Source organism: Blautia sp. HCP3S3_G3, assembly GCF_052063365.1.
Lineage (GTDB): Bacteria > Bacillota > Clostridia > Lachnospirales > Lachnospiraceae > Blautia_A.
Window position 1 is genome coordinate 576716 of record NZ_JBQHXR010000001.1, and the last position, 57671, is coordinate 634386.

The window sequence follows — 57671 nt, forward strand, 5'->3', positions numbered from 1 at the left end:
GGGGATTATTCAGGATGATCCGGACCGCAGAATGACTCCTGAGGAAATTGTGACGATGGACTGGCTGGCAGAAAATGTGATCGGTGATATTCCAAAGATGGAAGAACTTCAGGAAGAAGCAAAACCTGTCACTGCACAGCAGGGCGTGGAAGAAAATAAGCCGGTAGTATAACTGCGATAGAAACACGAGGAAGGATTAACAGATATATGAAGATACTTGCACTGGCGGATGAAGAATCCAAATATCTGTGGGATTTTTATGAAAAAAGCAAGCTGGAAGGAATTGACCTGATCATTTCCTGTGGTGATCTTGATCCGCATTATCTGTCATTTCTCGCTACATTCTGCACAGCTCCGGTGCTTTATGTGCGGGGAAATCATGACGCAAAATATGAACGTATTCCCCCGGAAGGATGTATCGAAATCGAAGATAAGATCTATGTTCATGAGGGAATACGGATTCTTGGGCTGGGCGGCTCCATGCTTTATTCCGGAGGAGCCAACCAGTACACAGAGCGTGATATGCGAAAAAGAGTACGCAAACTGTGGTTCCAGCTGCTGATCCACCGTGGCTTTGATATTCTGGTAACCCATGCGCCTGCGTATCAGCTCAATGATGGTATGGATCTGCCGCATCAGGGGTTTAAAATCTTTCTGGATTTAATGGAAAAGTATAAGCCCAGATTTTTTATCCATGGACATGTACATATGTCCTATAACAGGAAACAGAAAAGATACGACAGATATCTGGATACGCATATCATCAATGCCTATGAACGCTGTGAGTTTGATTATGAGGATGACAATCTGCAGGAACACCTGGTCAGATAAAAAATATCTCTGTCAAGAAAAAACACTTGACACTCAATGGAAAATACGTTATGATACCCAAGGTGATATCAGATGGAGAAATTTGTTGAACAGGCATTATTGTATGATTTTTATGGAGAGCTGCTGACTGAGCGACAGCGTCAGGTATATGAGAGCGTGGTGCTGGAGGACTACTCTCTGAGTGAGGTAGCAGAAGAACTGGAGATCAGCCGTCAGGGTGTGCATGACATGATCAAGCGATGCAATCACATTCTGGAGGGATACGAGGAGAAACTTCATCTGGTAGAGAAATTCCTGAACATCCGCCGTCAGGTGCAGAAGATTCATGACCTGGCAGGCCGCTACCAGGATGAAGAGATCGCAGCAATTTCCAAAGAAATATTAGAGGAGTTATAATACATGGCATTTGAAAGCTTAACTGAGAAACTTCAAAATGTATTCAAGAAGCTGAGAAGCAAGGGACGTCTGACAGAGGAAGATGTAAAGATCGCTCTGAAAGAGGTTAAGATGGCTCTTCTGGAAGCCGATGTCAATTTTAAGGTAGTGAAACAGTTCACCAAATCCGTTCAGGAACGGGCTGTGGGGCAGGACGTTATGAACGGACTGAATCCAGGTCAGATGGTCATCAAGATTGTAAACGATGAGCTGGTAAATCTTATGGGAAGCGAGACTGCAGAGCTTCCGCTGAAACAGGGTAATGAGATTACGGTTCTGATGATGGCCGGTCTTCAGGGTGCAGGTAAGACCACTACTGTTGCCAAACTTGCAGGCAAGCTGAAATCCAAGGGCAAACGTCCGCTGCTGGTCGCCTGTGATGTATATCGTCCGGCTGCGATCACACAGCTTCAGGTCAATGGTGAGAAACAGGGTGTGGAAGTTTTTTCCATGGGTGACAAACAGAAACCTGTGGATATTGCCAAAGCTGCTCTGGAGCATGCGAAAGCCAATCAGCAGAATGTTGTCATGATCGATACAGCAGGTCGTCTGCATATTGATGAGAATATGATGCAGGAGCTTGCAGATATTAAGGAAAACATACATGTGGATGCTACCATTCTGGTAGTAGATGCCATGACCGGACAGGATGCGGTAAACGTTGCCAAGACCTTTACGGAAAAAGTCGGAATCGACGGTGTCATTCTTACGAAAATGGATGGTGATACCCGAGGCGGTGCGGCACTTTCTATCAAGGCAGTGACCGGTAAGCCGATTCTGTATGTCGGTATGGGGGAAAAGCTTTCCGATCTGGAACAGTTCTATCCGGAACGTATGGCTTCCAGAATCCTTGGTATGGGCGATGTTATGAGCCTGATTGAGAAGGTAGAAGCATCGGTTGACCAGGAACAGGCTCAGGAAATGCAGAAAAAACTCAAGAAGATGGATTTCGATTTCAACGATTATCTGACCAGTATGGAACAGATGAATAAGATGGGTGGAATCGGCAGTATCCTGAATATGCTTCCCGGTATGGGCAGTAAGATGAAAGATATTGAGGGCATGATCGATGAATCAGCAATGGTCCGGATCAAATCCATCATTCTTTCCATGACACCGCAGGAGCGCAGCAATCCGTCAATCCTGAATATTTCCCGCAAGAATCGTATAGCCAGAGGGGCTGGCGTGGATGTTGCGGAAGTAAATCGTCTTGTGAAGCAGTTTGAGCAGAGCAAGAAAATGATGAAGCAGATGCCCGGAATGATGTCCGGAGGCAAAATGGGTAAAAGAGGCGGCTTCAGGCTTCCTTTTTAATAAATAAAATACCAAACGAAAAGAAAACATAATAAATGGAGGAAAACAAAAATGGCAGTAAAAATCAGATTAAGAAGAATGGGACAGAAAAAGGCACCTTTTTATAGAATTATCGTTGCAGATTCCCGCAGCAAACGTGATGGAAAATGTATCGATGAGATCGGTACCTACGATCCGAACATTGAACCAAGCGCTTACAAAGTAGATGAAGAAGCAGCTAAAAAATGGCTTGCAGCAGGTGCTCAGCCTACAGAAGTTGTAGCAAGAATCTTCAAAGAGGCCGGAATCGAAAAATAAGAAATGCCTCAGGGTATTTCTGTGATGTCCGCACAGGACGAAAACAGGGAGGTATGTAATGAAGGGTTTAGTAGAAGTAATTGCAAAATCTCTTGTAGAAAATCCGGACGAAGTAGTTGTTACGGAAACAGAAAAAGAAGATGCCATAGTCATTGAACTGAAGGTTGGTCCTTCTGATATGGGCAAAGTGATCGGGCGTCAGGGCAGAATCGCCAAGGCAATCCGTACGGTAGTGAAGGCAGCTTCTTCAAAGAGCAGCAAAAAGGTGATTGTAGATATTCTGCAATAAATAGATAAAGAGGAGCTGTGGTTGCCATGGCTCCATTTTCTTTGTATTATGGGAAAGCGTTTTGCGTTTTTCTGTGATATAAAAAAGTAATCAGGGAGAAAAACAGATGGAAGATTTATTGAAGGTTGGAGTCATTACCACCACACACGGTGTGAGAGGTGAGGTCAAAGTATATCCCACAACAGATGATGCGGAACGTTTTCTGGATCTGGAATATGTGCTTCTGGATACCGGCAGAGAACTTCGAAAGCTTACTATTCAGAATGTGAAATTCTTTAAGAATCTTGCCATTCTGAAATTTCAGGGAATAGATAATATCAATGATATCGAAATGTACAAAGGCCGTGACCTGTGGATTCCCAGAGAGGAAGGACAGGAGCTGGACGAGGATGAATATTATATCGCAGATCTTCTTGGAATGGAAGTTTATCTGGAAGACGGAAGCAGATTCGGTACGCTGAAAGATGTGATGGAGACAGGGGCCAATGATGTTTATATTGTGACGCGTACAGACGGAAGTGAAGTGCTGCTTCCTGCAATTCATGAATGCATTCTGGATGTTGATCTGGAGGAAAACCGTATGACTGTACATTTGATGAAAGGGCTTTTGTAAATGAATTTTCATGTGTTGACCTTATTTCCGGAGATGATTCTGCAGGGAATGAACACCAGCATTACCGGACGTGCCATTGCCAAAGGGCTTCTTTCCATTGAGGCTGTGAATATCCGGGATTTTGCATTTAATAAACATCAGAAGGTAGATGACTATCCTTATGGGGGCGGAGCGGGTATGCTAATGCAGGCGGAACCGGTCTATCTTGCATATGAATCCATTGCAGAACGTATCGGGAAGAAACCAAGAGTCGTTTTTCTGACGCCTCAGGGTAAAGTGTTTCACCAGTCTATGGCGAGAGAAATGGCGCAGGAGGAGGATCTGGTATTCCTTTGCGGTCATTATGAGGGAATCGATGAGAGGGTTCTTGAGGAAATTGTTACGGATTATGTTTCCATCGGAGACTATGTGCTGACAGGTGGGGAATTGCCTGCCATGGTGATGATGGATTCTATTTCCCGTATGGTTCCCGGTGTGCTGAATAATCAGGAATCCGGGGAAACAGAGTCTTTTGCCGGAAATCTGCTGGAATATCCGCAGTACAGCCGGCCGGAAGAATGGCATGGCAAAAAGGTACCGGATGTCCTTTTGTCCGGTCATCATGCAAATATTGAAAAGTGGCGCAGGGAACAGTCCATTCTGCGTACAGCCAAATGGCGTCCGGATCTTTTGAAGAGTGCAGATCTGACCAATAAAGAATGGAATGAGGTACGTCAGTGGAAGAAACAATGGAAAGAGGAAGCTGACCAGAAAGACAAGGAGGAGATTTAATATGAAAACATCAGATTTTTATTATGATCTTCCTCAGGAACTGATTGCACAGGATCCTCTGGAGGACAGAAGCTCTTCCAGGCTGATGCATCTTTCTCTGAAGGATGGCAGTCTGGAACACAGACACTTTACCGATATTCTGGAGTATCTGAATGCCGGTGACTGTCTGGTGATCAATGATACGAAGGTCATACCGGCCCGCCTTTACGGACACAAAGAGGATACCGGTGCAGTGATCGAGATTCTTCTTCTGAAAAGAAAAGAGAATGATATCTGGGAATGTCTTGTAAAACCTGGAAAAAAAGCCCGTCCTGGTGCTAAAATCTCGTTTGGTGACGGTATCTTAAAGGGCGAGATCATGGATGTTGTGGAAGAAGGAAACCGTCTGATCCAGTTCCACTATGAGGGTATTTTTGAAGAAATACTGGATCGTCTGGGAGAAATGCCTCTTCCGCCATATATTACGCATAAGCTGCAGGACAAGAACCGTTATCAGACGGTATATGCGAAGAATGAAGGCTCTGCGGCAGCACCGACTGCCGGTCTGCATTTCACGAAAGAACTGCTGGCTCAGGTGGAGGCAAAAGGAGTCAGAATCGCACATGTTACTCTTCATGTAGGGCTCGGTACTTTCCGCCCGGTCAAAGTGGATGACGTGGAAAGCCATCATATGCATTCGGAGTTTTATATGGTGGAAGAAGACCAGGCGAAGATTATTAATGATACGAAGAAGAATGGCGGCCGTGTGATTTCCGTTGGAACGACCAGCTGCCGTACACTGGAATCCGCTGCGGGAGAAGATGGAATCCTTCGCGCAGGAAGCGGATGGACAGAGATTTTTATTTATCCGGGTTATCATTTCAAAATGATCGACGGCCTGATCACGAATTTCCATTTGCCGGAATCTACGCTTCTGATGCTTGTATCTGCACTGGCCGGAAAAGAAAATATTATGAAAGCGTATGAAGAAGCGGTAAAGGAACGGTATAGATTCTTTTCGTTTGGGGATGCCATGCTGATCCTTTAGAATCTACTCCTTATGCCCGCACCCTTTGTATCCCATGAATGAATTTTCAAACACACTCTAGGCAGATGATATAGTATTGAATTTGCGGATACTTCCACTCTGCCTTCAGGGGTGAATACGACAGAAAAATAGCCGCCTGTGAACCTCCGATCGTTAGATTTTGTCTCTGACTTTTGGGGTTCATGGTACGGCTATTTTTTGTGAATATATGTAAGGATGGATACAAGCAGGATGAATTTGTCAGAACAATTATGAAAATTTCATAATTGCGTATTGTTTATTACGGAGCAGGAATCCAGGAACTGCGTTCCGAAATTTTATTCAGGATCCGTGTCGCTTCCTCGCCTTCTGCAGGTGTCGGCTGATAATTGTTGTAACCATAATCCGATGAAATAGAGCAGGGGATGATATTGGTTACATTGTCTGCTTTTACTCCGTTCTGATCAATGGTAAATGTCTGCTGGAAAATCATGGAGTCCATATCACTTGGATAAGAATTGCCTCCAAAACAGAAATTCCCAAGACTGTAAACGATATTTTTGCCTTTGTATTCCTCAATTCCCTGAAGCACATGGGGATGATGTCCGCATACCAGGTCAGCGCCCTCGTCAATGGCCATGCGTCCCAGTGTCATCTGGTTCGTGTCCGGAACTTCTTCTTTTTCATTTCCCCAGTGAAATATGACAATGATAAGTTGTGCTCCATCTTCTTTGACTTTGGCAATGTTTGCTTTCAGCTGTTCCGTGCGGCCCAGATGATCATTCAGTTCATAAATGCCCACCAGTCCGACTTTGATTCCCTTGACGTCCATAACGGCAGTTTCGTCATAACCGAAATGTACGATATTTTCCGCATCAAGGGCTGCCATAGTGTCTGTGAAACTCTGTTCGCCGTAGTCATGGCTGTGATTGTTGGCGGTAGTGACTGCTTCAATGGAACCACTGGAAAGGATGCCGGCAAATTCTGCGGGAGCCTTAAAAGCAAACTGTTTGTCTTCCCGGTATTCCGAATCGGTGAGTGTTCCTTCAAAATTGGCAATGGTCAGATCATCAGCATTGAAAATACTTTTCACATTCTGCATGAAGTAGTCTTTGCCATAGCTGTAGTAATAGGCATTGAGGCTGGTGTCATAGTCAAAATATTCATCCGTTCCAAGGGTGCAGTCACCGACAACACTGATCGTGAGAGATACCGGTTCGGATGGGAGAGACGAGTCTGTTTCTTCATTGGAAGTTTTACCGGAATCAGCGTTTTCGTTGGAAACTTCCTCAGAACCGGTGCTTTCGCTGGAAATATCTCCGGAATCGATGATGTCAGAATCATTTGATTTCGAAGATTTCCCTTCCTTGTTGTTATTGGAAGATGCAGAAGCCTGGCTGTCAGCGGAAGCAGATACGGACTTCCTGTCACCGCATCCGGAGCAGCTTCGGATGATAAAAATAAAAAGAAGCAGAAACAGTATTGCCGCAGCTCCTGTGAGAATCCGGATTTGCAGCTGCCGTTTCCTGTAATATGCTGATTTGCGGTAAATTTTTTTTCGTCTGGCATTTTGCCTGCGGCGGGAAGAAATATTAGAGCTTTCCGTACGCCGGGAAGTATTGGAAGCTCCCGTACGTCGAGAAGCATTGGAAGTTCCCGTTCGGCGGGCTGAATTCGCCGGACGATTTCTTTTATTAGGGGTGTTTTCCATACATTTCTCCTTCTGGTATATATTAGAGTGTGTTTGTGATGAAACGATTAATTTCAGTATAGGAAGTTTTTATATCTTCGTCAATAACTTTCTGCCGGGAGAGTATTTGTCAGACTTAATATCTTTTCACAAACGCTGTTTTTTGTTATAATAGAAACGGTTTTACATACCTGCAGTGTGTTCCCGCACATCCAACCGTTTTGCGGAAACAGGGCAGATATTTATTTTACAGAGAGAAGAGGAAAGAAATATGTTATATATAGGCAACCACACCACATCTTCGAAAGGATACGCGGCTATGGCCCGTCAGATAATTGCGAATGGAGGAAACACGTTTGCGTTTTTTACACGCAATCCCAGAGGCGGGAAGGCTAAAAACATTGATCCGGAGGATGTGGAACGGTACTGTGTACTTTCCGGTGAGAATCACTTTGGAAAAATTGTAGCACATGCGCCATATACATTGAATGCCTGTGCAGCCAAAGAGAATCTTCGGGATTTTGCGCGGGAAACTATGGCAGACGATCTTCAGCGTATGGAAATGACTCCCGGAAATTATTATAATTTTCATCCAGGCAGTCATGTAGGGCAGGGAGCGGAAGAGGGGATCCGCAAAATTGCGGAAATTCTCAATGATGTTCTTACAGAGGAACAGACCACCACAGTTCTTCTGGAAACCATGTCCGGCAAGGGTTCTGAAGTGGGCAGAAATTTTGAAGAACTCCGTGCGATCATGGATCTGGTCGAAAAGAAAGAGAAGATCGGAATATGCCTGGATACCTGTCATGTCTGGGACGGCGGATATGACATTGTGAATGATCTGGATGGCGTACTGGATACATTTGACCGCATTATCGGTCTTTCCAATCTGAAAGCCGTTCATCTGAATGACAGCATGAATGCGCTTGGAAGCCACAAAGACCGTCATGCAAAAATCGGAGAGGGCCAGATCGGTCTGGAGGCACTGACCCGGGTGATCTGTCATCCGGCTCTTCGGGAGATTCCGTTTATTCTGGAGACTCCGAACGATGATGAAGGCTGGTCAAAGGAAATCGCTGTCCTGAGAAAAGCTTACGAGGAGACGATGAAATGACAAAAAATAAAAGAAAGAAACCATGGAAATTGCTGTTTTTACCACTGTTGATTCTGATGGCAGTTGTATTTGCAGGATGCACCGGAAGTGCAGAGGAGAAAAAAACAGATACAGACAATGCAGCCGAGGAAGAAGAGGAATCCGCGACACAGGAAGAAATTGATGAGATCATGAATGAAGAATTGACACCTCTGGATGAAGAGGAACTGGCTATGCTGGAAGACTTTGATGAAGGGGAGACTCTGAAGGATGACGAGATGAGGCCTCTCAGTGAAGAGGAACTGGAACAGGAAGAAGTGGAAGTTCAAGAGGAAGAAAAAGCTCAAGAGGAAGAAGAAGCTTTAAAGGAAGAAGAACTTACCCCAGTTACAGGGGAAGAAGATTCTGCGACAGAGGAAAATACCGAAATTTCCAGTCAGATTAAGGAAGATGGAACCTATACAGAGAAAACAGATGTGGCTGTTTACATCCATACCTATGGCAAGCTACCATCTAATTACATCACGGAGGAAGAAGCAAAAAAGCTTGGATGGGTGAGCAGCAGAAACAATCTGGATGAAGTGGCTCCGGGCAAGAGTATCGGAGGAGATATTTATGCCAATGAAAACAAGATGCTTCCGGAAGAGGACGGACGGACTTACCAGCAGTGTGATATTGATTATGAAGGCGGGGCACGGGGAGAGAAAAGACTTGTTTTTTCCAATGACGGCCTGATTTTCTATTCAGAAGATCACTACGAAACATTTGAACAATTGTATTAATATGATGGTGCTGTACTGAGACTTTTTCATCATGTGCAGTTAAAAAACAGGAAAGTTATCTGATGCAGTTATTTCGAAAACGATGGATCAGATCATTTGAGGGAGAGACGATGAAGAGAAAATATAAAAGAACATTATATGCCAGTTATCTGGGATACATTACCCAGGCAATTGTAAATAATCTGGCACCGCTGCTGTTTGTGACATTTCAGAAGGAATTCAGCATTACAGTAGCACAGATTGGTTTTCTGGTAACTTATAATTTTGCAGCACAGATGGTTGTTGACATACTGGCGGCAAAATATGTGGAAAAAATCGGATACAAAGTATCGATTCTGGCGGCTCATATATTTGCGGCTGCAGGTTTGATCGGAATGGGATTTCTGCCGTCCGTTCTGGGCAATCCCTATATCGGACTGCTGATTGCAATCACCATTTATGCAATTGGAGGCGGATTGATCGAAGTGCTTGTGAGCCCCATTGTTCAGGCGCTTCCCATGGATGAAAAATCAGCAGCAATGAGTCTGCTGCATGCCTTCTACTGCTGGGGGCATGTGCTGGTGGTTGTGCTTTCCACTGTTTATTTCCGTGTTGTCGGAATTGAAAGCTGGAGATTTCTGACGATTCTGTGGGCACTTGTTCCGATTGCCAATATCTTTGTTTATGCAGGTGCTCCGATCAAGGTTCTGGTGGAAGAGGGGAATGCCCTTCCTGTAAAAAAACTGTTTTCCATGAAATTGTTCTGGTGCTTTTTTATCCTGATGATCTGTTCCGGTGCCTCGGAGCAGGCGATGAGTCAGTGGGCATCCTATTTTGCGGAAAATGGTCTTCAGGTGTCCAAGACTATGGGGGATCTCTTAGGACCCTGTATGTTTGCAATTCTGATGGGTGTTTCCAGAACCTTTTATGGAATCAAAGGAGACAAAATTCCTCTGAAAAAATTTATATCTATCAGCAGTATCCTTTGTGTGCTGAGCTATCTCGTGGCTGTATTTTCTCCAAGTCCGGTGCTTTCCCTTGTGGGCTGCGGTATCTGCGGGCTTTCCGTGGGAATTATGTGGCCGGGAGTGTTCAGTCTGGCTGCTGAATATTGTTCCCAGGGCGGAACTGCCATGTTCGCGCTGCTTGCACTGGCAGGAGATATCGGCTGTTCGGGAGGACCTTCTGTGGTGGGATGTATTTCCGGTATTTTCCAGGGAAATCTGAAATACGGTCTTCTGGCAGCAATTATCTTTCCTGTGATTCTGATCGCTGGTGTCAATATGCTGAAAAAGACAAATCAAAAATTCTGACTCGAATCATGCTGCGCAGAAAGGAAACCGCGGCAGACAGGGAGAGAGGAGTTCTGGCTATGAATGCACAGAGAAAAAACATATGGAGAAAAACAATTATCTGTTTTCTGCTGATGGTGACTGCCGCGGCAGGATGTATGAGTACAAATCTTGTTTCTGTTCTGGCAGAAGAAAATGTGGTATCTGACGAAGTGCAGGAAGTCCAGGAGGAAGAAAGCACGGATGCCGACATTCCGGAAGAAAAAGATGCGGTAAATATCATGCTGATCGGTCAGGACAAAAGAGAGGGTCAGGATCGTCAGCGTTCGGATACGATGATATTGGCAGTAATTAACAAAGAGAAAAACTGTCTGCAGCTGATTTCCTTTATGCGTGATCTTTATGTTCCGATTCCCGGTCACAGTGACAATCGTATGAATGCCGCTTATCAGCTTGGCGGAATGGAACTTCTGGATGAAGTGATGGAGGAAGATTTCGGAATCCACATAGATGGAAATGTAGAGGTGGATTTTGAGGGATTTCAGACACTGATCGACCTGATGGGGGGAATTGACCTGGAGCTGACTCAGGAAGAAGCAGATTATATTTGCGGAAGAAATCAGAATGTGCTGTATCCGCAGCCGCTGCGTGAGGACTGGGATCTTACAGAAGGAATCAATACACTTAATGGAGAACAGGCACTGATTCATGCCAGAAACCGTTCTGTGGGAAATAATGATTACCGCAGAACAGAACGGCAGAGAGAAGTGCTGACAGCGGCTCTGGATAAAGCCATGGAGTCCGATATTGGTACCATGCTGAAACTTGCGGAGAAAGGATTTTCCATGCTTACTACGGATATGAGCTATGGGGATATCCTTGGCTGTGCAATGGGTGTGCTTGCGATGGAGGAGCCGGCCGTGGAAAGCTATCGGATTCCGGAAGACGGGGCTTATTCATCGGCGGTGATCCGTCAGATGCAGGTTCTGGTGCCTGATCTGACGAAATGCCGGGATTATCTGCAGAGTATTTTGTAAATGCAAATACCATGCTTATCTGCGTTTAACCGGTTACTTCATTTTTTAATTCTTCCCCATTCATAAATGCCTGTGCATTTTGAAGGGTAGTTTCCGCAATATTGGTTAGTGCTTCTTCTGTAAAGAATCCCTGATGGGAAGTTATGGTTACATTTGGGAATGACAGAAGACGCTGAATCGTGGAACTCTGAAGAATACGCTCAGAAAGATCCTCATAAACAAAGGCGGTTTCTTCTTCGTATACGTCCAGACCGACGGCGAAAAATTTGTGATCCCGGATTCCTGCAATCAGATCACTGGTTTTGATCAGCCCACCTCTGGAAGTATTTACGAGGATGACACCGTCTTTCATTTTTTCAATGGTCTCCTGCCGGATCATATGGTGTGTCTGCTCGGTCAGCGGACAATGAAGACTGATTAGGTCACTGGAAGACAGCAGTTCATCCAGGGAAACATAAGTCAGAAAATCCAGTTTTTTATCGGGATAGAGATCGTAGGCAATGACGCGCATCCCGAAACCCTGGCAGATGCGGGCCATTGCCAGACCTATTTTTCCGGTGCCAATGATTCCTGCTGTTTTATGGTAGAAGTTTACGCCCATCAGCCCGTTCAGGGCAAAGTTGTTTTCTCTGCATTTGATATAAGCCTTGTGTGTATGACGATTGGCAGTCAGTGCAAGAGCCATGGCATGTTCTGCTACGGCTTCCGGAGAATAGCCGGGAACCCGGAGAACTTTGATATGGTGCGTGTGTGCGGAAGCAAGATCCACATTGTTATATCCTGCACAGCGCATGAGAATCAGGCGGATGCCGCAGCGGGACAGTATTTCTATTACGCTTGTTCCGATGTCCGCATTGACAAATGCACATATACCCTCATATCCGGAAGAGAGCGGCGCAGTTTCCGGACAGAGATTTGCCTCAATAAACTGGAAAGAAATTCCGGGGTATTCCGGAAGCAGTTTTTGGAAAAACTGTTCGTCATAATTTTTGGTGCCATAAAATAGAATTTTCATAGGTACAGGCTCCTTTCTGGAATTATCATAGAATCTGTACAGGAATGAGCTACAGGAATCCTATGATACTGATAAGGTATCCTGCAATTTACAAATTATTCGGAAGGAGGCAAAAAGAATGCAGGAAATTACGGTTAATGGAAAGGACTTTGATACCCCGGAAGAAGTATATGAATTTCTGGCAGAAAAGCTGGAACTGCCGGGGGAGAGTGATGGGAATCTGTCTGCTTTGTATGATGTTCTGTTGAATCTGAGCGATGACATCAGATTGATTCTGAATCTTACTGAAGTGGAAGATGATGCGATGATGGAAATACTGGAGCGTATAGCGGAAATTCTGACAGATGCGGCGGATACCAGCGAATATCTGGAAGTTTCCATTAAACAGTGAGCAAAAAAAGGAAGAAGGCCGGCGGAGTTATGAAAAAAATGATATTCATGATTCCGCCGGTTTTCTTTTGGATAAAATACACGATATTTTCCAGAATATGTCAAATGTCTCAAAGTTTTCATATATCACAATTGCGACACACTATGAACATAGAAAGAACACACTTATGGAATATTCTTATAAAAGCAAATGAAAAAAAGGAGACATCATTATGGAAATCTTACAAACATCAAGAAAAAAATTACTTATTGTTCTCAGCATGCTGTGTGCGTTGTGTATGTGTCTGATGGGAACGCCGCGGATAGTCAGGGCGGACAGCGGGTTGACACTCAGTACAGATTATCCGGGAATTTCTGTAAAACCGGGCGATACAAGCAGTTTTACCCTGTATCTTCTGAATGGAACGGATACGGAAATGAATGCGGCTCTGAGTGCAGAAAAACTGCCGGAAGGCTGGGAAGGATATTTCCGCGGAAGCAGCAGTGAAGTCAGCAGTGTACATGTATTTGGAAATCAGACAAAGGAAGACAGTCCTTCTCTCAATTATTCCCTTACGATTCCGGGTGAAACAGAGGAAGGAGATTACCAGGTGGTTCTTAAGGCTGATGCCGGAGACGATGGCGTTGCAGAACTTCCTCTGACAATCCATGTCACTACAGAAGAAGCAGGTCAGGGCAACTTTACTGCAGAATATCCGGAGCTTCAGGGAGATACCGGAACAAGCTTCAGCTTTGATACGACACTTGTAAACAATGGTTCTGTTTCACAGTCCTACAGCCTTTCTGCCAATGCTCCGGAAGGATGGCAGGTCACATTTACCCCATCCGGTGAAAGCAGTCAGGCAGCCAGCATTCCTGTAGACGCAGGGGCAAGCCAGGGAATTACAGTGAAAGTGACTCCGTCTGAAAAAGCAGAGCAGGGAGATTATACCATCAGCTGTACGGCAGTATCCGCAAATGAAACCCTGAACCTGGATCTGAAAGTAACGATCATTGGTACATATAGTCTCGGCCTCAGCACTTCTACCGGAAATTTGAGCGTCAGTGCCTATGCAAATGAAGAAGCAAAAGTAACTTTAAGTATTCAGAATACAGGTAATGTGGATCTGAATAATCTTCAGCTGTCATCTTCCGCATCTACAGACTGGAATGTGCGTTTTGATGAAACAACTATTGATACACTGGAAGCCGGAACCACAAAAGAAATTACAGCTTATATTCAGCCGAGCGAAGATGCGATCATCGGAGATTATGTAACAAGTATTACCATCAGTAATGATCAGACATCTGCCCAGACAGATCTTCGTGTATCTGTGAAAAACCATACAACATGGGGTGTGGCTGCGATTGCGATTATTGTGATCCTTGTAGCGGGACTTGCAGCAATCATTCGTAAGTATGGGAGACGATAAGTATGGCAAAGAATGACATTATTATTTCTACGCAGGATCTTACCAAGATGTATGGGGATAAGACTGCGGTAAATCACCTGAATCTTTCTATTCGGGAAGGAGAGGTGTTCGGACTTTTGGGACCAAACGGTGCAGGAAAGACGACAACGATCCTGATGCTGCTTGGACTTACAGAACCTGTATCAGGAAGTGCGTCCATTCAGGGACTGGACTGTACGAGAAATTCCATGCAGGTAAAACGGATTACCGGCTACCTTCCGGATAATATGGGATTTTATGCAGATATGACCGGGAGGGAAAATTTGAGATTTACCGGCAGACTGAATGGTCTCAGCGAGGATGAGATTGACAATAAGATTGAGCATCTTCTGGAGAGAGTTGGAATGACCTATGCAGCGGATCAGAAAACCGGTACCTATTCGAAAGGTATGCGTCAGCGTCTGGGAATTGCAGATATTCTCATGAAGGATCCCAAAGTAATCATAATGGATGAGCCAACTCTCGGTCTGGATCCGGAAGGAATGAAGGAATTTCTGAAACTGATCAAAGAACTCTCTGTAGAAGACGGCAGAACTGTGCTGGTTTCTTCACATCAGCTGTATCAGATCCAGCAGATCTGTGACCGTGTAGGGATTTTTGTCGGAGGAAGTCTGATTGCCTGCGGAAGAATTGAGGAACTTGGTAAACAGATCGTCAAAGAAGGGCATTATGTTCTGGAAGTAGAAGCTGTCCCCTGTGATGACCGTTTTCTGGGATTTATCCATGGTCTGGAAGGGGTAACGGGAATCGAAAAAGAAGGAAGCAGGTTTATTGTAAAATCATCCAGAGATCTGAGAAAAGATATTACGGGCTTTTTGGGAATGAATGGGTATACTTTATGCCATTTGAGACAGAAAGGCGGAGATCTGGATGAGATTTACAGCAGTTATTTCGAAAAAGCAGAGATGGAAAGTGAGAAAGAAGGTGAGAAACATGGAATCTGGAAAAATGCGAAGCATCTCCTTAAGAAGAAACAGGGATAAGTCTGTTGACAATACAAAGGGAAACTGTTCAGGGATGCACAGCCTGACAGCTCTGTATCGGAAGGAAATGTCGGATCATATTACCAGCAAACGTTTTGTCATTATTTTGTGTTTGGTAATGGCTTCTACCATTGCAGGACTTTACGGAGCATTGAGCGGACTGTCGGATGCAATCAGCGACAGCAGTGATTTCATTTTTCTGAAATTATATACCACAAGCGGAAATTCCATTCCATCTTATATGTCTTTCATTGGTCTGATCGGACCGTTTGTCGGCCTGATTTTCGGATTCGATGCCATTAACAGCGAGAGGAACAATGGAACACTGAACCGCCTGCTTTCCCAGCCAATTTACAGGGATTCTGTGATCATCGGGAAATTTCTGGCATCTGCATCGGTGATTTCCATCATGGTAGTATCCACAGGGGTTCTGATCGGGGCAATCGGATTTCTGAAGACGGGCATTCATCCTTCGGGAGAAGAACTTGTCCGGATTCTTGTATATCTGGTATATACTATTGTATATATTTGTTTCTGGCTGGCAATGTCGATGCTGTTCAGTGTTTACTGCAAGCATTCCTCTACATCTGCACTGGCATCCATCGCATTGTGGATTTTCTTTGCAATCTTTATGAGTCTTCTGGCAAGTATGATTGCAAACGCTGTTTACCCGATCAATGACCAGTACCATGCGATTATCAATACCATGAGCAATTATAATTGTGAGCTGTATCTGAACAGGATTTCTCCTTATTATCTTTACTCAGAAGCAGTGAGCACGATTCTGAATCCTTCCGTTCGTACAGTAAATGTGGTAACCATGTCGCAGATGGTAGGTGCGATCAGCGGGTATCTTTCTCTGGGACAGAGCCTGCTTCTGGTATGGCCGCATCTGGTAGGTATGGCTGCATTGACTCTGGCAGCATTTACCATTGCCTATGTCCGGTTTATGCGCCAGGAAATTCGTGGAAACTGAAAAATGGTAATAAAAAACTCTCTCGGAAGCACTGAGAGAGTTTTTATATTGCTAAAGCAATCCGCCGCAGGCGGAGAATCCTGTAAAGCAGGATCCTTTCTCAATTTGAATATTCGGAATCTTCAAACACGCGCCAGCCCGTACAGATCCTGATAAAATTCCGGATAAGAGATATTGACGCATTCGGCCCCTTCGATTTCCACCGGTCCGTCGCAGATGGTGCCTGCAACAGCGAAAGACATGGCGATTCGGTGATCCAGATGAGAATCAATCACAGCACCGTGGAGGGGAACTCCTCCCCGGATGATCATGCCGTCATCGGTTGCTTCGATATCCGCACCCATGCGTTTCAGATTATCCACCATAACCTCGATGCGGTTGGATTCTTTGACCTTCAGTTCCTGTGCATCTTTGATGACGGTGGTTCCTTCTGCAAATGCGGCCATAACAGCAATCATGGGAATCTCATCAATCAGTGCAGGGATGATCTCGCCGCCGACTGTAGTTCCATGAAGGCTGCTTGTGCGAACGAGAAGGTCAGCTGTCGGTTCTCCGTCCTGAGAGACGTTCAGGAGAGTGATATCTGCTCCCATCTCTTTGCAGACACGAAGAATCCCATCTCTGGTAGGATTGATTCCAACGTTTCTGATCAGTATCTCACTGTTCGGCGTGAGAAGTCCGGCGGCTATAAAATAAGCTGCAGAGGAAATATCTCCAGGTACTCTGATTTCCCTTGCTTCCAGAGCAGGATCCGGATGGATGGAAGCAGTGGTACCCTGAGAGGTTACCTGTGCCCCGAAATAGTTCAGCATAATTTCTGTATGATTTCTGGAAAGTACCGGTTCCGTAACACTTGTAATGCCATCCGCATACATACCTGCCAGCAGTACACAGGATTTGACCTGTGCGGAAGCTACCGGAGAGTTGTAATGTACGGCATGAAGAGGACGTCCGCTGATGCGGAGAGGTGCACAGCCATTGCCGCGGATGCTGGTGATATCCGCCCCCATAGAGAGAAGCGGTGTCATAATGCGCTTCATGGGACGGCTCTGGATGGAAGCATCGCCATTCAGTTCAGAAACAAAATCCTGCCCTGCAAGAATGCCTGAGATCAGGCGGGTGGTCGTGCCGCTGTTGCCTACATCGAGAATGCTGTCCGGAGCACAGAGGCCGTGAAGTCCTTTGCCGTGCACCAGAATTTCCGAAGCATGTTGTTCAATGTTAATTCCCATTTTCCGGAAACAGGAAATGGTAGACAGACAGTCTGCCCCATTGAGAAAATGTGTGATTTTTGTCGTGCCTTCTGCCAGAGAACCGAACATGACAGCTCTGTGGGAAATGGATTTATCTCCGGGTACAGCAATTTCGCCGCGGAGAGAAGTCTGTTTTTTGATTTCCATAACTGATACCTACCGTTCGTATACAATGTAATTTCTTTTTTTCAGGAGAGAAATGGCGCGTTTCATGGCGTCTTCTTCATAAAATTCGATTTTCAGCACACCCTGCTCAAATTCCCGGTTGTGTATGATACCGATATTTTTGATACTGATATTATCCATGGCGAGAATGGTGGCAATGGTGGCAATTCCGCCGGCTTCGTCAGCGATGTCCAGATACAGGACATGAAGCTTGCTGATGGGACCGCTGGACGTTGCATCGATAGAATCCCTGTAATCCCGGGAGCTGGCAAACATCTGATAAAGATGGTCCGCTTCCTGATTATCAATGGTACAGCGGATCTGAATCAGCATACGGATATATTCATCTAGAACACTGGAAATGTTTTCATGATTTTCCAGACAGATCTGCTGCCACATGACAGGAGAGGAGGAGGCAATTCTTGTGATATCCCGGAAACCTCCTGCAGCAATCGTTTTCATGTATTCCTGATCATTGTCCAGAGCATTGACCAGATTTACAAGTGCGGAGGCAATGATATGAGGAAGATGACTGACACCGGCAGTGATATAGTCATGTTCCTGAGCGGTGAGTACCATGGGAATGGCACCAATGGAGGAAACCAGCTCTGTGAAATCTGTGAGCTGCTCCAGCTCTACCTCACCTCCCGGAGTGATGATATAATAAGCATTTTCAATCAGACGGTCACTGGAATGAGCGAAACCGGAACGTTCCGAACCGGCCATGGGATGTCCGCCGATGAAGCATTTTTCCATTCCGAGTTCTTTGACACGCTTATGAATGATTCCCTTGACACTGCCTACATCGGTGATGATACAGTGGTCGGAGATGACCTCTTTGAGATATTCCAGGTATTTCAGATTGTATTCCACAGGTGCGCACAGAAAAATATAATCACAGGAACCATAACGTTCGTCCTGTGCTTCACAGACAGCGTCAATGGTATTGCTGTTCAGTGCTGCTGCCAGTGTTTCTTTATGTCTGGCATAAGCCAGAAGATGATAGTCCGGATGATATTTCCGGATCGCTTTGGCAATGGAACCGCCGATCAGTCCAAGACCGATAAAAGCAATGGTTTTCATGGGTAGTAAGCTTCCTTTCCAGTAACAAGTTCTCGCAATCGGCAGTGATAATCTGCCGCAATAATACTATATTATAGTAAAATCTTCAGCTTATTGTAAGAGATTAGGGGAAAAAAGTCAATTGTCGGTGAAAATAACGATGCATTTGAAGAAAAAACAGAAAAAACCTTGTTAAAATTTCATAAAATACTTGAAAGTTGAAGAGATTTTTAGTAGAATATGGACATATTAGACAAACAGGGAGGTATTACATATGGACGTTTTTAGAACTGACCGAATTAGAAATGTAGTCCTATTAGGTCATGGCGGAGCCGGCAAGACAACATTGGCAGAGGCGATGGCTTATTTAGCAGGAATGACAAACCGCCTCGGCAGAGTAGAGGATGGAAATACAGTCAGCGATTTTGACAAAGAAGAAATTAAGAGACAGTTTTCTATCTCCACTACGCTGATTCCGGTACCATGGAACAAGGTAAAGATTAATGTTCTTGACACTCCTGGATATTTTGATTTTGTTGGTGAAGTAGAAGAAGCTGTAGGTGCTGCTGATGCAGCGATCATCGTTGTTTCCGGTAAGGCTGGTGTTCAGGTTGGAACCCAGAAGGCATGGAATCTTTGTGAGAAATATAAACTTCCGCGTATGATTTTTGTTACGGATATGGATGTGGACGATGTCAGCTATCGTAAAGTTGTGGAAGAACTGACAGAGCTTTACGGCAAGAAGATTGCTCCTCTTCATTTCCCGATTCGTGAAGACGGCAAATTCGTGGGCTATGTTAACGTTGTGAAACAGGCCGGGCGTAAATATATTGACAAGGGTAAGAAGGAAGAATGTGATATTCCGGAATACCTGAATGAGTATCTTGAGAAATATCATGAAATCCTGATGGAATCCGTAGCTGAGACCAGTGAAGAATTTATGGACCGTTATTTTGAAGGCGATGAATTCTCCGTAACAGAGGTTTCCGCTGCACTTGCTACCAATGTTCAGGAAGCAAGCATCGTTCCTGTATGCATGGGTTCACCGGTGAACCTTCGCGGTGTATCCAACCTTCTGGATGATATCTGCGGCTATTTCCCGAGCCCGGATAAACGTGCATGCAACGGTATTTCCCAGAAGACCAATGAAATTTATGAAGCAAATTACGACTTTGCAAAAGCAAAATCTGCTTATGTATGGAAAACCATCGTAGATCCGTTCCTTGGCAAATATTCTCTTATCAAAGTTTGCTCCGGTGTTATCAAGTCGGATGATACTCTGTTAAATGTTGAAAAAGGAGAAGAAGAACGTCTGAACAAGCTGTATGTTCTGGAAGGTTCCAAACCAATTGAAGTTCCGGAGCTTCATGCAGGTGATATCGGTGCCATTGCAAAACTGAACAGCGTACAGACCGGTGACAGCCTTGCAACCAAGACAAATCCGATTCTGTATCCGAAGACTCTGATTTCCACACCATATACCTATAAGAGATATAAAGCTGTGAAGAAGGGCGATGAAGACAAGATTTCGCAGGCTCTTTCCAGAATGATGAATGAAGATAAGACTCTGAAGGTTGTAAATGATTCCGCGAACCGTCAGTCACTCCTTTATGGTATGGGTGACCAGCATCTGGATATCGTTGTAAATAAACTGAAAGAGCGCTACAAAGTAGAAATCGAACTTTCCAAACCGAAGGTTCCGTTCCGTGAGACGATCCGTAAGAATTCTGATGTGGAAGGCAAACATAAGAAACAGTCCGGTGGACATGGTCAGTACGGACATGTTAAAATGCGTTTTGCTCCGTCCGGTGATCTGGAGACTCCATACGAATTTGAACAGGTAGTTGTCGGCGGTGCTGTTCCGAAGAACTACTTCCCGGCAGTTGAGAAGGGTCTCCAGGAATGTGTTCAGAAAGGACCTCTGGCTGCATATCCGGTAGTTGGTGTGAAGGCTACTCTGTATGATGGATCCTATCATCCGGTAGACTCCTCTGAAATGGCATTTAAGATGGCAACCATCCTTGCTTTCAAGAAGGGATTTATGGATGCTTCTCCGGTACTTCTGGAGCCAATCGTTTCCATGAAGGTAACAGTTCCGGATAAATTTACCGGTGATGTTATGGGTGACCTGAATAAACGCCGCGGACGTGTGCTTGGTATGAATCCTGATCATGAGGGCAATACCATTATTGAAGCAGATGTTCCAATGCTTGAAATTTATGGATATTCCACAGACCTTCGTTCCATGACAGGCGGAAGCGGAGATTTCTCCTACACGTTCGCTCGTTACGAACAGGCTCCGAATGATATTCAGGCCAAGGAAATCGAGGCAAGAGCAAGCAAGCTGGAAAGCAATGAAGAGTAAAGATTTTAAAGATTCAGAACATGGATGATGTTCATTCAGGAAAAGCTCCCGTACGGGGGCTTTTTCTGTTGCCCGGAATATGTCTGTTCCGCTGTTCCTCTGTTTTCATTTTGGCGTACATTTTACAATTTTAGAGAACGTTTTAAACACGTTCTGGAAAGATTTCAAATCTGAATAGTATATTTGCTGAAAAGGAATTTTTCTCTTACGGTATAAAAAGAAACGGTATGGCAACTATAACAAAGAGTCCTGCAAAGCTGGATTCTTTCGGATAAAAAAATTCAAGTACTTATTTTAATACAATAATAGTAGGTATGTATCAAAATAAGTACAATATATTGCTTGACTAAAATTTAACAATACTATATATTGGTGCTGTCAATGAAAACAGTGAACAGCAAGGAGGAACCAAATGAGACAGGAATGGACTTCTTTTAAAGAGGGCGTATGGGAGAAGGAAATCAACGTACGCGATTTCATTCAGAAAAACTACACACCTTACGAGGGAGACGAGTCCTTTTTGGCAGGACCGACGGAAGCAACAAAAGAGTTATGGGCACAGGTTATGAAGCTTTCCGAAGAAGAGCGTGCAAAAGGCGGCGTTCTTGATATGGATACCAAAATTATTTCTACCATTACCTCCCATGGACCGGGATACTTGAATAAAGATAAAGAGAAAATTGTCGGATTTCAGACAGATAAACCATTTAAACGTTCTCTGCAGCCTTACGGTGGAATCCGTATGGCAATCAAAGCCTGCGAGGATAATGGATATCATGTGGATCCGCAGGTCGTAGAATTCTTTACCAGGCACAGAAAAACACATAATGACGGTGTGTTTGATGCGTATACTCCGGAAATGCGTGCATGCCGTTCCAGTCATATTATAACCGGACTTCCGGATGCTTACGGACGCGGACGTATTATCGGTGATTACAGACGTGTGGCACTTTACGGTGTTGACAGACTGATTGAAGATAAACAGAAACAGAAAGATACCACAAGAATTATCATGTACTCTGATGTTACAAGAGAACGTGAGGAGCTTTCTGAACAGATCAAAGCGTTAAAAGAGCTGAAAGAACTTGGCCGGATTTACGGATATGATATCAGCAGACCGGCAGCAAATGTGCAGGAAGCAATTCAGTGGCTGTATTTTGGTTATCTTGCAGCGATTAAGGAGCAGAACGGAGCAGCTATGTCTCTGGGCCGTACGTCTACTTTTATTGATATCTATGCAGAACGTGACCTGAAAAACGGAACGTTTACAGAAGAGGAAATCCAGGAGTTTGTTGATCATTTTATTATGAAGCTTCGTCTTGTGAAATTTGCAAGAACTCCGGAATACAATGCATTGTTCTCCGGTGATCCGACATGGGTAACAGAGTCCATTGGAGGTATGGGAATTGACGGACGTTCTATGGTAACAAAAATGTCCTATCGCTATCTTCATACTCTGGAAAATCTTGGAACTGCTCCGGAACCGAACCTGACAGTTCTCTGGTCTACCAGACTGCCGCAGAACTTCAAACGTTTCTGTGCAAAGACTTCCATCATGTCTTCTTCTATTCAGTATGAGAATGATGACCTGATGCGCGTGACTCATGGCGACGATTATGCGATTGCCTGCTGTGTATCTTCCATGCGTGTGGGTAAGGAAATGCAGTTCTTCGGTGCGCGCGCGAACCTTGCAAAATGTCTGCTTTATGCGATCAATGGCGGTGTAGATGAAGTGAGCAAGAAACAGGTTGGCCCCAAATATCGTCCGATTACATCCGAATATCTGGATTATGAGGAAGTGATGGAAAAATTCCATGATATGATGAAGTGGCTGGCAAGTGTTTATGTAAATACTCTGAATATTATTCATTACATGCATGATAAATACTGTTACGAAAGAATCCAGATGGCTCTTCATGACAAAAAAGTAACCCGCTGGTTTGCGACCGGTATTGCAGGGCTTTCTGTAGTGACAGATTCTCTGTCTGCGATTAAGTATGCAAAAGTAAAAACCATTCGTGATGAGAATGGGATTGTCGTAGATTATGTGGTAGAAGGTGATTTTCCAAAATATGGAAATGATGATGACCGCGTAGATGAGATCGCATACGATGTTGTCCATGAGTTTATGCATTATATAAAGGGAAATCATACCTACAGAGGCGGTATTCCGACTACTTCTATTCTGACGATTACCTCCAATGTGGTATATGGAAAAAATACCGGTTCCACACCGGATGGAAGAAAAGCAGGACAGCCGTTTGCACCTGGTGCAAATCCAATGCATCACAGAGACAGCCATGGAGCCGTTGCATCTCTCAGTTCCGTTTCCAAGCTGCCGTTTAAGGATGCGCAGGATGGTATTTCCAATACATTCTCCATTATTCCGGGAGCCCTTGGCAAAGATGATGCCATTTTCTTCGATGATATCACCTTTGAACTGGATCCGGACTGCGCATGCTGCGAACCGAATATGCCGGATGAGAGAGATGCAGAGTAAAGAATACCGGAAGAAAGACTGAACGTATCGATACGGAGCAATGTAAAAAAGAAAAGATACAAAAATAGATGAATATAAAAATCAATCAGATTTCGATAAGATATTGGAACGATAAAAATGGTACAGAAATGAAAGCTTCGAGGGCAGAAAAGAAAGGAGAAAACATATTATGAATATCAGTGACGCACAGATTGACAACCTTGTAAATTTACTTGACGGATATGCAGAAAAAGGCGGTCATCACCTGAATGTGAATGTATTTACCAAAGATACTCTTCTGGATGCACAGGCTCATCCGGAGAAATATCCGCAGCTGACAGTACGTGTATCCGGTTATGCGGTGAATTTTAACAAATTAACAAAAGAGCAGCAGGATGAGGTTATCTCCAGAACTTTCCACGAAGGAATGTAAGAAAGTCAGAAGAAATGCAAAGGATAACCAGATGGAACTGTAATGGATAAAAGGGAAGGAATGTAAGAGATGCATACGGAACAAAAGTGTTTAAAAGGCAGAATACATTCCACAGAGAGCTTCGGGACCGTTGACGGTCCCGGAGTTCGTTTTGTGGTATTTTTTCAGGGGTGTCCGATGAGATGTCTGTACTGTCATAATCCGGATACCTGGATGCCGGACGGCGGTATGGAAACGACAGCAGAAGAGCTGTTGGAAGAATATCGCAGAAATCAGGCTTTTTACAGGACTGGCGGAATTACGGCTACCGGAGGTGAACCGCTTTTGCAGCTTTCGTTTCTTACGGAACTTTTCCGGAAAGCAAAAGAAGAGGGGATTCATACCTGTCTGGATACTTCCGGAATTGTTTACAGGAAAAGCAGAGACAAAGAGTTTCAGGCACTGTTTTCCTGTGTGGATCTGGTGCTTCTGGATTTTAAGCACAGTACAGAAGAGGAGCACAAAAAACTGACGGGGCAGAGTCAGAAGCATATTCTGGAGTTTGCCGATGCATTGGAAAAAGCCGGAATCCCTATGATTGTACGCCATGTAGTCGTTCCTGGAATTACAGATGGAAAAGATCACCTGATCCGTCTTGGACATCTGATCGGAAAGTACCGCAATCTGAAAGGGCTGGAAATTCTTCCCTATCATACCATGGGAAAAGTGAAATATGAAAAACTTGGTATGGAGTATCCGCTGGAATCTGTGGAGAATATGGATGTTGCGAAAGCAAAAGAAGCGCGTACCGTGATTTTGCAGGCAATCCGTGAGACACGCTGTAACTATGCGGGTGATAGGGGGAACTCTTCAGACAATCGCAGCACTGTGAAGTGAATTTATATAGAATTTGAATGGAAGACAGCTGACACTTTTATTGAGATGCTTTTCCCCGATAGCGAAGAGCCCTTATCAAAAAAGTGTCAGCAGTTTTATTTACAGAACCTTTGTGGTCCATTTGCTGCAGTCCCACACATCGGAAACAATATCCTGATAAAACTCCGGTTCATGGCAGATCAGCAGGATACTTCCGCGATATTCCTTCAGTGCTTCTTTCAGCGCGTCTTTTGCGTCTACATCCAGATGGTTTGTAGGCTCATCCAGAAGAAGAACATTGGTTTCTTTATTGACGAGTTTGCAAAGACGAACCTTGGCCTGTTCGCCGCCGCTCAGCACGCGCACCTGACTTTCGATATGCTTGGTGGTAAGACCGCATTTGGCAAGCGCGGACCGTACTTCGTACTGGGTGTAGGAAGGAAATTCTGCCCAGATTTCATCGATGCATGTGGTTTTATTGTCCCCTTTTACTTCCTGTTCAAAGTATCCGATCTGAAGATTATCACCAAGCTCACAGGAACCCTTCAGGGAAGGAATCAGTCCGAGAATGCTTTTAAGAAGCGTGGTTTTTCCGATACCATTGGCACCTACCAGAGCAATTTTGTGTCCGCGCTCCATGGAGAGGGAGAGAGGTTTGGACAGAGGTTCGTTGTACCCAATGACCAGATCTTTTGTCTCAAAGATATATTTTCCTGGGGTGCGTCCCTGTTTGAAATGAAATTCCGGCTTTGGCCTTTCGGCAGCGAGTTCAATCACATCCATTTTATCCAGCTTTTTCTGGCGGGACATGGCCATATTTCTTGTGGAAACCCTGGCTTTATTCCGGGCAACAAAATCTTTCAGTTCGCTGATTTCCTGCTGCTGACGTCGGTAAGCAGCCTCCAGCTGTGATTTTTTTACTGCATATACTTCCTGAAAATGATCATAATCACCGACATACCGATTCAGCTCCTGATTTTCCATATGATACACCAGATTGATCACTTCATTCAGAAACGGAATGTCATGGGAAATCAGCACGAAGGCATTTTCGTAATCAATCAGGTAACGTTTCAGCCATGCGATATGTTCTTCATCCAGATAGTTGGTCGGCTCGTCCAGAAGAAGAATGTCCGGCTTTTCCAGAAGAAGCTTGCCGAGCAGTACTTTAGTACGCTGACCGCCGCTTAGGTCTGTCACATCTCTTTCAAGCCCGATATCCAGAAGTCCAAGGGCTCTTGCAACTTCCTCCACTTTGGCATCAATGACATAGAAATCATGCATGGTAAGGGTATCCTGGATGGTTCCAAGCTCGTCCATCATATCCATCATTTCTTCCTCAGAAGCGGAACCAAGGGAATCGCAGATCTGATTCATCTTTTCTTCCAGTTCAAAGAGATAGGAAAAAGCGGATTTCAGCACATCGCGGATGGTCATTCCTTCTTTCAGCACCGTGTGCTGGTCAAGATAGCCTACGCGCACATTTTTGGCCCATTCGATTTTGCCTTCATCAGGCATCAGTTTGCCTGTGACAATATTCAAAAACGTGGATTTTCCCTCGCCGTTTGCACCGACAAGTCCGATATGTTCGCCTTTCAGAAGACGGAAAGAAACATCATTAAAAATCGCTCTGTCCCCAAAACCATGGGTCAGATGTTCGACATTTAGAATACTCATAAAATATACTCCTTTCTCAGTCTGATTCTTTCAGACCTTCAATATCCGGTGAAGCCATCAGAGAATAGTTGGTATAATATACCACAAATCCGGGTTTGGCTCCACCGGGTTTCTTTACATGTTTCTTCTGTATATAATCGATTTCTACCTTTGGGGCGGTTCGGCCTTTGGAATAATAAGCGGCAAGTCTTCCTGCCTCCTCGAATGTCCTGTCAGGCAGTTCCCCGTCACGGGTTTTTACCACTACATGAGAACCGGCCATTTTTTTTGCATGGAACCACCAGTCGTTTCCTGTTGCAAACTTAAAGGTAAGTTCATCGTTCTGATAATTATTCTTTCCTACATAAATATCGAAGCCATCACTGGAAATATAATGGAACGGTTTGGATTTCGCCTGCATTTTCTGTCCTTTTTTTCCGGAATAATGCTTTTTGATATAGCCGTATTCTGTGAGCTCTTCTTTGATCTGGGAAAGATCACTTTCTGCAACCGCGATATCCAGTGCGTTGGAAATGGATTCCAGATGTTCGATCTCACTCTGCGTGTCTGCAATCTGTTCCGTAAGCGCTTCTTCTGTACGCTTCAGTTTGCCGTATCGTTCAAAATACTTTTTGGAATTTTCGGCAGGAGTAAGCGTGGGGTCGAGAGGAATGGTGATTTCTTCGTTTGTATAATAATTCAGCGCCTGAAAGGATTTGCATCCTTCTTCCAGACCGTAACCGTAAGTGTTGATCAGTTCTCCGTAAATCTTGTATTTGTCTTTTTTGGCAGTGTCTTTCATCTGTTTTTCCTGGAGAATCAGTTTCTTGCGGTTGCGTTCCAGTGCAGTCTGAACGATCCGGCGCAGGTCAGAAGATTTCTGCCGGATACGGGTGATGGTATTTTTGGATGCATAATAAGTTTCCAGCATAGAGGAAACGCTGTCGAAAGTTCTGGAATGATATTCAGAACCATACTGAGTAAGAGGCAGTACAGAATATTCGACAGGTTCGTCTCCCCGGTAGATGATATTCGGGGTAAATTCTCCTTTTACAATCTGTTCCATAAGCCTCTGGAATGTGTGGTACAGATGAATTCCGGCAGTCTCGTCAAGAGAAAGCGCTGCCTCGCTTCCGTCAATGGAGGCTCGGAAACAGATTTCTTCCGCAATGACAGGACTCAGGCCGGTCAGAGAAGAATAAAGCGCTTTGGAAATGTTGCAGGGCTTTTTGCATACGGTTTCCAGAAAAGCTTCTTCCGAAACGGTGAGAGGATCCAGCTTCTCCTGAGTCTGGGGAATAAAGTATTCTCTGCCGGGGAGGACTTCTCTTACAGAACTCATGTGGGAAGAAACATGTTTGATGCTGTCCAGGATCATACGTTTGTCGTCGCAGAAAATGATGTTGCTGTGTTTGCCCATCAGCTCCATGATCAGGACTTTTTTGCACGGATCGCCAAGTTCATTGAGGTGTTCCAGCTCAAATTCCACAACACGTTCCAGGCCGGGCTGGCTGATGCGCGAGATCCGGGCACTTCCGATATGCTTGCGCAGAAGCATACAGAAATTGGGGGCGGTAAGCGGGCTGACTTTGTTTTTCTGTGTAAAGTAGATCAGCGGAAGAGAGGCGCTGGCGGACATGAGGAGCCTGCACTGTCCCAATGGGCCTTTGCCTGTGATGAGAAGCTCGTCCGCTTCCGGCTGGGCGATCTTGTTAAAACGTCCCCCGTTTAAATATCTGTTTAATTCCTGAACCATTGCAGCAATGGTAATTCCATCAAATGCCATGATTAAAATCTCCTTAAAATTATTTCGGTGAATATTATAACATATAAAAAAAGGATTTGACTAGGGTTTTAGAATGAACTATAATGAATCTGTATGTAAAGAGTTACTGTGAACGGAGTGAGCGGTAACTGTAAAAAGATTACTGCGAGGAAGATTTCCAGAGTGCAGTAATTGAAAATCTATTTGCAAAGTGGGAAAACATATGATAAAAAGTATGACAGGCTTCGGACGAGCCGAAGTAGTAACAGAGGAACGGAGAATTACCGTCGAGTTAAAATCTGTCAATCACCGGTATCTTGATCTGAATATCAAAATGCCGAAGAAACTCAGTTTTCTGGAAGGTAATATCCGCAGCCTGATGAAAGAATACATGCAGAGGGGAAAGGTGGATGTATTTATCACCTGTGAAGATTACACTCTGAACCGTGTATCACTGAAGTATAATCGTGAGCTTGCAGGGGAATATCTTCATTATTTCCGGGAAATGGAGGAGCAGTTCGGTCTGGAGAATGATGTCAGAGTGTCGACGCTTTCCAGATGTCCGGAAGTTCTGACTATGGAAGAACAGTCTGTGGATGAAGAACAGCTGTGGTCTTTCCTGGAGGAAGCTCTCAGAGAGGCGTGTACCAGATTTGTGGAGACAAGAAGCCGTGAAGGTGAGAATTTAAAGGCTGATCTGATAGGAAAACTTCATGGACTGGACGAAAAGGTAAGTCTTGTGGAGGAACGTTCACCGGAAGTGGTACAGGCATACCGGGAGAAGCTTGAGGCAAAGGTGCATGAACTTCTGGAGGAGACACAGATCGATGACAGTCGGATCGCAGCGGAAGTGGTCATCTACTCGGACAAAATCTGCAATGATGAAGAGACGGTACGTCTCCGCAGCCATATCAGAAATATGGAGAAGATCCTCAGCGAAGGCGAGAGTGTCGGCAGGAAGCTGGATTTCCTTGCACAGGAAATGAACCGGGAAGCCAATACGATCTTATCCAAATCCAATGATCTGACAATATCCAATATTGCAATTGATCTGAAAACAGAAATTGAAAAAATCCGTGAGCAGATCCAGAATATTGAATGACGGGAGAGAAGCGTTATGGCAAGGCTGATTAATATTGGATTCGGCAACGTTGTCAATTCAGACAAAATTGTGGCCGTGGTAAGTCCTGATGCCGCACCTGTAAAACGAATGGTGCAGAGTGTCAAGGGAAGCAATTCCCTTGTGGATGCGACGCAGGGACGGAAGACAAAGGCTGTGATCGTGATGTCAGATGACCATCTGATACTTTCCGCTCTTCAGCCGGAGACCATAGCCAGACGTTTTGGCGAAGCATATGATTTTGAAGACAGGGGAGAAGGACATGAATAATAAGGGAATCCTGGTAGTAGTATCCGGTTTTTCCGGTGCGGGAAAAGGTACAGTGATGAAGGAACTTCTGAAACGCTATGATAATTATGCGCTTTCTGTTTCTGTTACCACCAGATTACCGCGTCCCGGCGAGGAAGACGGAAGAGAGTATTTTTTCCGCACAAAAGAAGAGTTCGAACAGCTGATCCGGGAGGATGCGCTGATTGAATATGCCAGATATGTGGATAATTATTACGGAACACCCCGTTCCTATGTAGAACAGAAACTGGCAGAAGGCAAGGATGTAATCCTTGAGATTGAGATTCAGGGTGCCATGAAAGTAAAAGAAAGAAATCCGGAAACACTTCTTGTGTTCGTGACTCCTCCTACCGTGGAGGAACTGAAAAGACGTCTGGAAGGAAGAGGGACGGAAGAAGCGGACGTAATAGCTTCCAGGATGAGCAGAGCTGCAGAAGAAGCAGAAGGAATGGACGCTTATGATTATGTTCTGGTGAATGATGATCTGGAGGAATGTGTAGAGAGAATGCATGAGATTATCCAGAGCGAACATTTCCGGATGAACAGAAATACTGATTTTATCAGGCAGATCAAAGAGGAATCCAGAGCCTTTATCATCTGAGTGCTGATGATAAAAGACTCTTTCCAAATAAATGACAGAAAGTTTACAGAGGCGTACAGCCCAGGAAAGGAGAACCATATACATGATACATCCATCTTATTCAGAATTGATTCAGGCAATCAATAACAACAGTGAGGAAGACGATAACACCATTATGCTGAACAGCCGTTATTCTCTGGTACTTGCTACCAGCAAGCGCGCACGTCAGATTATTGGCGGAGCAGAACCGATGGTAGAGGGAGCAGCAGGTAAAAAACCGCTTTCTGTAGCCATTGACGAATTCTACAAGGGCAAGGTTAAAATTATTCCAAAAGCACCGGAAGAAGAGACTGCACAGGAAACTGCTCCTGAGGTGACTGCAGAGGAAACTGCAGCAGAAGAAACAGCAGCAGAAACAGCAGAGACTGTAACAGAAGAGACAGAAACAACTGAAGAAGCATAAAAATACAAAGGCTGCTTGAAGCAGCCTTTATGCGCATTAGGAGAAATTATGAAAATATTTTTTGTTTCCCTGGGATGCGACAAAAATCTGTCGGATTCCGAAGAAATGCTCGGTCTTCTTACTAAGAACGGGCACGAAATCGTAGATGAAGAAGAACAGGCAGAGGCAATTATCATCAATACCTGCTGTTTTATTAATGATGCAAAAGAAGAAAGCGTAGAAACCATTCTGGAGATGGCAGAATACCGCAAATCAGGAAAATGCCGCATTCTGATTGTCACCGGATGTATGGCGCAGAGATATAAGCAGGAAATCCTGGATGAACTTCCGGAGGTGGATGCTGTACTCGGAACTACATCTTATGAAGATATTCTCAAAGCAATTGAAGAAGCGGATGCCGGAAGAAGATTTCAGGAATTCAAGGATATCAATTATCTGCCGAACACAGAAACACACCGTGTACTTACCACCGGCGGGCATTACGGGTATCTGAAGATTGCAGAAGGCTGTGACAAACACTGTACGTACTGTATCATTCCCAGTCTTCGCGGAAGATACCGCAGTGTTCCGATGGAACGGCTTCTGGCACAGGCGGAAGATATGGCACAGCAGGGAGTCAAAGAACTGATCCTGGTAGCACAGGAAACTACAGTTTACGGAAAAGATCTTTATGGAGAAAAATCTCTGCCCCGTCTTTTAAGAGAACTCTGCAAAATAAAAGGTATCCGCTGGATCCGTGTGCTGTATTGCTATCCGGAGGAAATCGATGAGGAACTGATCCGGGTGATAAAGGAAGAGAAGAAAATCTGTCATTATCTGGATCTGCCCATACAGCATGCCAGTGACAGGATACTGAAGCGAATGGGACGAAGAACCACACAGGCGGAGCTCAGGGAAATTGTCACGAAACTCCGCAGAGAGATTCCGGACATGATCCTCCGTACAACTCTGATCACAGGCTTCCCGGGAGAAACGGAGGAAGATCACCAGGAGCTGATGGAGTTTGTAGATGAAATGGAATTTGACCGGCTTGGTGTATTTACCTATTCTCCGGAAGAAGACACTCCCGCAGCAGCGATGCCGGATCAGATACCGGAAGAGGTGAAGGAAGAACGGCGGGACGAACTGATGGAACTTCAGCAGGAAATTTCTCTGGACAGGGGAAATACCCGTATTGGCCAGGAAATGACGGTTATGATCGAGGGAAAGGTGTCAGGAGAGAGTGCATACATTGCCCGTACCTACGGGGATGCTCCGAAAGTGGACGGATATATCTTTATCCAGACTGGAGAACTGCTCATGACAGGAGATTTTGCCAGAGTGCGTGTGACAGGAGCTCTGGAATACGATTTGATAGGAGAATTGGCCGATGAATACACCGAATAAATTAACAGTAGCAAGAATGATCATGGTTCCGTTTCTTGTTGTTTTTATGCTGACAGAATGGGGCGGGGAAGCAAACCGCTATATTTCAGTCGGAATTTTTATTGCGGCAAGCGTTACGGACTGGTTTGACGGATATCTGGCAAGAAAGAACAATCTGGTAACCAATTTCGGAAAATTCATGGATCCGCTGGCAGATAAACTTCTGGTATGTTCTGCACTGATCTGTCTGATCGAGCTGGATAAGCTGCCTGCATGGATCGTGATTATCATTATTGCAAGAGAATTTATTATCAGCGGATTCCGTTTGATCGCTGCTGAGAATGGCGTTGTGATCGCAGCGAATTACTGGGGAAAATTCAAAACCGTTTCACAGATGCTGATGATTATTTTGCTGATACTGAATTTTGGCGGTATTTTTGATGTGATCGAGACGATTTTGATCTGGCTGTCTCTGGCACTCACTGTGATCTCTCTGCTGACTTATATTATGCAGAACCGAAAAGTTCTGTCTATGCAGGAGTGATCTGCTTACCGGAAAGGAAGGATGATTATGATTACAGAACTGGTTTCTGTAGGAACTGAAATACTTTTGGGAAATATTGTGAATACAAACAGTGCATATCTTTCAGAAAAATGTGCGCAGCTGGGACTTTCCGTTTATTATCAGACGGTCGTCGGTGATAATGAGGAACGGATGAAAGCAACTGTCAGAACAGCCCTTGACCGTTCCGATATTGTAATTCTTACCGGAGGTCTGGGACCTACAGAAGATGATCTGACAAAAGAAGTAACGGCTGAAGTGATGGGCCTGCCGCTTGTGGAGGATCCCCACAGCCGCGAACTTCTGGAAGCCTACCTGAAGCAATACGAAAAAAACAATTCCCAGAGAAGAATCACTGCCAATAATTATAAACAGGCGCTGGTTCCTCAGGGAGCACTTGTGCTGGACAATCACAATGGAACGGCACCGGGACTGATCATTGAGAAAGATGGGAAGACTGCGATTCTTCTTCCGGGGCCTCCGAATGAAATGAAGCCTATGTTCGAGGAAGAGGTTTTTCCGTATCTTCGCAGAAAACAACCGGAGATTATCTATTCTCAGATGGTAAAGATCTGCAGTATCGGAGAAAGCCAGGTGGCAGAAGAAATTCAGGATCTGATTGAAAATCAGACAAATCCTACCATTGCACCTTATGCCAAAACCGGTGAGGTGCACCTGCGCATCACCGCCAAGGCCGACAGTGAGAAAGAGTGCCGCAAACTGATCAAGCCGGTCGTACATGAACTGAAAACACGTTTCGGGAAAAATATCTTTGCCACAGATGAGCAGAAAACGCTGGAAGAAGCAGTGGTGGATATGCTGAAAGACCAGGGTCTGACTCTTGCTCTGGCAGAATCCTGTACCGGCGGTGCTGTGGCATCCAGAATTGTGAATGTTCCCGGAGCATCGGAAGTCTTTGGCCATGGATTTGTTACATACAGTAACCGTGCCAAACGGAAATTCCTTGGTGTAAAGAAAACAACGCTGAAAACAGAAGGTGCTGTTTCTGCAAAATGCGCAAAGGAAATGGCAAAAGGCGGGTGTCTCTTTGCAAAAGCGGATATCTGTCTTTCGATTACCGGCATTGCGGGACCGGGAGGCGGAACAGAAGAAAAACCGGTAGGAACCGTATTTATGGGATGCTGTTATAATGGAAAAGTGATTACAAGAGAATTTCATTTCACCGGAAACCGCATGAAGATCAGAGAACAGACAACTGCTCATGCACTGGCATTTTTGCGTGAATGCATGCTGGAAGGCGTCAGCCGTAAAGCTTAGCATAAAATATGCGGCAGAAAGAATGCATTAGAAAGATGTATTAGAGCATGTTTGGAAATTCATTTCCATCATATGCACGCCCCACTTTGTGGGAAAGCAATGTTCAAACACGCTCTGGGAAAATAAGGTATGGAAAACGGAAATAAGGACTCCTGCACGGACTTCGGGTTATCAATCCCGGTTCCCGGGCAGGAGTCCTTATTTTCGTTCGTTCTTGTTTCGTCCATGTTCTATTACAGGAAAGTGCTTTTCGTTTTCCTGTATAAGAAAGTACTTCGTGCAGGGTTCTTTCCTGTATAGGAACCGGATCCTGACGAAACAAGGTTATGATCAGTGTATCATTTTCATGAGATTGACAATACGGTCCAGTTTGGCCGCTTCCTGAGGGGATTTTCCCATTTTCAGTACTTCAATGATTGTGTCAATTTCCTGGGAGGAAAAATTGAGACCTTTGCTTTTTCCCTGTGCGGCGGCACTCATGAGAAAAGGCAGCATATCTGAGGCACTTTTTCCGTTTCCCTGTTCAGCAAGACTCTGTAAGAGGTCCAGCTTGTTTTTGTCCATACCGTTCAGTCTGGGATTATTTTTCCAGTCACCGTTTTTTTCATCCATAAAATTCCTCTCCTTTACATCTGATAAAGAACTGTCAGATCATCCGGCATCTGTGGAATGATCTCTTGAAACAGCAGCGTTATTCCCGCATGATCTGCATCATCTGGACAAGCGCCATCATATTGATGATCTGATCCATATTCCTGCGGCTTTCTCCGTAACAGTATCTCCGGATATCCTGCAGCATGGCAAGAGGATCAGTATCCTGTGCAGGTGCGGAACATATCTCTACTTCATTACTGTTTCCGGAAAAAAGTGAAACTGTATTTGCAAATTCCTGAGCCTTTGTATACAGGGACACCATCCGGCGTCCGGAAGGCGGCAGATAGGGGATGGCAGCTTTCAGCATCTGACCGTGGTCGGTGCTGACCATCTGATCAAGAAAAGTCTGGCTGATAGAATCCGGTTCTTCGGCGGGGATTTCATTTGATGCCATGGGAGCCTCCTTTTTATGATTATGCGTTTTATTCATAATGTATGACAGCCGGGGATGTCCTGACATATGATATCAAAGGAAATCTTTTTCGGAGGCGGGGAAATATGGGGAATCATGGAGCAGAAAGGAATACAAAAGAGCGGAATGCGAAAGAAAGGAATACAAAAGGACAGAATGCGAAAGGACAGAATGCGAAAGAAAGCAATACGAAAGAGCGCAATACAAATGAACAGGATAGGGGAAATCATAATTGGAAAGAAAGCAGTACGAAAGATAGTAAGCACAGACTGGTTATTGACGGAAATACCATATATGAGATTGATCTGGAATGTCTGAAGAAGAAGGAAAGAGAAAATTCCAGAGGCGAGAAAAGGTCAGAGAATAGATATTCGGGAAAAGAGAAAAAATGATTATAAAAGAAGATGAAAAAGGATGAAAAAAGAATATAAGCAATTTCGGTAAAGAAAGAGAAAAGAAATTTTATAAAAATAAGGGAACGAAAAAAGAATTTATTATGAAATATTAAGAAATAGAACATGGAAGATTTGCTGAGAAAGGGGCAGAGGAAGAATCCTCTGCCTCTTTCAGCGGAAAATCAGCAGCATCCGCAGTTGTTGCCGAAACCGTTGCCGCACAGAAGCAGCAGAACAATAATGATCCAGCAGCAGTCTCCGTTACCGCCGCAGTTGCCGCCCCCCCAGTTGTTGTTGCCGCATAATGCGAAGAGAATGATGATCCACAGAATGCAGCTGCAGTTATTGTTTCCGAAAGAACCCCAACCATTGGAACAATTGTTGTCACATCCACATCTGTTGTCACATCCGCATCTTTCTTCTGCGCATCCGCAGTTTGTTGCAGCCAAATCACTCATTGAAAAATCCTCCAAATTTGTTTTACACTCCATACTATGAAGGGGACAGCCAGTCGGTGAATACAGAAATAGTTGACACATATCAACAATTCGATTATAATAAAACACAAATACGTAACAAAATTGTAATCCATGAAATGATTTTGACATATTTCGACAAAAATAGTGATTCACAGGTGTATTTGACGGACATTTGTTACAAACATCCGGGAATTTTTGCATTTATTTCACCATGATCATTATTACGGAGAATAGGTCAGAGGAAAGAGGAATTGGTATGAAAAGAGAAACATGGAAGAAATTTTTGAGAGTATGTCTTCTGTCACTTCTGGTATTTGGAGTTTATGCAGCGATGCCGTCAGCGGCAAAAGAAGCACAGGCTGCAACTGCCGGATTTAAAACAGTCAATGGAAAAACCTACTACATAAAGTCCAACGGTAAGAAAGCCAAAGGACTTGTGACCATCGGAGGAAAGAAGTATTATTTTAATGAAAAGACAGGTGTTCAGCTGAAGGGCTGGCAGAAAGACAGTTCCGGCAAGCTGATTCGTTATTTTACCAAGGGAAAGGGATGTATGGTTACCGGATTTCTGAAAGACAGTTCCGGTAATACCCGTTATTTTGATCCCAAAACGGGTCTGATGGTAAGAGGCTGGATGACAGATTCCAAGGGATATAAATATTATTTTACCAGCGGTTCCGGAGTCATGGCCAAGGGATGGCTGAAAGACAGCAAGGGTCAGAAACGCTATTTCAGTCGGTCTACAGGAAGAATGCTGACCGGCTGGTGGAAATCCAGCGCAGGAAATTACCGGTATTTTGTGAAGAGTACCGGCGTGATGCTGACAGGAATCCAGAAGATTGATGGTTCCTATTACTATCTGAATACCAGCAGCGGCATCCGTTATCAGAAGAAGGGCTGGCTGACTGTTGGCGGTAAGAAATATTATTGTGCCACATCAGATGGCAAGCTCAAGACCGGCTGGCTGACATTGAGCGGCAAAAAGTACTATTTTAAGAATGCAGTCATGCTGTGCAATACTTCCGGTGTAATCAGCGGCAAGCATTATGTATTTAATTCCAGCGGTGTTGCTACGGAAAGCAGTGCGATCGTCGTCAATAAGAATAATGTCAAAGTCCTGGATACAAAGAACAACAGATATTATTATATGGCAACAGAATACATTGAGCATGCCGGTATTGCTGACGGCAAACTGTCAGACCGCGACCTTCTGGCTGCACTCTGTGATTCAGAGGCAGGCAATCAGGGACTGATCGGTATGGAGGCAGTTGCCCTCTGTGTTCTGAACCGTACGATCAAATCGGATAAGGAGTTTCCTTCTGAACTTCGTATGGTAATTTACCAGGCACTTCATCAGGGAAGCAGCCTGTCCCAGTATTCGGTAGTTAAAGACGGAGCACTTCTGAAACGTCTGAACGGCACCAGATGGGATGACAAAACCAATGCTTACAAAGCTGCAGACGAAGCACTTAAAATATTTAACAATTATGTAAAAAATAAAACACCGAGAAAGCTGAAAGGTTTTAAAGCTGATTTTGATTATATGTATTTTATGATGAATTCTTCTTTCAAAAATCAGGCTCTTGATTTCAGCAAGGTAGAGTATTTTGTATATAAGGATCATACATTTTTTGTAGATTGGATCAGTGCATGACAGACCGCAAACGATATCTGGCAGATTGATCTGACAGTGCAGAAAGGATCATATTAAAAAGAGCTTATAAAAGAATATACAGAAGCTGTTACATACATAAGAGGACTTTTCCTGTGAAAGGTCCTCTTATAAATTACATGCAAGCGATAACGGGGAGAGAGAAATATGATTGTAGAAATTTATACAGACGGTGCGGCAAGAGGAAATCCGGACGGACCGGGAGGATATGGAACAGTGCTCCACTATACGGATCAGAAGGGAACGCTTCATGTCCGGGAATTCAGCCAGGGATATGTAAGGACTACCAATAACCGGATGGAACTGATGGCCGCGATTGTGGGACTGGAGGCTCTGGTAAGACCTTGCCAGGTGGAACTTTATTCCGATTCCAAATATCTGGTTGATGCATTTAACCAGCACTGGATTGATTCATGGATCAGGAAAGGATGGAAACGTGGAAAAAATGAACCGGTCAAAAACACAGACCTCTGGAAACGCCTTCTGAAAGCGAAGGAACCGCATCAGGTAACATTTCACTGGGTGAAGGGTCATGACGGACATCCTGAAAATGAACGGTGCGATACTCTGGCAACAACCGCAGCAGATGGAGAGAATTTGATTGTTGATCCGGGTGTGTAAACAGGATTCTTTCTTACATTAAGTTGTTAAAATGAAAGCAAAATTTCTTGACAAATAAAATGAGTATTTGTATACTTGCTTTATTGAAGTTTCATAAGGAAAAGCTTGGAAGGGAAGAAGTAACATGAGGGAAACAGACAGAGAGCAGCCGGCAGGTGAGAGGCGCATGGGGAACTTGTGTGAATACATCCCGGAGCTGCGCACCGAAACATCAGTAGGATGCGACGGAGTGGCACCCGTTAACGTGCCTGAGTGATGGATTTGTCACTTACGGAGGCAGAGGATGCGAGTCTTCTGCGAATTTAGGTGGTATCGCGGGACCCGGTTCTCGTCCTAAAAGGACAGGAACCGGGCTTTATTATTTCATAGAGAAGTGTGCTGCATTTTCCTGTGAAATAATAAATACAGATTGATATTCTGTAACACAGGATTCTATTTTATTGACACAGGAGGAAATAGACATGACAGTTTGGGAAGAACTGAAGGCCAGAGGCCTCATTGCCCAGGTAACCGATGAAGAAGAGATCAAAGAGATGGTGAATAACGGAAAAGCTACTTTTTATATCGGCTTTGACCCTACTGCAGACAGTCTGCATGTAGGTCATTTCATGGCTCTTTGTCTGATGAAGCGTCTTCAGATGGCGGGAAACAAACCGATCGCTCTTCTCGGAGGCGGAACCGGTATGATCGGTGACCCGTCCGGCAAGACCGATATGCGCCAGATGCTGACACCGGAGACTATTCAGCATAACATTGACTGCTTTAAGAAGCAGATGGAACGTTTTATTGATTTTTCCGATGGCAAAGCTCTTATGGTAAATAATGCCGACTGGCTTATGAATCTGAATTACGTGGAACTGTTAAGAGAAGTCGGCGCACATTTTTCTGTAAACCGTATGCTTACTGCAGAATGCTACAAACAGCGTATGGAAAGAGGACTGACTTTCCTTGAATTCAACTATATGATCATGCAGAGTTATGATTTTTATATGCTGTATCAGAAATACGGCTGCAACATGCAGTTCGGCGGCGATGACCAGTGGAGCAACATGCTTGGCGGTACGGAGCTGATCCGTCGTAAGCTGGGCAAGGATGCTTATGCTATGACCATTACCCTTCTTCTGAATTCCGAAGGCAAGAAGATGGGCAAGACCCAATCCGGTGCCGTATGGCTGGATCCGAACAAAACTTCTCCGTTTGACTTCTATCAGTATTGGAGAAATGTGGATGATGCAGATGTGATTAAATGTCTCCGTCTTCTTACATTCCTTCCTCTGGAGGAAATTGATGAGATGGCGAAGTGGGAAGGCAGCGAACTGAACAAAGCCAAAGAAATTCTTGCATATGAGCTTACCAATCTGGTACATGGTGAGGAAGAAGCGAAGAAGGCACAGGAAGGTGCAAGAGCGCTTTTTGCAGGCGGTGCGAATACAGCCAATATGCCGAAAACAGAACTTGGCGAGGATGATTTTACAGATGGAAGTATTGACCTGATTTCTCTTCTTGTTAAGACAGAACTGGTTCCGACCCGTTCCGAGGGACGGCGTGCCATTGAACAGGGCGGAGTATCCATTGACGGAGAGAAAATTATGGATATCAAATATCAGGTAGCGAAAGAAACACTTGAGGGAGAAGGAATCGTCCTTAAGCGCGGTAAAAAGAAATTTAATAAAGTTTATGCGAAATAACAGATACTAGGAGGAGAAAACAATGAAAAAATATGGAGTGAATGAACTTCGTCAGATGTTTCTTGATTTCATGGAAAGTAAGGGACATCTGGTCATGAAGAGCTTTTCGCTGGTTCCACAGGGAGATAAGAGTGTACTTCTGATCAATGCCGGTATGACTCCTTTGAAACCATATTTCACAGGAGCAGAGATTCCGCCGAGAAAACGAGTATCCACATGCCAGAAATGTATCCGTACCGGTGATATTGAGAATGTGGGCAAGACTGCCCGTCATGGTACTTTCTTTGAAATGCTTGGTAACTTTTCATTTGGTGATTATTTCAAAAGAGAAGCACTTCACTGGTCATGGGAATTCCTGACAGAAGTAGTCGGACTGGATCCTGACAGACTGTATCCGTCTGTTTATCTGGAGGATGACGAAGCTTTTGAAATCTGGAATAAAGAGATCGGAATTCCTGCAGAACGTATTTTCCGCTTCGGTAAAGAGGATAACTTCTGGGAACATGGTGCAGGTCCGTGCGGTCCGTGTTCTGAGATATACTATGACCGTGGAGAGAAATACGGTTGCGGCAAACCGGGATGTACGGTAGGATGTGACTGTGACCGTTACATGGAAGTATGGAATGATGTATTTACCCAGTTTGAGAATGACGGTAATGGCAATTATACAGAACTGACGCAGAAAAATATTGATACAGGTATGGGCCTGGAACGTCTTGCAGTGGCTGTTCAGGATGTAGATTCTATTTTTGATGTAGATACCATCTGCGCACTCCGTAATCTGGTATGCGAGATTGCAGGCAAAGAATATGGCAAGACGTATCTTGACGATGTTTCCATCCGCCTGATCACAGACCATATCCGTTCCGCAACATTTATGATTTCTGACGGTATCATGCCTACCAATGAGGGACGCGGCTATGTTCTCCGCAGATTGATCCGTCGTGCTGCAAGACATGGACGTCTTCTTGGAATTGAAGGCACATTCCTTGCAAAATTAAGTGCGGAAGTGATCCGTGGATCCAAAGACGGATATCCGGAACTGGAAGAAAAGAAAGAATTTATCTTCAAGGTAATTACCAATGAAGAAAACCAGTTCAATAAAACCATCGATCAGGGTCTTCGTATTCTTGCAGAGATGGAAGAAAAGATGAAAGAGGATGGTGTAAAAACACTTTCCGGTGAAAATGTATTCAAATTATACGACACCTATGGATTCCCGGTTGACCTGACAAAAGAAATCCTGGAAGAAAAAGGCTACGATGTGGACGAAGAAGGCTTCCATGCAGCAATGGAAGAACAGCGTCAGAAAGCCCGTGAGGCCCGTGAAGTAACCAACTATATGGGGGCTGATGCAACCGTTTATGATGAGATTGATGTTACTGTTACGACAGAATTTATGGGTTACGACCATCTGACTTATGACTCAAAAGTTTCGGTACTTACGACAGAAAAAGAAATCGTAACTTCCCTTATGGAAGGACAGAGAGGTACTGTCTTTGTGGAACAGACTCCGTTCTATGCAACTATGGGCGGTCAGGAAGGTGACAGAGGTGTGATCGAAACAGCAAACGGCAGATTTGTTGTAGAAGACACGATCAAGCTCCGCGGCGGCAAATTTGGCCATGTTGGATACATGGAATCCGGAATGATCTCCGCAGGTGAGACAGTTACTCTGAAAGTTGATGTAAAAGGCCGTAAAGATACAGAGAAGAACCATAGTGCTACTCATCTTCTTCAGAAAGCCCTGAAGACTGTTCTTGGTTCTCACGTAGAACAGAAGGGATCACTTGTAACTCCGGACAGACTTCGTTTTGATTTTGCTCATTTTCAGGCGATGACAGAAGAAGAACTTGCAAAAGTGGAAGATCTGGTCAATGAACAGATTCAAGCAGGACTGGATGTGCGTACGGATATTATGAATATCGAAGAAGCAAAGAAATCCGGAGCTATGGCACTGTTTGGTGAAAAGTATTCTGAAAAAGTGCGGGTTGTTTCCATGGGAGATTTCTCCAGGGAACTCTGTGGCGGTACGCATGTGGATAACACCGGTTCCATTATGCTTTTTAAGATCGTTTCTGAATCCGGAATCGCTGCAGGTGTACGCCGTATAGAGGCACTCACAGGAAACGGTGTTCTGGAATACTATAAGAAACAGGAGGCTGCTCTTCATGCAGCTGCAAAAGCACTGAAGGCTAATCCATCTGAGATTCTGGATAAGATCGCACATCTCCAGGGGGAAGTGAAATCACTCCAGAGTGAAAATGAATCACTGAAGAGCAAACTTGCCCAGGGAGCTCTCGGCGATGTCATGAATCAAGTTACAGAAGTGAAGGGTGTAAAGGTTCTTGCTGCAAAAGTTGAGGGCGTTGATATGAACGGTCTCCGTGATCTGGGTGATCAGTTAAAAGAAAAACTCGGCGAGGGTGTTGTTGTTCTGGTTGCTGTAAATGCCGGCAAAGTAAATCTGCTTGCTATGGTAACGGATGCAGCACAGAAGGCCGGTGCACATGCAGGAAATCTGATCAAAGCTGTCGCAGCGATCGTAGGCGGTGGCGGCGGAGGACGTCCGAATATGGCCCAGGCAGGCGGCAAAAATCCGGAAAAAGCACAGGAAGCAGTCGATGCAGTGGCAGGAATTCTGGAAGGACAGCTCAAATAAAAACAGAATTTTGCGGGGTATGACAGCAGGGAAAGTTTTTTTCTAAAAAAAACCAAAAGTTGTTGACGAATGCCAGCGCAATGATATATAATAACACTCGTGCAAGAAAAATACCCAGACAGTTGTATTTAAGCACAATCTACAACTGGAGGGAGGTTAGGTGTGAGTCTATGTCAAATGTAATCGTAAAAGAGAACGAGACTTTAGATAGCGCTCTTCGCAGATTTAAGAGAAGCTGTGCTAAAGCAGGTATTCAGCAGGAAATCCGCAAGAGAGAGCATTACGAGAAACCAAGCGTTCGTCGTAAGAAAAAATCTGAAGCCGCAAGAAAACGTAAATATAATTAATTGTGCGCAGAAAATCCCTGACGGGTCCGTCAGGGATTTTTATGATGGGGACAAGTAAGAAAGAATATGAATTTTATCCTGACAACATTAAAAAAATTAATGAAACTTCTATTTAATAGAATCTTTTATGTGGCGGTTGCCCTGCTGGTTCAGCTGGGATGGATTCTGATCACGGTGTGGAAACTGGCCGCATATTCCCAGTACTTCTCTATTGGAATCCGGGTTGTAAGTATTCTTGTGGTTCTGTGGATTGTGAATAAAAATATCAATCCCTCCTATAAACTGGGATGGACGCTTCTGATCATGACTGTCCCAGCTTTTGGACTGGTGCTGTATCTTTTGTTCGGTAATTCCAGAATTGCCAATGCGTTTCAGAAACGATACGAAACGATCGAGAACGAAAGTCTGGGATATATGGAACAGGATTCCGGAATCATGGAACGACTGGAAGAGGAGGATTTTTCTGCGGCGGCCCAGTCACGCTATATCAGCCAGCTTTCCGGCTTTCCGGTACATGAGCATACGACAGCAGAGTATTTTCAGGTAGGAGATGATATGTTTCCGGTTCTTGTCCGGGAACTGGAACAGGCGAAGCATTTTATTTTTATCGAATACTTCATCATCAATGATGGCGTGATGTGGCAGACGATACTGGACATCCTGGAACGAAAGGCAAAAGAGGGAGTGGATGTAAGACTTCTCTACGATGATTTCGGGTGCCTGACGACTCTGCCTCACAGATATGACAGAACTCTGATCGAAAAGGGGATTCAGTGCAAGGTATTTAATCGTTTCCGGCCGATTCTGAATATTATCCAGAATAATCGTGATCACCGTAAAATCTGCGTTATTGACGGTCATACAGGCTTTACCGGCGGTATTAATCTTGCAGATGAATACATTAATCAGCGGGAACGTTTCGGCCACTGGAAGGATACTGCTGTTATGCTGAAAGGCGATGCAGTATGGAATATGACGGCAATGTTCATGGATATGTGGACGACCTTGAGCAGTGGAAAAGAGACATGGAATTTTGAGGAATATCTTCCTCATAAGTATCACCCGGAACCTTTTGAGAGTGACGGATTTGTTCAGCCCTTCTGTGACTCACCGCTTGACCGGGAAGTTGTTGGCGAGAATGTTTATCTGAATATCATCAACCGTGCAAAAGATTATGTGTATATCTGCACTCCTTATCTGATCATTGATAATGAGATGATGACAGCGCTGTGCCTTGCAGCAAAGAGCGGCGTGGACGTAAGGATTATGACGCCGGGAATTCCGGATAAAAAAATGGTATTTCTGCTGACACAGTCCTACTATGAACAGCTTCTGGAAGCAGGAGTGAAAATATACGAATATCAGCCCGGATTTCTTCATGCAAAATCCTTTGTCTGTGATGATGAGGTTGCGGTTGTGGGTACGATCAATCTGGATTACAGAAGCCTGTATCTGCATTTTGAGGATGGTGTCTGGATGTACAGAAATAAAGTGATTGAAGAGATTCTTGCGGATTTTGAAGAAACTATGGATTACTGCCGTCCTGTGGATCTGGAATTCTGCAGAAAAAGAAATATTGTTGTACGGACAACACAGAGTATTCTCAGACTTCTGGCTCCGCTGCTTTGATTTTTCGAAATTACAAATATACAGACATATTTTTCCCGTGAGCATTTTACAATAGAATAGAAGCCAAATATCGGGAGAACATTATGAGCGGGAAATGGAAAAAAAGAGGTTGTTCTCTGCTGTTGATGATCAGCCTGACAGCCGGTTCTGCTGTGCAGGCAGCACCGGTTCTGTATCAGGAAAATGAAATCCTGCAGACTGCAGAGCAGGGAAATACGGATAACGGACAGACACTGATCAGTGCCCCGTCCGGATTACTGATGGAGGCGCAGACCGGAACGGTTATTTTTGAAAAGGATGCGGATACCAGACGAAGTCCGGCAAGTGTCACAAAAATCATGACTCTGCTTCTGATCTTTGATTCTCTGGAAAAGGGAACGCTTAAGATGGAAGATCTGGTAACCACAAGTGCGCATGCAAAATCCATGGGAGGTTCTCAGGTGTTTCTGGAAGAAGGGGAAACACAGAATGTGGAGACTCTGATCAAATGTATTGTTATCGCATCCGGGAATGATGCCAGTGTGGCTATGGCGGAACACCTTGCGGGAAGTGAAGAGGAATTTGTACGTCAGATGAATGAACGTGCAGCCGGTCTTGGGATGGAAAATACCCATTTTGTGGACTGCTGCGGATTGACGGATTCCGCGGATCACTATACGACTGCAAGAGATATCGCAGTTATGAGCCGGGAACTGATCACAAAATATCCCAAAATTCTGGAGTATTCGTCCATCTGGATGGATACCATGACCCATGTGACCAGGCAGGGGACCAGTGAGTTTGGACTGACGAACACCAATAAGCTTCTTCGTGCATTTGACGGTTGCGTGGGGCTGAAGACGGGCAGCACCAGTTTTGCAAAGTTCTGTCTGTCTGCAGTGGCAGTCAGAAATGGGATTACGCTGATTTCTGTGGTGATGACTGCAGACGATTCCAAAAGCAGAATGAAGGATGCAGCGGCGATGCTGAATTACGGATTTTCGAAATGCAGCCTTTATGTGGATGAAACGCCTGAGACCCTGCCGGAATTGCCTGTAAAAAGTGGAATGGAAGATACGGTGTCCCTGGAATACGAAGGACAGTTTCAATATCTGAGTACGGATGGAACGACTCTTACAGAAGTAAAAAAAGAACGGAATCTTCCGGAAACACTGCAGGCGCCGGTGAAAAAAGGAGAGACTGCCGGAGAGGTGATTTATCTGGCAGAGGGCCGTGAACTTGGGAGAATCCGTATTCTTATCGCAAAATCAGTGGAAAAAGCTACATATGGACATTGTCTGAAGAAAATGTGGAAAAAGGCTCTTTTATGAGTCTTTTTTGACGTTTTTCTCAGAAATATTTCATACAGATTTCCGGTTAGATTCTTTTGACAAAAGTTACCGGACAGGGTTATAATGAACCCTGTATGAATAGGTGAAATCCTATACAGGAGGAAATTATGGAACAACGGAAGAAAAAAGAAAACCGGCTGAAACTTCTTGCAGGTTATTATAAGCCGTATAAAGCATTGTTTTTCTGGGATCTGTTTTTTGCCATGCTGGGAGCCGCAGTATCCCTGATCATTCCGCTTCTGGTTCGATATATTATGAATCAGGTTGGAACGATGGGGGCAGATCAGGCACAGCATGTGATCTTTCGGATCGGAGCAGTCATGATCGGCCTGATTCTGGTACAGCTGTTAAGCCGGTATTTTATCACTTATTATGGACATATGATGGGAACCTATATTGAGCGCGATATGCGAAATGAGATTTTCAACCATTACCAGAAACTTTCTTTCGCATTTTATGATAACCAGAAAGTAGGACATCTGCTTTCCAGGATCACCAGCGACCTTTTTGACATCAGTGAACTACTTCATCATGGTCCGGAGGATATTATTATTTCTGTAATCAAGCTGATCGGCGCCATGATCATTCTCTGCAATGTAAACCCCAAAATGGCCGTCATCTGTTTTGGTGTGGTGGTCATTATGCTGATTTATGCACTGGTTTATAATGCAAAGATGAAAAACGCTTTTAAAGCAAACCGTGCACGCATTGCAGATATTAACAGCCAGATTGAAGACAGCCTTGCGGGAATCCGTGTCGTGAAATCTTTTGGAAATGAAAAAAAAGAGATGGAGAAATTTCACAGCGGAAATGAGCGCTTTGTATCTTCCAAGAGTGTCACCTATCGCTTTATGGCAGGCTATCATGCAGGAATGGATGCATTTACCACATTGATCACAGTGGTTGCTCTGATTTCCGGAGCTTATTTTCTGGCGAATGGAACACTGGGTACCACCGATCTGGTTACTTTTCTGCTTTATATCAGCAACTTTACGGAACCGGTGACAAAGCTTGTGAACTTTACCGAACAATTCCAGAACGGGTACAGCGGCTATGACCGTTTCCTGGAAATGATGGCGATCGAGCCGGATATTGAAGATGCACCGGATGCGATTTCTCTGGATCATGTGGATGGAGATATCCGTTTTGAAAATGTTTCTTTTCATTATGGAGATAATAAAGAAGAGGTTCTTTCCAATGTGAATCTGGAAGTAAAGCCGGGAGAGTATGTGGCTCTTGTAGGAACTTCCGGAGCAGGAAAAACGACACTCTGCAGTCTGATTCCGAGATTTTATGATGTTACAGAAGGCGCTGTTTATCTGGATGACCATGATATCCGGAAAATACGTCTCAAGGATCTCCGTGATCAGATCGGAATCGTGCAGCAGGATGTCTATCTGTTTGCAGGAAGTATTATGGATAATATCCGCTACGGCAGACCGGGGGCATCGGACGAAGAGGTCATTCGTGCAGCAAGACTGGCGAATGCGCATAATTTTATCATGGAAATGCCGGATGGTTATGATACCGATATCGGACAGCGGGGCGTAAAACTTTCCGGAGGACAGAAACAGCGTCTTTCAATTGCCAGAGTGTTCCTGAAAAATCCGCCGATTCTGATTTTTGATGAAGCCACATCTGCGCTTGATAATGAGAGTGAAAAAGTGGTTCAGGAATCTCTGGAACGCCTGTCTGAAAACAGAACCACGTTTGTAATTGCTCACAGGCTTTCTACTATACGCAATGCCAAACGGATTCTGGTCCTTACAGAAACGGGAATTGCGGAAGAAGGAACACATCAGGAACTCCTTGCAAAAGACGGAGTTTATGCAAGATTGTGTAAAGCAGGATTATAAAAGAGAGGATGGTCTGCAATGAAAGAAATAAGAACAGAAGATGCAGTCGGACATGTATTATGTCACGACATTACTCAGATCATCAAAGACAAAAAGAAAGGCGTGCTCTTTAAAAAAGGCCATGTTGTTCAGGAGGAGGATATCTCTGTGCTTCTTTCTGTTGGCAAAGAACATCTCTTTGTCTGGGAAAAACAGGAAGGAATTCTTCATGAAAATGAAGGAGCAGAGATTCTCTATCATATCTGTGCAGGAGAACATATGCATGGGACAGAGGTAAGTGAGGGTAAGATTGAACTGATTGCGGATTGTGACGGTCTTTTGAAAATCCGCCGTGACGCACTTCGCAGTGTCAATCGTCTGGGTGAAATGATGATCGCATCCAGACACGGAGATTTTCCGGTAAAAAAAGGAAATAAGATTGCAGGAACCCGTATCATTCCACTGGTGATCGAAAAAGAAAAAATGGATCGTGCCTGTGAAGCTGCAGGACCGGAACCGATTTTTTCTATTCTTCCCTATCAGAAGAAAAAAGTGGGAATCATTACCACCGGCAGTGAAGTGCAGAAAGGGATCATACAGGATACGTTTACGCCGGTACTGCGAGAGAAACTGGCAGAATATCCGACGGAGGTTATGGGACAGACACTTCCGGGAGATGACAGGATGCAGATTACCGTAGATATCCGGAAGTTTATTGATGACGGGGCGGATATGGTGCTTTTGTCCGGCGGCATGAGTGTGGATCCTGATGACCGTACTCCCGGTGCGATCAAAGATGCCGGCGTAAGAATCGTGACTTACGGTGCTCCGGTACTTCCGGGTGCGATGCTTCTGGTATCCTATTACGAAAAAGATGGAAAACGTATTCCGGTTGTGGGACTTCCGGGATGTGTGATGTATGCGAAACGAACCGTGTTTGACCTGATTCTTCCGCGTCTTATGGCGGATGATGAAATACATGCAGAGGAAATTGCCGCATACGGAGAAGGGGGGCTGTGCCTGAACTGCAGTACCTGTACATTCCCGGAATGCGGTTTTGGAAAATGATCAGAGGAGATTCATGAAAACATTCAGACGGAAAACATATGAAATAGAAACTTCAAAACTGAAAGGCGGAAAAGAGGTAAAACTTGCCATATTGAGCGATCTTCACGGAGCAGTATTCGGAGAGGAGAATACGCCTCTTTTTGATGCGCTGATGGAAGAGCAGCCGGATGCAGTGATGATTCTGGGAGATATGCTGGTGCGCACGGAGATGGAGACTATGGGCCCTGCGGAAAAGTTTTTGATAAAATTGTCTGAGTATTTTCCTGTGTACTATGCGCTGGGAAATCATGAACAGTATCTGCAGGAATGCGCGGAAACAAGAGAACAGTATCTGCAGTATGAACGCCGCCTGACCAGTGCTGGTGTCTGCTTTCTCCATAATGAGCACACCAGCATGGAACTGAAAGGAACAGATTTTGTGTTTTACGGTCTGGAATTGCCGATGCAGTATTACAAAAAACCAAAGTCTCCCATGCTTTCACTGACAGAACTGGAATCTCTCATTGGAATTCCGTATATGGAGGGAATCCATGTTCTTCTGGCACACAATCCGAAATATGGAAATACTTATTTTTCATGGGGCTCGGATGTGATTTTGTGCGGGCATTATCATGGAGGTGTGCTTCGGCTGTCCGAACATCACGGACTGACCTGCCCGCAGTTTCTGCTTTTTCCGCCGTTTTGCTGCGGAGATTTTCACAGGGGCGGCAGCCATATGATCGTCAGTGCAGGATTGGGAGAGCACACCGTTCCTCTGAGGATTCATAATCCAAGAGAACTTCTTCTGCTGGTAATGAAGCCGCAGGCAGAGGTACAGCCGGAATCCGGAGACGGAAATTCAGATGATACAAGAGATTAGAAAGAGGTCTGTATATGGCAATTCCTGTAAAACTGAATGTATTTGAGGGTCCTTTGGATCTGCTTCTTCATTTGATTGACAAGAATAAAATTGACATATATGATATCCCGATTGTGGAGATTACAGATCAGTATATGGAATATATCCGTGGAATGGAAAAAGAAGATCTGGGTGTCATGAGTGAGTTTATGGTTATGGCAGCTACCCTGATCGATATCAAATGCCGGATGCTCCTTCCGAAAGAAGTGAATGAGGAAGGGGAAGAAGAGGATCCGAGAGCGGAACTTGTGGCAAGACTTCTGGAATATAAGACGTACAAATATATGTCGTATGAACTGAAAGACCGTATGGATGATGCAGTGGGAGTCTTTTACAAAAAAGCCAGCATTCCGGATGAAGTCATGGAATACCGGGAACCGGTGGATCCGCAGGCGCTTCTTGAGGGGCTGACCATTGAAAAACTGAACAGCATTTACCAATCCATTATCCGCAGACAGGAAAATAAGATTGACCCGATTCGAAGTAAATTCGGAAAGATTGAAAAAGAAGAAGTCAGTCTTTCGGACAAAATGCTTGAAATGAAAGAATATGCAGCAACTCACCGGAAATTCAGTTTCCGTCAGCTTCTGACTGCACAGGATTCCAGAATTCAGGTAATCGTAACATTTCTGTCCATCCTGGAATTGATGAAAATGGGGCATATCCAGGTAGAACAGGACCATCTTTTTGATGATATTCAGGTTCAGGTGGTGACGGATCCCGAGACCTGGAAGAATCTGACAGAGTTTGCCGATGAATAAAGAGGAATGAGGGTATATTTGTGGAATTAAAAAAAACAGAAGCAGCCATTGAAGCTGTGTTATTTGCCATGGGAGAGTCTGTAGAACTGACTCAGATCGCAAAGGCGGTGGGACAGGATACGGAAACGACCAGGAAGATTCTGGGTCATATGATGGACCGTTACCAGCAGGAGGACAGAGGGATTCAGATTATTGAACTGGAACAGTCGTATCAGATGTGTACCAAAAAGGAATATTACGAAGCTCTGATCCGCATTGCATTGCAGCCGAAAAAACCGGCATTGACAGAGGTTATGCTGGAAACTCTGTCGATCATTGCATACAAGCAGCCTGTGACAAAGGCAGAGATTGAAAAAATCCGCGGTGTGAAGTGTGATCATGCAGTGAACAAGCTGGTAGAATATAATCTGGTGAAGGAACTCGGGCGCTTGGATGCTCCGGGCCGTCCGCTTCTGTTTGGTACAACGGAAGAATTCCTGCGCTCTTTTGGGGTGCAGGGCCTGGAAGAGCTTCCTGTTCCGGATCCTGTAAAGATTGAAGATTTTAAAGCAGAGGCAGAAGAAGAAATTCAGCTGAAGCTGGATGTGTGAGGTGAAAAACGTATGCCGACAACGTATACACATGATTTATTTGGAAAAAACATTTACAAAAAATTATCTGAAGAAATGAAAGAAATTATTCGTGAGAACGGAGATCTGTACCGGATCGGACTGCACGGACCGGATATTCTGTTTTATCTTCTGATGGATAAAAAAACAACCTCTGCAGGAGTGCGGATGCATAAAGAGAAGGCACGCCCGTTTTTTGAGAGAGGCATGAAACTTGTCAGAGAGACAGGAAACCGTCCGTTGCTTGCGTATCTTCTGGGATTCGGATGTCATTATCTTCTGGATTCCACCTGTCATCCTACAGTGAACCGTTTGAATGATGAGGGAATCATTTCCCATACACTTTCCGAAAAGGAACTGGACCGTACGCTGATGCTCGAAACAGGGAAAGATCCTTTGCGGTATTATCCGTCGGATTGTATTGTACCTAAGAAATCTTATGCGGAAGTAATCCATGAAGCCATACCGGAAATATCGCCATTCAGGATTTACTGGTCACTGCGGATGATGAAGCTGGTTACGAATTGCATGGTTTGTGATAATAATGGAAGGCGGAAAAAAGCACTTGTATTTATCGGCGGTTTGCTGTTCGGGCAAAAAAGTACTTACGTGACGGATCACTTTATGGACAGAGAACCTGCAAAAAACAGTGAAGGCCCGGTGGCTCAGCTGAAAGAACTTTACATGGAAGCGCTGAAGGAATCTCCGCAGTACCTGGAGGAGCTTTTTGCACTTTCCGGAGAAGAAAAGAAATTGTCTTCACGGTTTGACAGAACTTATAACGGGTGACGGCGAATATCTGACAGATATGGCGGCATAGAATTATCCTGTATCATAACGGTTTGGAAGGATGAAAATCTTTTCGGACAAGAACCCCTGATTTTTTTGGTGATTATCTGAAATGAGGTGGATTATGAGAAGGAAATTCTGTGCCGCTGTTTCTTTTTGTATGTTTCTGCTTATGATGGGAATCCTGCTTGTTTATAGGATGCTGTATGCACAGGAAAGTGCTTCGGATAAGATATATATGCAGGAAAGCGCTTTAGATAAGCTGTATATGCAGGAAAGTGCTTCGGATAAGCTGTATGCCCGAGAGAGTGTTTCAGATAACCTGTATATGCAGGAAGACAGCCCGGATAAGCTTTATAATAAGAAGGATGGCCCGGATAGTCTGTATGCGTTGTCGGCAGTTTTGATGGATGCAGATACCGGAAGGATTCTTTACGAAAAAGAGGGAGAAACTGCCAGGCCAATGGCCAGCACCACGAAAGTTATGACCTGTATTCTGGCTCTTGAAAATGCTCCGGGGGACGATTATGTCATCGTTTCTGCAAATGCCGCATCACAGCCGGAAGTAAAACTGAACATGAGAGAAGGAGAACAGTATTATCTGGAAGACCTTCTGTATTCACTGATGCTGAAAAGCCATAATGATACAGCAGTGGCAATTGCAGAACATATTGGGGGATCTGTGGAAGGATTTGCAAAGATGATGAATGAAAAGGCAGAAGAAATCGGATGCCGTGATACCCATTTTGTGACCCCGAACGGTCTGGACGCAGAAGATGAGGGGGGTACACACCATACGACGGCAGCGGATCTGGCACTGATCATGCGTTATGCCATCCGGAACCAAACATTTGTAAATATTACACAGACGAGAGACTATTCTTTTTCGGATCTGAGCGGAAAACGGCAGTTTTCTGTCCATAACGCCAATGCTCTGCTTGATATGACGGAAGGTGTTTTATCCGGAAAAACAGGATTTACGGGAGATGCAGGATACTGCTATGTGTGTGCATGCAGAAGAGGAGAAAAAACATTTATTGTATCCCTTCTGGGCTGCGGGTGGCCGGGACACAAGTCTTATAAATGGAAAGACACACTTGCGCTTCTGGAATACGGGGATGAAAACTTCCGTTATCAGACCTTCTGGAAAGAACCTGTACTGAAAAAAAGGCAGGTCGGAAACGGCGTAGAGAAGGGATTGTTTCCCGGAACACCGGTTTATCTGAAGGGGGAATACACGGTATCTGATGATGAAAAAAATCAGAAAGTACTGATGAAAAATGGAGACGAGATCCGGATCAGAGTGTCTCTTCCAAAAAAACTGGAAGCCCCGGTAAAGAAAGGGCAGACGATCGGAGAAGTTTCTTACTGGCTGGAAAAAGAAGAATTGCTCCGTATCCCTCTGACTGCAGAAAAAAGCATAGACAGAATCAGCTATCTCTGGTGTGCCGACCGGGTTTTTCATGACTTTTTCCATTAATTAAATTCAGGGTTAAATTATTAACAAATATTAGAAAAAGTATTGAAAAAATTTGAAAAAAAGGGTAGAATTATAATCGGCTAAAATTTTGGTTATGCTTTAAAATTCTTATAGAAAATGGAGGGCAAACAAGAATGAGTAATGCAACACAAGGCTTAGCAGGCACAAGAATTACTTCTTTGCTTGATGCAAACAGTTTTGTTGAAATCGGACGAAGTGTAACAGCCAGAACAACCGATTTTAATATGACTGAAAAAAAAGCACCTTCTGACGGTGTCATTACCGGTTATGGTGTGATCGATGGAAATCTGGTATATGTTTACAGTCAGGATGCTTCTGTACTGAATGGTACAGTTGGAGAAATGCATGCGAAAAAGATTTCTGCACTGTATGATCTGGCAATGAAAACAGGCGCTCCGGTAATCGGACTGGTAGACTGCGCAGGTCTTCGTCTGCAGGAAGCTACAGATGCGCTGAATGCATTCGGAAGCATTTATCTGAAACAGACGATGGCATCCGGAATGATTCCGCAGATCACAGCAATTTTTGGTACCTGCGGCGGTGGAATGGCAGTCGTTCCGGCACTGACAGATTTCACCTTTATGGAAGCCAAAAATGGAAAAATGTTCGTAAATACTCCGAACGCACTGGAAGGAAATCATGTATCCAAATGCGATACTGCAGCAGCAGATTTCCAGAGTGAAGAGACCGGACTGATCGATGCTGTCGGAACTGAAGAGGAGATCCTCGCACAGATCCGTGAATTAGTCAGCCTGCTTCCATCCAACTGTGAAGATAATGATTCCTATGAGGAATGTACAGATGATCTGAACCGTGTATGTGAAGATATTGCCAACTGTACAGGAGATACCGGAATCGCCCTTTCCAGAATCGCAGACAACGGCGCATTCTTTGAGACAAAAGCCGGTTACGGAAAAGATGTTGTTACAGGCTTCCTTCGCCTGAATGGTGCAACCATCGGAGCTGTTGCCAACAGAAGCGAAGTTTATGATGCAGAAGGAAATAAGACAGAAGAATTTGACGGCACTCTTTCTGCAAGAGGTGCAAGAAAAGCAGCAGCTTTTGTGAAATTCTGTGATGCTTTTGATATCCCGGTACTTACTCTTACAAATGTAACAGGTTTTAAGGCAACCGTTTGCAATGAAAAAATGATGGCAAAATCCGTTGGTGAAATGGTACATGCTTTTGCTTCTGCTACTGTTCCGAAAGTCAATGTGATTATCGGAAAGGCATATGGTACTGCATATGTGGCAATGAACAGCAAGGCAATCGGTGCAGATATGGTTTATGCATGGGACAGCGCAGAAATCGGAATGATGGATGCTTCTCTGGCTGCAAAGATCATGTATGCCGGAGCAGATGCTGCAACTCTGAATGAAAAAGCTGCCGAATACAGAACACTTCAGTCCGGTGTGGAATCCGCTGCTGCAAGAGGCTATGTGGATACCGTGATTAATCCGGCAGATACAAGAAAATATGTGATCGGAGCTTTTGAAATGCTGTTCACAAAAAGGGAAGAACGTCCGTCCAAGAAACATGGCACGGTCTAAGCGAGGTGAGCATATGAAGAAGATTTTAAAGAGAGCATCTTCTGTATGTGCTGCTGTTGTATGCGCTGCTTCCCTGACGGTGTCAGGTGCAGTAATCGTAGCGGCTGACAGTGAGATCGATGAGACAGTAAAAGCTCAGCTTGTTGCAACTGCTGAGGGGCTGACAGAAGCAATCATTCCAATGTCAGACGAAGAAATTGCCAATTATCTGACATCTGATGATGACTTTACCGTTCAGGCTATGACTTCCTGGAACAGCTCCAAAGACGAAGTTGGAGAATATGTGGCATTGGGTGAAACAGAGGTAGAATTTGATGATGACGAGTACTCCGTAACAGTATCGGTTGATTTTGAGACCTATGATGCGGATTTCGTATATATGTTCAGCTCTGACGGAGTACCTGCCACAATGTCCGTAGATGTTCAGTACCCGATGTCTGAGACAATGAAAAGAGCCGGCCTGAATACAGTTATGGGTATCGGTATTGTATTTATCATGCTGGTATTCTTAAGCTTTGTGATTTCCCTGTTCCGTTTTATTCCGGGACTTGTGGAAGGCAAGAAGAAAGAGGAGCCGAAAGCACCTGCAGCACCTGTACCTGCTCCGGTTGCAGCACCGGCAGCAGAAGAAGTGGTGGATGATACAGAGCTTATCGCAGTTATTGCAGCAGCTATTGCAGCTGCAGAGGGAACAACCACTGACGGATTCGTTGTTCGTTCGATCCGCAAAGTGAATCGCAGAAAATGGTAAATAACATTAGGAGGATTATAAAATGAAAAGCTATACAATTACCGTAAACGGAACAGCATATGAAGTTACTGTAGAAGAAACCGGAAGCGTTTCCGCACCGGCAGCAGCACCAGTTGCAGCTCCAAAGGCAGCTCCGAAAGCAGCTCCAAAGGCAGCAGCACCGGCAGCAGGCGCAGGCGCTGTTAAAGTTACAGCATCTGTACCGGGCAAAGTCCTTAAAGTTGTTGCATCTGCAGGCCAGGCAGTAAAAGCCGGCGACAATATCGTGATTCTGGAATCCATGAAAATGGAAATCCCTGTAGTAGCTCCGCAGGACGGAACCGTTGCAAGCATTGACGTTGCAGAAGGTGCCTCTGTAGAAAATGGAGATACTTTAGCAACAATGAACTAGGACGGGAGGTAGTCAAATGTCTTATGTAACAGAAACTTTGTCCAACCTGATTCATCAGACAGCGTTCTTTAATCTGACATGGGGCAACTACCTGATGATCGCGGTGGCATGTGTGTTCTTATATCTTGCCATCAGGCACGGATTTGAACCGCTTCTTCTGGTACCGATCGCATTCGGTATGCTGCTGGTTAATATCTATCCGGATATTATGGCATCACCGGAGGAAATGTCCAACGGAGTAGGTGGACTTCTGCACTATTTCTATATTCTGGATGAGTGGAGTATTCTCCCATCCCTGATTTTCATGGGTGTTGGTGCGATGACAGACTTTGGTCCTCTGATCGCAAACCCGATCAGTTTCCTGATGGGCGCTGCAGCACAGCTTGGTATTTATGTAGCATATTTCCTGGCTATTTTCCTTGGCTTCAACGGCAAGGCAGCAGCTGCGATTTCCATCATCGGCGGTGCTGACGGTCCGACTTCTATTTTCCTGGCTGGTAAACTCGGTCAGACAACCCTTATGGGACCGATTGCGGTTGCGGCATATTCCTATATGTCTCTGGTTCCGATCATCCAGCCGCCAATCATGAAACTCTGTACTACAGAGAAAGAGCGTAAGATTAAAATGGATCAGCTTCGTCCGGTTACCAAACTGGAAAAGATTCTGTTCCCGATCGTTATTACCATCGTTGTCTGCTTGATTCTGCCGACTACAGCTCCTCTTATCGGTATGCTGATGCTTGGTAATCTGTTCAGAGAGTCCGGTGTTGTAAAACAGCTGACAGAGACTGCTTCCAATGCCCTGATGTACATCGTTGTTATCCTTCTTGGTACTTCCGTTGGTGCATCTACAAGTGCAGAAGCATTCCTGAATGTTGATACACTGAAAATCGTTGTATTGGGTCTTGCAGCATTTGCATTTGGTACGTTTGGCGGATGTATGCTCGGTAAGCTTATGTGTAAGCTGACAAAGGGCAAGATCAATCCTCTGATCGGTTCTGCAGGTGTATCCGCAGTTCCTATGGCAGCGCGTGTATCCCAGAAAGTCGGCGCGGAGGCAGATCCGACCAACTTCCTTCTGATGCATGCCATGGGTCCGAACGTTGCCGGTGTTATCGGTACTGCCGTTGCAGCAGGAACTTTCATGGCTATTTTCGGAGTATGATCCGGTACACTGAATGGAAACAGGCTGCAGCCCTGAATTCGGTGAATCGAACTCCCTTGTTGTTAAAATAAATTAAGGAGAAAAAGATAATGGCAGAAATTGAAAAAAAACCTGTAAAAATCGTGGAAACCATTCTGCGTGATGCTCATCAGTCTCTGATCGCAACCCGTATGAGCACCGAGCAGATGCTTCCGATTATTGATAAACTGGATAAAGTAGGCTACCATGCAGTAGAATGCTGGGGCGGCGCTACTTTTGATGCTTCCCTTCGTTTCCTGAAAGAAGACCCATGGGAAAGACTTCGTAAATTACGTGACGGATTTAAAAATACCAAGCTTCAGATGCTGTTCCGTGGACAGAATATCCTTGGATATCGTCCATATGCAGATGATGTTGTGGAATATTTCGTACAGAAATCCGTAGCCAACGGAATCGATATCATCCGTATTTTTGACTGTCTGAACGACCTTCGAAACCTTCAGACAGCAGTAACAGCAGCAAATAAAGAAAAAGCTCACGCACAGGTAGCTC

General features: G+C 44.6%; 58 protein-coding genes and 1 other annotated feature (2 of these 59 running past the window's edge). Of the genes, 48 read left to right on the forward strand and 10 right to left on the reverse strand.

Annotated elements, in window-relative coordinates; translation table 11 throughout:
- The 9 genes from ACTNEW_RS02580 to queA all read left to right on the forward strand — a co-directional run.
- Nucleotides 1-172 carry the end of a BMP family ABC transporter substrate-binding protein gene (locus tag ACTNEW_RS02580; RefSeq protein WP_441057472.1) on the forward strand. Its footprint begins 1844 nt before the window's first position, so only the last 172 of its 2016 coding nucleotides appear in the window; its start codon lies beyond the left edge, outside the window; its stop codon occupies nt 170-172.
- Between the two features lie 35 nt (nt 173-207).
- Entirely contained in the window at nt 208-831 is a 624-nt protein-coding gene (locus ACTNEW_RS02585) for a metallophosphoesterase family protein (protein WP_441057475.1), read from the forward strand.
- 72 nt (nt 832-903) lie between these two features.
- A complete protein-coding gene (gene ylxM / locus ACTNEW_RS02590) occupies nt 904-1227 on the forward strand; it encodes a YlxM family DNA-binding protein (protein WP_441057478.1) in 324 nt (107 codons plus the stop codon).
- Nucleotides 1228-1230: 3 nt separating this feature from the next.
- A complete protein-coding gene (gene ffh / locus ACTNEW_RS02595; RefSeq protein ID WP_441057481.1) occupies nt 1231-2580 on the forward strand; it encodes a signal recognition particle protein in 1350 nt (449 codons plus the stop codon).
- A gap of 51 nt (nt 2581-2631) precedes the next feature.
- Nucleotides 2632-2877, forward strand: coding sequence for a 30S ribosomal protein S16 (gene rpsP, locus ACTNEW_RS02600; protein WP_441057484.1), 246 nt, complete (start codon nt 2632-2634; stop codon nt 2875-2877).
- A 58-nt stretch (nt 2878-2935) separates the two neighbouring features.
- Entirely contained in the window at nt 2936-3166 is a 231-nt protein-coding gene (locus ACTNEW_RS02605; protein ID WP_441057487.1) for a KH domain-containing protein, read from the forward strand.
- A gap of 106 nt (nt 3167-3272) precedes the next feature.
- The gene (gene rimM / locus ACTNEW_RS02610; protein WP_441057490.1) at nt 3273-3779 is read left to right on the forward strand and encodes a ribosome maturation factor RimM; all 507 of its coding nucleotides are present in this window, start codon (nt 3273-3275) and stop codon (nt 3777-3779) included.
- A complete protein-coding gene (gene trmD / locus ACTNEW_RS02615; protein ID WP_441057493.1) occupies nt 3780-4550 on the forward strand; it encodes a tRNA (guanosine(37)-N1)-methyltransferase TrmD in 771 nt (256 codons plus the stop codon). It abuts the gene before it with no gap.
- A 1-nt stretch (nt 4551) separates the two neighbouring features.
- Nucleotides 4552-5577, forward strand: a complete 1026-nt coding sequence (gene queA / locus ACTNEW_RS02620) for a tRNA preQ1(34) S-adenosylmethionine ribosyltransferase-isomerase QueA (RefSeq protein WP_441057496.1) — start codon at nt 4552-4554, stop codon at nt 5575-5577.
- 280 nt (nt 5578-5857) lie between these two features.
- Here the strand turns inward: queA and ACTNEW_RS02625 are convergent, their stop codons facing one another.
- Nucleotides 5858-7147, reverse strand: coding sequence for a CapA family protein (locus tag ACTNEW_RS02625; RefSeq protein ID WP_441058100.1), 1290 nt, complete (start codon nt 7145-7147; stop codon nt 5858-5860).
- Between the two features lie 370 nt (nt 7148-7517).
- Between ACTNEW_RS02625 and ACTNEW_RS02630 the strand changes: the two genes are divergently transcribed.
- The 4 genes from ACTNEW_RS02630 to ACTNEW_RS02645 all read left to right on the forward strand — a co-directional run bounded on the left by ACTNEW_RS02630 (nt 7518) and on the right by ACTNEW_RS02645 (nt 11429).
- Nucleotides 7518-8360: a deoxyribonuclease IV gene (locus ACTNEW_RS02630; protein ID WP_441057499.1), complete on the forward strand. Its 843-nt coding sequence runs from the start codon at nt 7518-7520 to the stop codon at nt 8358-8360.
- Complete coding sequence (locus ACTNEW_RS02635) at nt 8357-9121, forward strand: ribonuclease domain-containing protein (protein ID WP_441057502.1); 765 nt, start codon at nt 8357-8359, stop codon at nt 9119-9121. The genes ACTNEW_RS02630 and ACTNEW_RS02635 overlap by 4 nt, the downstream gene beginning before the upstream one ends.
- 110 nt (nt 9122-9231) lie before the next feature.
- Nucleotides 9232-10413 carry an MFS transporter gene (locus tag ACTNEW_RS02640; protein WP_441057505.1) on the forward strand — a complete coding sequence of 394 codons (1182 nt, stop codon included), beginning with the start codon at nt 9232-9234 and terminating at the stop codon, nt 10411-10413.
- 59 nt (nt 10414-10472) lie between these two features.
- A complete protein-coding gene (locus ACTNEW_RS02645) occupies nt 10473-11429 on the forward strand; it encodes an LCP family protein (protein WP_441057508.1) in 957 nt (318 codons plus the stop codon).
- Between the two features lie 25 nt (nt 11430-11454).
- Here ACTNEW_RS02645 and ACTNEW_RS02650 read toward each other — a convergent pair whose 3' ends face one another.
- The gene (locus tag ACTNEW_RS02650; protein ID WP_441057511.1) at nt 11455-12444 is read right to left on the reverse strand and encodes a 2-hydroxyacid dehydrogenase; all 990 of its coding nucleotides are present in this window, start codon (nt 12442-12444) and stop codon (nt 11455-11457) included.
- Nucleotides 12445-12562: 118 nt separating this feature from the next.
- Between ACTNEW_RS02650 and ACTNEW_RS02655 the strand changes: the two genes are divergently transcribed.
- The 4 genes from ACTNEW_RS02655 (at nt 12563) to ACTNEW_RS02670 (ending at nt 16244) form a co-directional block, all read left to right on the forward strand.
- Complete coding sequence (locus ACTNEW_RS02655; RefSeq protein ID WP_441057514.1) at nt 12563-12835, forward strand: barstar family protein; 273 nt, start codon at nt 12563-12565, stop codon at nt 12833-12835.
- Between the two features lie 211 nt (nt 12836-13046).
- Nucleotides 13047-14246, forward strand: a complete 1200-nt coding sequence (locus tag ACTNEW_RS02660; RefSeq protein WP_441057517.1) for a COG1470 family protein — start codon at nt 13047-13049, stop codon at nt 14244-14246.
- A gap of 2 nt (nt 14247-14248) precedes the next feature.
- Nucleotides 14249-15268 (forward strand): ABC transporter ATP-binding protein, encoded by a 1020-nt coding sequence (locus tag ACTNEW_RS02665; RefSeq protein WP_441057520.1) that lies wholly within the window; start codon nt 14249-14251, stop codon nt 15266-15268.
- Complete coding sequence (locus tag ACTNEW_RS02670; RefSeq protein ID WP_441057523.1) at nt 15219-16244, forward strand: ABC transporter permease; 1026 nt, start codon at nt 15219-15221, stop codon at nt 16242-16244. The genes ACTNEW_RS02665 and ACTNEW_RS02670 overlap by 50 nt, the downstream gene beginning before the upstream one ends.
- A gap of 122 nt (nt 16245-16366) precedes the next feature.
- On the opposite strand, the gene aroA is transcribed toward ACTNEW_RS02670, so the two are convergent.
- Nucleotides 16367-17644, reverse strand: a complete 1278-nt coding sequence (gene aroA / locus ACTNEW_RS02675) for a 3-phosphoshikimate 1-carboxyvinyltransferase (RefSeq protein ID WP_441057526.1) — start codon at nt 17642-17644, stop codon at nt 16367-16369.
- Nucleotides 17645-17653: 9 nt separating this feature from the next.
- Complete coding sequence (locus ACTNEW_RS02680) at nt 17654-18745, reverse strand: prephenate dehydrogenase (RefSeq protein ID WP_441057529.1); 1092 nt, start codon at nt 18743-18745, stop codon at nt 17654-17656.
- Nucleotides 18746-18998: 253 nt separating this feature from the next.
- Here ACTNEW_RS02680 and ACTNEW_RS02685 point away from each other — a divergent pair, with 253 nt between their 5' ends.
- The 4 genes from ACTNEW_RS02685 to pflA all read left to right on the forward strand — a co-directional run bounded on the left by ACTNEW_RS02685 (nt 18999) and on the right by pflA (nt 24877).
- The gene (locus ACTNEW_RS02685; protein ID WP_441057532.1) at nt 18999-21089 is read left to right on the forward strand and encodes an elongation factor G; all 2091 of its coding nucleotides are present in this window, start codon (nt 18999-19001) and stop codon (nt 21087-21089) included.
- Nucleotides 21090-21501: 412 nt separating this feature from the next.
- Nucleotides 21502-23589: a formate C-acetyltransferase gene (pflB, locus tag ACTNEW_RS02690; RefSeq protein WP_441057535.1), complete on the forward strand. Its 2088-nt coding sequence runs from the start codon at nt 21502-21504 to the stop codon at nt 23587-23589.
- Between the two features lie 169 nt (nt 23590-23758).
- On the forward strand, nt 23759-24001 hold the full coding sequence (gene grcA3 / locus ACTNEW_RS02695) for an autonomous glycyl radical cofactor GrcA3 (protein ID WP_044948060.1): 243 nt from the start codon (nt 23759-23761) through the stop codon (nt 23999-24001).
- A 69-nt stretch (nt 24002-24070) separates the two neighbouring features.
- The gene (gene pflA / locus ACTNEW_RS02700; RefSeq protein WP_441057538.1) at nt 24071-24877 is read left to right on the forward strand and encodes a pyruvate formate-lyase-activating protein; all 807 of its coding nucleotides are present in this window, start codon (nt 24071-24073) and stop codon (nt 24875-24877) included.
- A 99-nt stretch (nt 24878-24976) separates the two neighbouring features.
- On the opposite strand, the gene ACTNEW_RS02705 is transcribed toward pflA, so the two are convergent.
- Entirely contained in the window at nt 24977-26533 is a 1557-nt protein-coding gene (locus ACTNEW_RS02705; RefSeq protein WP_441057541.1) for an ABC-F family ATP-binding cassette domain-containing protein, read from the reverse strand.
- 16 nt (nt 26534-26549) lie between these two features.
- Entirely contained in the window at nt 26550-28298 is a 1749-nt protein-coding gene (locus ACTNEW_RS02710) for an Rqc2 family fibronectin-binding protein (RefSeq protein ID WP_441057544.1), read from the reverse strand.
- Nucleotides 28299-28500: 202 nt separating this feature from the next.
- Between ACTNEW_RS02710 and ACTNEW_RS02715 the strand changes: the two genes are divergently transcribed.
- The 7 genes from ACTNEW_RS02715 to ACTNEW_RS02745 all read left to right on the forward strand — a co-directional run bounded on the left by ACTNEW_RS02715 (nt 28501) and on the right by ACTNEW_RS02745 (nt 33933).
- Nucleotides 28501-29379 carry a YicC/YloC family endoribonuclease gene (locus ACTNEW_RS02715; RefSeq protein WP_441057547.1) on the forward strand — a complete coding sequence of 293 codons (879 nt, stop codon included), beginning with the start codon at nt 28501-28503 and terminating at the stop codon, nt 29377-29379.
- 15 nt (nt 29380-29394) lie between these two features.
- Complete coding sequence (locus tag ACTNEW_RS02720) at nt 29395-29667, forward strand: DUF370 domain-containing protein (RefSeq protein WP_441057550.1); 273 nt, start codon at nt 29395-29397, stop codon at nt 29665-29667.
- Nucleotides 29660-30286 carry a guanylate kinase gene (gene gmk, locus ACTNEW_RS02725; protein ID WP_441057553.1) on the forward strand — a complete coding sequence of 209 codons (627 nt, stop codon included), beginning with the start codon at nt 29660-29662 and terminating at the stop codon, nt 30284-30286. Before ACTNEW_RS02720 ends, gmk begins: the two co-directional genes overlap by 8 nt.
- An 82-nt stretch (nt 30287-30368) precedes the next feature.
- Nucleotides 30369-30728, forward strand: a complete 360-nt coding sequence (rpoZ, locus tag ACTNEW_RS02730; protein ID WP_441057556.1) for a DNA-directed RNA polymerase subunit omega — start codon at nt 30369-30371, stop codon at nt 30726-30728.
- Between the two features lie 48 nt (nt 30729-30776).
- A complete protein-coding gene (rimO, locus tag ACTNEW_RS02735; protein WP_441057559.1) occupies nt 30777-32114 on the forward strand; it encodes a 30S ribosomal protein S12 methylthiotransferase RimO in 1338 nt (445 codons plus the stop codon).
- Nucleotides 32098-32637, forward strand: a complete 540-nt coding sequence (gene pgsA, locus ACTNEW_RS02740; RefSeq protein WP_441057561.1) for a CDP-diacylglycerol--glycerol-3-phosphate 3-phosphatidyltransferase — start codon at nt 32098-32100, stop codon at nt 32635-32637. The genes rimO and pgsA overlap by 17 nt, the downstream gene beginning before the upstream one ends.
- Before the next feature lie 27 nt (nt 32638-32664).
- Entirely contained in the window at nt 32665-33933 is a 1269-nt protein-coding gene (locus ACTNEW_RS02745) for a competence/damage-inducible protein A (protein ID WP_441057564.1), read from the forward strand.
- Nucleotides 33934-33960: 27 nt separating this feature from the next.
- Here ACTNEW_RS02745 and ACTNEW_RS02750 read toward each other — a convergent pair whose 3' ends face one another.
- The 3 genes from ACTNEW_RS02750 to ACTNEW_RS02760 all read right to left on the reverse strand — a co-directional run bounded on the left by ACTNEW_RS02750 (nt 33961) and on the right by ACTNEW_RS02760 (nt 34981).
- Nucleotides 33961-34044 (reverse strand): DUF6783 domain-containing protein, encoded by an 84-nt coding sequence (locus tag ACTNEW_RS02750; protein ID WP_441058102.1) that lies wholly within the window; start codon nt 34042-34044, stop codon nt 33961-33963.
- Between the two features lie 219 nt (nt 34045-34263).
- Nucleotides 34264-34545, reverse strand: a complete 282-nt coding sequence (locus ACTNEW_RS02755; protein ID WP_441057567.1) for a hypothetical protein — start codon at nt 34543-34545, stop codon at nt 34264-34266.
- 79 nt (nt 34546-34624) lie between these two features.
- On the reverse strand, nt 34625-34981 hold the full coding sequence (locus tag ACTNEW_RS02760; protein WP_441057570.1) for a hypothetical protein: 357 nt from the start codon (nt 34979-34981) through the stop codon (nt 34625-34627).
- 104 nt (nt 34982-35085) lie between these two features.
- Here ACTNEW_RS02760 and ACTNEW_RS02765 point away from each other — a divergent pair, with 104 nt between their 5' ends.
- Nucleotides 35086-35391 carry a hypothetical protein gene (locus ACTNEW_RS02765; RefSeq protein ID WP_441057573.1) on the forward strand — a complete coding sequence of 102 codons (306 nt, stop codon included), beginning with the start codon at nt 35086-35088 and terminating at the stop codon, nt 35389-35391.
- A 185-nt stretch (nt 35392-35576) separates the two neighbouring features.
- Here ACTNEW_RS02765 and ACTNEW_RS02770 read toward each other — a convergent pair whose 3' ends face one another.
- Nucleotides 35577-35852: a hypothetical protein gene (locus ACTNEW_RS02770; protein ID WP_441057576.1), complete on the reverse strand. Its 276-nt coding sequence runs from the start codon at nt 35850-35852 to the stop codon at nt 35577-35579.
- A 277-nt stretch (nt 35853-36129) separates the two neighbouring features.
- On the opposite strand from ACTNEW_RS02770, the gene ACTNEW_RS02775 reads away from it, so the two are divergent.
- From ACTNEW_RS02775 to ACTNEW_RS02865, 19 genes are all read left to right on the forward strand, one after another.
- Nucleotides 36130-37527, forward strand: a complete 1398-nt coding sequence (locus ACTNEW_RS02775) for a cell wall hydrolase (RefSeq protein WP_441057579.1) — start codon at nt 36130-36132, stop codon at nt 37525-37527.
- A gap of 165 nt (nt 37528-37692) precedes the next feature.
- Nucleotides 37693-38166 carry a ribonuclease HI gene (gene rnhA / locus ACTNEW_RS02780; RefSeq protein ID WP_441057582.1) on the forward strand — a complete coding sequence of 158 codons (474 nt, stop codon included), beginning with the start codon at nt 37693-37695 and terminating at the stop codon, nt 38164-38166.
- Nucleotides 38167-38263: 97 nt separating this feature from the next.
- Nucleotides 38264-38505 (forward strand) — a binding site (T-box leader).
- Between the two features lie 122 nt (nt 38506-38627).
- The gene (gene tyrS, locus ACTNEW_RS02785) at nt 38628-39854 is read left to right on the forward strand and encodes a tyrosine--tRNA ligase (protein ID WP_441057585.1); all 1227 of its coding nucleotides are present in this window, start codon (nt 38628-38630) and stop codon (nt 39852-39854) included.
- A gap of 22 nt (nt 39855-39876) precedes the next feature.
- Complete coding sequence (gene alaS, locus ACTNEW_RS02790) at nt 39877-42516, forward strand: alanine--tRNA ligase (RefSeq protein WP_441057588.1); 2640 nt, start codon at nt 39877-39879, stop codon at nt 42514-42516.
- Between the two features lie 170 nt (nt 42517-42686).
- On the forward strand, nt 42687-42863 hold the full coding sequence (gene rpsU, locus ACTNEW_RS02795; protein ID WP_004222305.1) for a 30S ribosomal protein S21: 177 nt from the start codon (nt 42687-42689) through the stop codon (nt 42861-42863).
- A gap of 66 nt (nt 42864-42929) precedes the next feature.
- On the forward strand, nt 42930-44492 hold the full coding sequence (gene cls / locus ACTNEW_RS02800) for a cardiolipin synthase (RefSeq protein ID WP_441057591.1): 1563 nt from the start codon (nt 42930-42932) through the stop codon (nt 44490-44492).
- 83 nt (nt 44493-44575) lie between these two features.
- Nucleotides 44576-45802, forward strand: a complete 1227-nt coding sequence (locus ACTNEW_RS02805; RefSeq protein WP_441057594.1) for a D-alanyl-D-alanine carboxypeptidase family protein — start codon at nt 44576-44578, stop codon at nt 45800-45802.
- Between the two features lie 128 nt (nt 45803-45930).
- On the forward strand, nt 45931-47679 hold the full coding sequence (locus ACTNEW_RS02810; protein WP_441057597.1) for an ABC transporter ATP-binding protein: 1749 nt from the start codon (nt 45931-45933) through the stop codon (nt 47677-47679).
- A gap of 18 nt (nt 47680-47697) precedes the next feature.
- Nucleotides 47698-48726 carry a molybdopterin-binding protein gene (locus tag ACTNEW_RS02815; protein ID WP_441057600.1) on the forward strand — a complete coding sequence of 343 codons (1029 nt, stop codon included), beginning with the start codon at nt 47698-47700 and terminating at the stop codon, nt 48724-48726.
- Nucleotides 48727-48739: 13 nt separating this feature from the next.
- Nucleotides 48740-49585: a metallophosphoesterase gene (locus ACTNEW_RS02820; RefSeq protein ID WP_441057603.1), complete on the forward strand. Its 846-nt coding sequence runs from the start codon at nt 48740-48742 to the stop codon at nt 49583-49585.
- Between the two features lie 14 nt (nt 49586-49599).
- The gene (locus tag ACTNEW_RS02825; protein ID WP_441057606.1) at nt 49600-50385 is read left to right on the forward strand and encodes a segregation and condensation protein A; all 786 of its coding nucleotides are present in this window, start codon (nt 49600-49602) and stop codon (nt 50383-50385) included.
- Nucleotides 50386-50405: 20 nt separating this feature from the next.
- Entirely contained in the window at nt 50406-50975 is a 570-nt protein-coding gene (gene scpB, locus ACTNEW_RS02830) for an SMC-Scp complex subunit ScpB (protein WP_441057609.1), read from the forward strand.
- A 12-nt stretch (nt 50976-50987) separates the two neighbouring features.
- Nucleotides 50988-51782 carry a zinc dependent phospholipase C family protein gene (locus tag ACTNEW_RS02835; RefSeq protein WP_441057612.1) on the forward strand — a complete coding sequence of 265 codons (795 nt, stop codon included), beginning with the start codon at nt 50988-50990 and terminating at the stop codon, nt 51780-51782.
- Nucleotides 51783-51906: 124 nt separating this feature from the next.
- Nucleotides 51907-53262, forward strand: a complete 1356-nt coding sequence (locus ACTNEW_RS02840; RefSeq protein WP_441057615.1) for a D-alanyl-D-alanine carboxypeptidase family protein — start codon at nt 51907-51909, stop codon at nt 53260-53262.
- A gap of 134 nt (nt 53263-53396) precedes the next feature.
- Nucleotides 53397-54833, forward strand: coding sequence for an acyl-CoA carboxylase subunit beta (locus tag ACTNEW_RS02845; RefSeq protein ID WP_441057618.1), 1437 nt, complete (start codon nt 53397-53399; stop codon nt 54831-54833).
- Nucleotides 54834-54846: 13 nt separating this feature from the next.
- Nucleotides 54847-55584 (forward strand): OadG family transporter subunit, encoded by a 738-nt coding sequence (locus tag ACTNEW_RS02850; protein ID WP_441057621.1) that lies wholly within the window; start codon nt 54847-54849, stop codon nt 55582-55584.
- 22 nt (nt 55585-55606) lie between these two features.
- Nucleotides 55607-55975 (forward strand): biotin/lipoyl-binding carrier protein, encoded by a 369-nt coding sequence (locus ACTNEW_RS02855; protein WP_441057624.1) that lies wholly within the window; start codon nt 55607-55609, stop codon nt 55973-55975.
- Between the two features lie 16 nt (nt 55976-55991).
- Nucleotides 55992-57140, forward strand: a complete 1149-nt coding sequence (locus ACTNEW_RS02860; protein WP_441057627.1) for a sodium ion-translocating decarboxylase subunit beta — start codon at nt 55992-55994, stop codon at nt 57138-57140.
- A gap of 89 nt (nt 57141-57229) precedes the next feature.
- A protein-coding gene (locus ACTNEW_RS02865; protein WP_441057630.1) for an oxaloacetate decarboxylase subunit alpha crosses the window boundary here: on the forward strand, nt 57230-57671 show its 5' end (the start). 971 nt of this gene lie beyond the right edge of the window; only the first 442 of its 1413 coding nucleotides appear in the window; its start codon is at nt 57230-57232; the stop codon falls past the right edge of the window.

What these genes read in the sequence shown, in the direction of transcription:
- ACTNEW_RS02585 (WP_441057475.1), top strand. Translation starts at nt 208, where the DNA reads ATGAAGATACTTGCACTGGCGGATGAAGAATCCAAATATCTGTGGGAT.
- ylxM (WP_441057478.1), top strand. Translation starts at nt 904, where the DNA reads ATGGAGAAATTTGTTGAACAGGCATTATTGTATGATTTTTATGGAGAG.
- ffh (WP_441057481.1), top strand. Translation starts at nt 1,231, where the DNA reads ATGGCATTTGAAAGCTTAACTGAGAAACTTCAAAATGTATTCAAGAAG.
- rpsP (WP_441057484.1), top strand. Translation starts at nt 2,632, where the DNA reads ATGGCAGTAAAAATCAGATTAAGAAGAATGGGACAGAAAAAGGCACCT.
- ACTNEW_RS02605 (WP_441057487.1), top strand. Translation starts at nt 2,936, where the DNA reads ATGAAGGGTTTAGTAGAAGTAATTGCAAAATCTCTTGTAGAAAATCCG.
- rimM (WP_441057490.1), top strand. Translation starts at nt 3,273, where the DNA reads ATGGAAGATTTATTGAAGGTTGGAGTCATTACCACCACACACGGTGTG.
- trmD (WP_441057493.1), top strand. Translation starts at nt 3,780, where the DNA reads ATGAATTTTCATGTGTTGACCTTATTTCCGGAGATGATTCTGCAGGGA.
- queA (WP_441057496.1), top strand. Translation starts at nt 4,552, where the DNA reads ATGAAAACATCAGATTTTTATTATGATCTTCCTCAGGAACTGATTGCA.
- ACTNEW_RS02630 (WP_441057499.1), top strand. Translation starts at nt 7,518, where the DNA reads ATGTTATATATAGGCAACCACACCACATCTTCGAAAGGATACGCGGCT.
- ACTNEW_RS02635 (WP_441057502.1), top strand. Translation starts at nt 8,357, where the DNA reads ATGACAAAAAATAAAAGAAAGAAACCATGGAAATTGCTGTTTTTACCA.
- ACTNEW_RS02640 (WP_441057505.1), top strand. Translation starts at nt 9,232, where the DNA reads ATGAAGAGAAAATATAAAAGAACATTATATGCCAGTTATCTGGGATAC.
- ACTNEW_RS02645 (WP_441057508.1), top strand. Translation starts at nt 10,473, where the DNA reads ATGAATGCACAGAGAAAAAACATATGGAGAAAAACAATTATCTGTTTT.
- ACTNEW_RS02650 (WP_441057511.1), bottom strand. Translation starts at nt 12,444, where the DNA reads ATGAAAATTCTATTTTATGGCACCAAAAATTATGACGAACAGTTTTTC.
- ACTNEW_RS02655 (WP_441057514.1), top strand. Translation starts at nt 12,563, where the DNA reads ATGCAGGAAATTACGGTTAATGGAAAGGACTTTGATACCCCGGAAGAA.
- ACTNEW_RS02660 (WP_441057517.1), top strand. Translation starts at nt 13,047, where the DNA reads ATGGAAATCTTACAAACATCAAGAAAAAAATTACTTATTGTTCTCAGC.
- ACTNEW_RS02665 (WP_441057520.1), top strand. Translation starts at nt 14,249, where the DNA reads ATGGCAAAGAATGACATTATTATTTCTACGCAGGATCTTACCAAGATG.
- ACTNEW_RS02670 (WP_441057523.1), top strand. Translation starts at nt 15,219, where the DNA reads ATGGAATCTGGAAAAATGCGAAGCATCTCCTTAAGAAGAAACAGGGAT.
- aroA (WP_441057526.1), bottom strand. Translation starts at nt 17,644, where the DNA reads ATGGAAATCAAAAAACAGACTTCTCTCCGCGGCGAAATTGCTGTACCC.
- ACTNEW_RS02680 (WP_441057529.1), bottom strand. Translation starts at nt 18,745, where the DNA reads ATGAAAACCATTGCTTTTATCGGTCTTGGACTGATCGGCGGTTCCATT.
- ACTNEW_RS02685 (WP_441057532.1), top strand. Translation starts at nt 18,999, where the DNA reads ATGGACGTTTTTAGAACTGACCGAATTAGAAATGTAGTCCTATTAGGT.
- pflB (WP_441057535.1), top strand. Translation starts at nt 21,502, where the DNA reads ATGAGACAGGAATGGACTTCTTTTAAAGAGGGCGTATGGGAGAAGGAA.
- grcA3 (WP_044948060.1), top strand. Translation starts at nt 23,759, where the DNA reads ATGAATATCAGTGACGCACAGATTGACAACCTTGTAAATTTACTTGAC.
- pflA (WP_441057538.1), top strand. Translation starts at nt 24,071, where the DNA reads ATGCATACGGAACAAAAGTGTTTAAAAGGCAGAATACATTCCACAGAG.
- ACTNEW_RS02705 (WP_441057541.1), bottom strand. Translation starts at nt 26,533, where the DNA reads ATGAGTATTCTAAATGTCGAACATCTGACCCATGGTTTTGGGGACAGA.
- ACTNEW_RS02710 (WP_441057544.1), bottom strand. Translation starts at nt 28,298, where the DNA reads ATGGCATTTGATGGAATTACCATTGCTGCAATGGTTCAGGAATTAAAC.
- ACTNEW_RS02715 (WP_441057547.1), top strand. Translation starts at nt 28,501, where the DNA reads ATGATAAAAAGTATGACAGGCTTCGGACGAGCCGAAGTAGTAACAGAG.
- ACTNEW_RS02720 (WP_441057550.1), top strand. Translation starts at nt 29,395, where the DNA reads ATGGCAAGGCTGATTAATATTGGATTCGGCAACGTTGTCAATTCAGAC.
- gmk (WP_441057553.1), top strand. Translation starts at nt 29,660, where the DNA reads ATGAATAATAAGGGAATCCTGGTAGTAGTATCCGGTTTTTCCGGTGCG.
- rpoZ (WP_441057556.1), top strand. Translation starts at nt 30,369, where the DNA reads ATGATACATCCATCTTATTCAGAATTGATTCAGGCAATCAATAACAAC.
- rimO (WP_441057559.1), top strand. Translation starts at nt 30,777, where the DNA reads ATGAAAATATTTTTTGTTTCCCTGGGATGCGACAAAAATCTGTCGGAT.
- pgsA (WP_441057561.1), top strand. Translation starts at nt 32,098, where the DNA reads ATGAATACACCGAATAAATTAACAGTAGCAAGAATGATCATGGTTCCG.
- ACTNEW_RS02745 (WP_441057564.1), top strand. Translation starts at nt 32,665, where the DNA reads ATGATTACAGAACTGGTTTCTGTAGGAACTGAAATACTTTTGGGAAAT.
- ACTNEW_RS02755 (WP_441057567.1), bottom strand. Translation starts at nt 34,545, where the DNA reads ATGGATGAAAAAAACGGTGACTGGAAAAATAATCCCAGACTGAACGGT.
- ACTNEW_RS02760 (WP_441057570.1), bottom strand. Translation starts at nt 34,981, where the DNA reads ATGGCATCAAATGAAATCCCCGCCGAAGAACCGGATTCTATCAGCCAG.
- ACTNEW_RS02765 (WP_441057573.1), top strand. Translation starts at nt 35,086, where the DNA reads ATGGGGAATCATGGAGCAGAAAGGAATACAAAAGAGCGGAATGCGAAA.
- ACTNEW_RS02770 (WP_441057576.1), bottom strand. Translation starts at nt 35,852, where the DNA reads ATGAGTGATTTGGCTGCAACAAACTGCGGATGCGCAGAAGAAAGATGC.
- ACTNEW_RS02775 (WP_441057579.1), top strand. Translation starts at nt 36,130, where the DNA reads ATGAAAAGAGAAACATGGAAGAAATTTTTGAGAGTATGTCTTCTGTCA.
- rnhA (WP_441057582.1), top strand. Translation starts at nt 37,693, where the DNA reads ATGATTGTAGAAATTTATACAGACGGTGCGGCAAGAGGAAATCCGGAC.
- tyrS (WP_441057585.1), top strand. Translation starts at nt 38,628, where the DNA reads ATGACAGTTTGGGAAGAACTGAAGGCCAGAGGCCTCATTGCCCAGGTA.
- alaS (WP_441057588.1), top strand. Translation starts at nt 39,877, where the DNA reads ATGAAAAAATATGGAGTGAATGAACTTCGTCAGATGTTTCTTGATTTC.
- rpsU (WP_004222305.1), top strand. Translation starts at nt 42,687, where the DNA reads ATGTCAAATGTAATCGTAAAAGAGAACGAGACTTTAGATAGCGCTCTT.
- cls (WP_441057591.1), top strand. Translation starts at nt 42,930, where the DNA reads ATGAATTTTATCCTGACAACATTAAAAAAATTAATGAAACTTCTATTT.
- ACTNEW_RS02805 (WP_441057594.1), top strand. Translation starts at nt 44,576, where the DNA reads ATGAGCGGGAAATGGAAAAAAAGAGGTTGTTCTCTGCTGTTGATGATC.
- ACTNEW_RS02810 (WP_441057597.1), top strand. Translation starts at nt 45,931, where the DNA reads ATGGAACAACGGAAGAAAAAAGAAAACCGGCTGAAACTTCTTGCAGGT.
- ACTNEW_RS02815 (WP_441057600.1), top strand. Translation starts at nt 47,698, where the DNA reads ATGAAAGAAATAAGAACAGAAGATGCAGTCGGACATGTATTATGTCAC.
- ACTNEW_RS02820 (WP_441057603.1), top strand. Translation starts at nt 48,740, where the DNA reads ATGAAAACATTCAGACGGAAAACATATGAAATAGAAACTTCAAAACTG.
- ACTNEW_RS02825 (WP_441057606.1), top strand. Translation starts at nt 49,600, where the DNA reads ATGGCAATTCCTGTAAAACTGAATGTATTTGAGGGTCCTTTGGATCTG.
- ACTNEW_RS02835 (WP_441057612.1), top strand. Translation starts at nt 50,988, where the DNA reads ATGCCGACAACGTATACACATGATTTATTTGGAAAAAACATTTACAAA.
- ACTNEW_RS02840 (WP_441057615.1), top strand. Translation starts at nt 51,907, where the DNA reads ATGAGAAGGAAATTCTGTGCCGCTGTTTCTTTTTGTATGTTTCTGCTT.
- ACTNEW_RS02845 (WP_441057618.1), top strand. Translation starts at nt 53,397, where the DNA reads ATGAGTAATGCAACACAAGGCTTAGCAGGCACAAGAATTACTTCTTTG.
- ACTNEW_RS02850 (WP_441057621.1), top strand. Translation starts at nt 54,847, where the DNA reads ATGAAGAAGATTTTAAAGAGAGCATCTTCTGTATGTGCTGCTGTTGTA.
- ACTNEW_RS02855 (WP_441057624.1), top strand. Translation starts at nt 55,607, where the DNA reads ATGAAAAGCTATACAATTACCGTAAACGGAACAGCATATGAAGTTACT.
- ACTNEW_RS02860 (WP_441057627.1), top strand. Translation starts at nt 55,992, where the DNA reads ATGTCTTATGTAACAGAAACTTTGTCCAACCTGATTCATCAGACAGCG.